This window comes from Dorea sp. BIOML-A1, assembly GCF_009875615.1.
GTDB lineage: Bacteria > Bacillota > Clostridia > Lachnospirales > Lachnospiraceae > Dorea_A > Dorea_A amylophila.
Genome location: NZ_WWSA01000003.1, coordinates 57,672 through 115,342, shown reverse-complemented (window position 1 = coordinate 115,342; position 57,671 = coordinate 57,672). Strand labels below are relative to the sequence as shown.

Sequence of the window (57,671 nt, the reverse complement as noted above, 5' to 3'; positions counted from 1 at the left end):
AGGACTTTCCAGAGGTTTTTTCTATAATAATCCGAATGTGAAACAGGTCATGATGGAATTGAAGGAAAAACAACAGGGAATGATATTGCGAAATCCTAAAAGTGATGCTATTGCAAAAGCACAGGAAGCACGGATTAAGAGTTTAGAACAGAAATTATCCGATAGTGTTCCGAAAAACGAATATGAAAGTCTTCAGAAAAAATATGAAGAATTACAGGTGAAATATAGTCAAATGAAAAAGGGAACACTGTTGAAGATGTACGACCAATTATAGGAAGAAAAGGAGAATATTTTATGCAGAACGAAATTTATGATGAGAAAAATGGACTTACTTATATGTTATGTGGTGATTATTATTTGCCAAAATTGGCACTTACAGATATCGAACCAACTTATGGGAAATATGGGATGCTTCGTAAAAGCTATTTACAGGAACACAGAAAGGCAAAATATCAAATATTGTTGTTACAAGGAAAACTTGTCGAGCATTTGAATCAGATTGATGCAGAAGCAAGGGATAGGGAAGAACAATTAGTAAAACAGATGATGGAGAAACAAGGAATTACAGAGAAATTAAAAAGGCAGGACAACATGGAATGGACAAGGAGGATGAATGCCATTTGTCATGATGCAGAAGAGATGATTTTGACGGAAATGATATACACAAAAGGATAATGAACTGCATTGGATAGCAAGAATTTTGCAGCCCGGATAGCAAAAAAGTGGAAGTCCGGATAGCAAAAAAAAGGAAGTCCGGATGGCAAGATTCTTGCTGTCCGGAAAGACAAAAAAGTGAGGGATTAAAAATGTTGGTTAAGTACATAATAAAAGTGTTTTTATATTTAATTCTTGCAGTAATGACATTGATTCGCTGGTTATTAAAAATTCCGATGATGTTGGGAAATATTTTGCTTTACTTTTTATCAATTATATTTATTCTGACAGGTGTTTTGAGTTATGGATTTGCATTGGAATCTGCAAGAGAATGTGGGCGAATGATAATAATTGGGATGGCATTTGGTGCAATACCAGACTTTGTCCCATTTTTGGGAAAAAGTTTAGAGACATTGGTTGCCAAACTGTTAAGTATGACAAATGAATGAGAAAGTCAATATGAAAGAGGGCTGTGAAAGGCTCTCTTTTCTTTTTGCAACTGTGGAATGGCAAGATAATAACGTTATATACAGTGTATATTAAGTACAGATATTGTATTTCTGCATGATGGGAACATAGGGAGTCCATATAAAGGCACTTAATACGGGGCATGACGGAAGTCTCAGCACCGGCCATGCAAACAGTCCGAAGGACATGTTAAGCCGTCTGGAAACGATGGTACTGATGGGAATGGATCTTCCCCTTCCTGCAATTCAGAGACAGATCGCCTCCGGTCTGGATATCATTGTACATCTCGGCCGTCTGAGAGATAAGACCAGAAAAGTCCTGGAAGTAACAGAAGTCCTGGGATACTGGGAGGAAGAAATCCACCTGCAGACGCTGTATTGCTTTGAAGAAGCATATAAGGAGGCGATGAATGTAACAGAAGATGAAGAAAAAAGAGAAATCAGGATGGAAAGAAAAGTTAGCGGAGACTGGAAAAAAATTGCAGAACTTTGTCACCGCGAGAAGCTTATGGCAGCAGGATATCACATTTAAAGAACGTGGGGCAGCCGGGGGAAAGGCTGCCACACTCATTGGGATTACGGCATGGCTTTATTACCGGAAGATATGGGCTGTGCCGGCACTGATCCCGCTGGGGATATGGCTATACAGAGAATTTCTGAAAGAAGAGAAAAAGAAAAAGGAACAGGAATTCCAGAAGCAGTTCCGCGAGATGATACAGTCTCTGTCGGCAGCACTGAACACGGGCTATTCGGTAGAAAATGCATTCTATGAAACGCAGAAAGAATTAAAAATTCTTTATCCTCCGGAGGCCCGGATTTCTAAGGAATTATTGGTTATTACGAGAAAATTGCGGATACATATTCCGGTTGAACAGGTGCTGGAGGAATTTGCAGAACAGGTGCTGTCGGAGGATGTAAAGAGTTTTGTAACCGTATTCGTAACGGCAAAGAAAAGCGGTGGGGACATGATCGGTATTATCCGTAATACAGCGAATCAGATCGGAGACAAGATAGAAGTGAAAAGAGAGATCGATACCATGCTCGCTGCAAAGAAATATGAATTTCAGATCATGTCGGTAGTGCCGTATGGAATTATCGGTTATATGTCACTTAGTTTTCCGGAATTCATGAATGAATTATATGGGAATATGGCAGGAATCGGGGTGATGACATTATGTCTTGGAATCTACGCAGGCGCTTATTATCTGGGAATAAGGATATTGAGAATCGACGTATAGTGCGGGTGACTTGTGTACTGTTCATATCCGGGATATTACTGACCGGAGCAGATGCCGTTCGTTCTGTAAAGCAGCTACAACCGGCCATTGAGAGGAATGATTACGGAAAAGGGTCAAAGACGGAAGTCTTAGATGTAAAAGTCGGGGATACAAAGAAAAAAATAAGAACGGATATAGAAGTATCGGAACGCCGGTATACGACAGAAGAGATACAGGAACTGTTCGGAAGGATCATCCGGAGGATGGACAGGCTGATACTAAATGAAAACCAGACGCCGGATCATGTGGAGACAGACCTGAACCTGATCACAGAGATTCCGGGAGAACCGGTGACGGTCTCCTGGGAACTGGACAGGTATGATGTAATGAATGTTAAGGGCGAGATACAGGAGAAGAATATTGCAGAAAAGGGAACGCTTGTAAAACTGAATGCGGTACTTACTTATACGGAAAATGAAAAAGAACAGGCAGCTTATCAGTGCGTAGTCTGTGTATATCCTAAGAAGTTAAGCGGAGAGGAAAAGATAAAGAAAATAGTAACGGAAAATATGAAAAAGGCAGATGAAAAGCAGCGGGAACAGGAAACGCTGATTCTGCCGGAACGTCTGGGGAAAAATGAACTTCGTTATTATCATCCGTTTCATAACCGGGGAATGATTGTGCTCACAATGAGCATAATGATCGGAATATTGCTCTGCGCATTACAGAAACAGAATGAAAAAAAGGCACTGGAAGACAGAAAAAAACAGATGCTTAAGGACTATCCGGATATTATCAACAAACTGACATTGTATTTAGGAGCAGGCATGACGGTAAAGCGTGCCTGGAGAAAGGTAACCGAGGGCTATGCGAGAGAAAAAGAAGAAGGGAAAAAGAGGTACGCATATGAAGAAATGATACAGACCTGTCATGAGATGGACAGTGGTGTGACAGAATCGGAGAGCTATGAGAATTTCGGCAGACGGTGTGACGTTCAGGTTTATATAAGACTGGGGGCTTTGTTGTCACAGAATCTGCGGAAAGGAACAAAAGGATTGACAGAACTGTTAAAACTGGAATCCATACAGGCATTTGAAGAGCGGAAAGCACAGGCAAAAAGGCTTGGGGAAGAAGCCGGGACAAAGCTGTTGCTTCCAATGTTTCTTATGCTGGCGGTGGTACTGGTCATTGTGATAGTACCGGCATTTCTGACATTGCAGATATAGATGAAAAATAAAAGAAAAAGAAGAAAGGGGAATACAGTATGTGGAGAATTCGATATGCATTACAGGTATTAAAAGACGACCGGGGGATCGGGGTGGTAGAAGTGATCCTGATCCTGGTCGTACTGATCGGACTTGTGATTATCTTCAAATCACAGCTTACCAGTCTGGTGCAGACAATATTCGAAAAGATTACCAGCGAAAGTTCCGGAATTTAAGTGTGGTGAGCACCGGAAAGAAGGAGATGACGACAGGGTATGTAAGAGGAGAGGTAACGGTATATCTGACACTGACATTTATTCTGCTTGTCTCGCTTGTACTTGCGTTGACGGAAAGCGCATCCATCCAGATGGCAAAGAATTACAGAAGGGCAGATATGAACCGGGCAGTGGAGTGCGTATTTGCGGAATATCAAAAAGAACTTCTGGAACATTATGATGTATTTGCCATAGAAGCAGGATATGAAAGCGGGACATACAGTGAGCAGAATTTGTTAGACCGCCTGTCATATTACGGTGCTGATATGGAAAATGATATAAAGAGAATCCGGCTGTTCACAGATCAGAATGGGGAATTGTTCATGGATCAGGCCGGTAAATACATGAAACACAAATACGGAATCTCATGGGCGGACAAATATCTTGGAAGTACTTCCATCTGGAAGAATCAGGAACGGCAGGCAGATGAAATTACCAGAGAAGAAAAAGCGCAGACAGATCATCTGGAGGAGCTTCTGAGCGGGCAGGAAATGGAACTTCCAAGTGAAGGAAATCCGTTGGAACATGTAGCAGGACTGAAGCAGGCACCGATTTTGAATCTGGTATTACCGAAAGAAACACAGGTATCAGAAAAACAGATTGTGTCAGAGGACATGCCGGAGAACCGAGAGAATCAGACCGGTCACGGAACATTTGAAGATGTGGAATCGGAAGGAGGAACACTGGATTCCGTATTGCTGGGCGGGTATATACAGGAACATTTTGCGGATTTTCTGGATGAACCGAAGGGTGGGAGCCTGGACTATGAAGTGGAATATATTCTGGCTGGCAGGCAAAGTGACCGGGAGAATCTGGAAGCGGTCGCGAACAAATTAGTGCTGCTGAGATTCGTGCCGAATTATCTGTATCTGCAGACCAACAGTACCAGACAGGCTGAGGCACGGGCAGCGGCAGGGACATTATGTACACTGCTTGCGGTACCGGCGGTTACAGAAGCTGCAGCGCAGGGAATTCTTCTGGCATGGGCATACGGGGAATCCGTGATGGATGTGAGAACATTGCTGAATGGAAAAAAGACTGCAGTTGTAAAAGACGATGCAAGCTGGCAGCTCTCATTATCCGGTCTTATGAAGCTTGGGACAGAGGAAGACACCGGCGATGGGGCGGATGTAGAAGGTGGTATGGACTACAAAGACTATGTGCGAATGTTGTTATTCCTGGAAGATAAAGGGAAATTAACAGTAAGAACCATGGGAGTGATCGAGAAGGATATGCAGACGATTTACAGCCAGCCGTCATTTCGGATCGATTACTGTGTCGGAAGAATGGAAGTGGACACGGTGTGTAAGCTGAGAAGAGGGATATCGTATAGATTTCAGACATATTACGGCTATCAGTAGTGCGTGTAAGAACAATGACATGAGGCGGATAAAGATGCCCTTTCAGGTATCGTTAGAAATCCCGGAAATATAAAAATAATAAAGAAAGGAGCAGGATTCGCAAAATGAGAAATAATTTATTCTCCCCCTCACAACCTATCAATCATTCAGTATCTGAAAGGGTATCTTTATCCGCCTCAACACGATTGGAAAAATTATTCCGTAATAAAAGAAAGGGAAGCGTTACCGTAGAGGCGGCAGCAACGGTACCGCTGTTTTTCCTGGCGGTTGCGACACTGTTGTACCTTCTGGAAATGATGGCAGTACATACTGCAGTCAGGAGCAGTCTGCAGTATGCAGGAAAACAGGCGGCAAAAGACACCTGTATCACACAGATGCTGATGCCGTCAAAGGTAGAGCGTGATGTCGTCTATGCAATCGGAGAGACAAGGATGGAAAGAAGTATCATTGCAGGCGGCAGCAGTGGGATGGACTGTTCGGCATCAAGAATGTCTGTGCGTACCGGGATTGGAACATTGAACGCAGAATATCAGGTGAAAATTCCTGTGCCGGTATTCGGTATCAGACAGGTAAAATGCAGGGAAACCATGAAGATAAAAGCATGGAGCGGATATGAAAAAGAGGGATTATCCGATATGGGAAATGATACGGTCTATGTGACGGAGAACGGTCTTGTATATCACAAAGATTATCATTGTTCCTATCTGGATCTGTCGATTCGGATGACACATATGGGTACGGTGTCTGATCTTCGTAATGAAAGTGGCGGCAGATATTATCCATGTGAACATTGCATGAAAGGAAATGCAGGAACTATATACATTACAAATTTTGGAGACCGGTATCATAGTTCATTGTCATGCAGTGGATTAAAACGGACAATCTATGCGATACCGGTATCGGAGGCAGCGGGAAAGGGGGCATGTTCCAAATGTGGACGGTAAGCCGCATCGTGGCGATGGTCATACTGACAGGACTGTCGTTTATGGATTATAAGATCAGGAAAGTTCCGAGAGATGTACTGTTATTGTGTATGGCAGGAACGGTTCTATATCAGGCGGTTACACAGAATATAGACTGGATGGTATCGCTGGGAGGCGGGCTGATCGGTATGATATTTATAGGAATCAGTAAGATTACACGGGAAGCAATTGGATACGGTGACAGTCTGGCGATTCTGATACTTGGAATCTATCTGGGTGTATGGGGACTTCTGGAAGTTCTTGCGACTTCATTTTTTATTCTGGGGATTCTTGCTCTGGGATGCGTGACCTTGAGACGGAAGAAGAGTCTTGCATTCCCATTCTATCCGTTTCTGACAGTGGGCTATCTGTTTGGCGTATGTATCGGAGGACTGTGAGATGGAACGGATCATAAACATAGATAAGAAACATGCTCTGAACGGAAGCTTTACAGTGGAAATGTCCCTGCTGATGCCGATGATATTATTTCTTGTTATGGGGTGCGTCCTGGCATGTTTTTATTATCATGACAAGAATATTATTGCGGGAGCAGCATACGAGACTGCTGTTGTCGGAAGTACGAAAGCCAGAGAAAAGGACGGAATACAGGAAGCGGAATTAAAAGCCTTATTTCAGGAGCGGGTCGGGAAAAAGTGCATCCTCTTTCCGGGAGCCGTAGCGGTATGTTCCGTGAGCAAAGAAGAGATCCATGTGTCGGCCGTGGCGAAAAGACGGAAGATGTTACTTGCGGTAGAAAGCAGGGCAGCGGTAACAGAACCGGAACGGTATATCCGGGATATCCGCAGGATAAAGAAATAAATGGGGAATGAAAGAATGGAACGAAAGATAACGATAGAAGAACATGTATTATATAAAGAGGACTATCAGATGAAGATGCTGAAAGCCAATTCACCGGAAGGATTCCTTAAGGTGGCAGGAAGAGGCATGAATGGCAGCAGTTATTATGATTATGATGTAAGCGGAAAGATATCTATGCAGGCAATGTATACAAGAGCAAAGTTAAAGGCGGAGGATATACGGCAATTTATGTACCAGTTTGGGAATGTGCTGAAAGAAACCGGAAAATATCTGCTGGATATCCACTGTATTCTACTGGAACCGGAATATATATTTTATGAGGAAGGGCAATTCTTTTTCTGCTATTATCCGCCGGCAACGCAGGATCTATGGGAGAAATTCCATGTGCTGACAGAGTACATGGTGAAAGTTGCGGATTACGAGGAAGAAGAATGTGTCCGGCTGGCATTTTTGCTGCATAAGGGAACGATGGAAGAAAATTACAGTCTGGAGAAACTAATCGCAGAATGTGGGGAAAGAGAAGAAAAAGATATGGAAAAACCAGTAAGAAAAACAATGATAGATGAACTGCTGGAAGAAAAAAGAGAGCGGACATCTTATTACGATACGGAAGAACATGACTGGATTACGGAACAGGAGATGGGAAGCTCGATCATGCGTGAGACAGATAATCTGTGGATCCCGGTAAAGCGTTTCCTGACTAAACATAAAAAAACAAAATGGGGAGAATGGGACGGACTGCATATTGAAGAAGAGGAATTGTAATATTTAAGTAATCTATGTTATACTGATAAAGACAGAAAATGAATAGATTGAAAGGTAACGGACGATAGAAGATGAATAAGAACACAATAAAAGCACCATGTACTGTATTACTGGCAGTTGTGAATGTAATAGTCTTTCTGGTACTGTCATTTCAGGGAATGACGGAGGATGGAAGATTCATGTTACAGCATGGGGCAATGTATGTTCCATATCTGATAAAGAACGGAGAGTATTACCGGCTGTTTACGAGTATGTTTCTCCACTTCGGATACGATCATCTTTTCAATAATATGGTTGTGCTTGTAGCGATGGGGTGGAATCTGGAACTTGAGATAGGAAAGATAAAGTTCCTCATCGTATATTTTGTAAGCGGCCTTGCAGGGAATATCCTGTCTGCATGGTGGGACATACTGACAGGAAGTATGGCAGTATCGGCAGGCGCATCCGGTGCAATCTTCGGAATTATCGGTGCACTTCTGTATGTGGCGATCCGTAACCGGGGAAGGATAGGAGAGATATCCGGCAAAGGATTAGTGTTTATGGTTGTGCTGACATTATATTATGGATTTACCAGTGGCGGCGTAGACAATATGGCACACATCGGAGGCCTGGCAGCCGGCTTCCTGATGGGAGTATTACTGTACCGGAAGCGTAAGGGTAAACGTGGTTCCGTTATGTAAGACGGAGTTGAACGCAATTGTTCCGTGATGAGCCTGGATGATCCGGCGGGTGATTGCAAGTCCAAGACCGGTCCCGTCCGGTTTGTGAGTGACAAATGGCTCGAAGATAGTCTTCTGATCTTCGGGAGCGATACCGCAACCGTTGTCCCTGACCCCGATATGCAGAGAATCTGTCTGGAGACTGACAGAGAATGTAATGACCGGCTTCTGGGAATCAGGAGCCTTTTTGTTCAGTGCATCGCAGGCATTGCGAAGAAGATTCAGAACTGCCTGACGGAGCTTTACGGGATCTGCAGATATTTCCGGGAGATCCTCGGGAATACGGGAAACAAATTCGATATCTGTATCAACAATAGAAGCAGCGAAGGATAAAGCAATCCTGCGGAAATATGTGCTTGCACTTACCGGGGTAAGTTCCAGACGTTCTCCGTTATTGTAAGAAGACAGATCCTCCAGGAGAAATTTCATGTATTCGATATCCTGATGCAGTTCCGTCCAATGGGAAAATGTAAGGACTTCCGGATGTTGTGATTCGATAAGCTGAAGTGTACTGTAAACCAGTGTCAGAGGATTACGGATCTCGTGACTTATGGTACTGATCTCCATCTGATGAGAGGTTAAAAGCCGGTTTATAAGTGCTTCGTTTTCAGGATTTTCCTGCATAATCTGTTGTAATTTGTCATGGTCTGTCGATGATAACATAATAATTATCGCCCCTTTCTGAGGTATCAGTTTAGCATTGGCGGTTTAAATAATCAATCATAAATTTTAAAAGAAAGAAGGATAAGATTATGAAGGATGAGAATTGTATTTTTTGTAAACTGGCGAATGGAGACATTCCGACAGCGACTGTGTATGAGGATGAAGATTTCCGTGTGATCCTGGATGCCAATCCGGCAGCAAAAGGCCACGCACTGATCCTGCCAAAAGAGCATTATGCCAATCTGTATGAGATTGATGATGAACTTGCAGGAAAGTCAATGATCCTTGCGAAAAAAATGATCACAAAGCTCACAAAAGCACTGGGCTGCGATGGTTACAATATTGTCCAGAATAACGGTGAAGCTGCCGGACAGACAGTATTTCATTATCATGTACACATGATCCCGAGACATAAAGATGACAAAGTCGGACTTGGATGGACGATGCATGAGTTGACAGAAGAAGAAAAAGAAGATGTTTTATCAAAGATTAAGTAGATAAAAGGTAGGAGCGTAAAGTGGGAAGAGAGTTTACAGGGGAAAGTGCTTTTGTGGATGCATATAGCGAATACTTTGACGTTGTATACAGGGAGGCACTCAGATACTCTGGAAACCATCACGTAGCAGAAGAAATTGCGCAGGATGCCTTCTTCATGGCATATGTACAGAATGGAAATGAATCCAAGCAGCAGATCAAAGCATGGATGCTGATGCTTGCAAAGTACAGAGCCATGAATTATATAAGAGACCATAAACGCGAAGTGTCGTTAGAGGAAATAACGATGTCGGAAGAGAACTATCCGGACGCTCTGGTTGATGACAGTTCAGAAGAGTATGTGATAGCGATGCTCAAGGAACAAGGTTTCCGCAAACTCGGAATTGATATATTCCGGGAACTGTATCAGAAAAAGGCCAGATGGTATCAGGCAGTGACACTTGTATATTATGTAGATATGCCGCAGAAGGAAGCCGCTAAGCAGATGGGCGTTACATTATATGCATTGGAAGGTATGCTGAAAAGAGCAAGAAAATGGATGATAAAAAGGTACAAAGATGAGTATGACCGCTTACACAATACATAAAAAACAGGTGGAAGTACAACCACCTGTTTTTTATGTATTACAGAGATAAATGCAGATCAGTGTCTGACAACAGATTCGATCAGATCGATAATGGTATCGATGGAATTCTGCTGAGGAGAATTTTTCATTGCCTGAATGTACGTCTCACGGTTCTGATAAAGGTCCGTGATTGCTTTCAGGAGGACATCATGATTCAGTTCCTCTTCTTCCAGAACAATACTGTATCCCTGACGTTCGAAAGAACGGGCGTTCAGGATCTGGTCACCACGACTTGCATTTGCAGAAAGTGGAATCAGAAGATTCGGTTTGTGCAGTGCAAGAAGTTCGCAGATCGCATTGGCTCCGGCTCTTGAAATAACAAGATCTGTCAGAGCGAAGAGGTCCTTCAGTTCGTCTTTGATATATTCGAACTGAGCATAACCTTCCAGGTCTTTCAAAGATTCATCGATTTTTCCCTTACCACAGAGATGAACTACCTGGAAAGACTGAAGCAATTCAGGAAGGACACTGCGGACAGCATCGTTGACGGCAACAGAACCAAGACTTCCGCCAACGACCATGATCACTGGTTTGTCCTGAGTGAAGTGCAGAAATTCCAATGCCTTATATTTATCACCAGATAACAGTTCCTGACGAATCGGAGAGCCTGTGAGAACAGCCTTTCCGGCAGGAAGATGCTCGATGGTTTCCGGGAAGTTACAGCAGATTTTTGATGCCGATGGCATGGAAATCTTATTAGCAAGTCCCGGTGTCATGTCAGACTCATGGATAATGGTCGGAACATGACGGCTTTTACCGGCAAGAACAACAGGAACGGATACGAAGCCTCCTTTGGAGAAGATGACATCAGGATGAAGGATCTTCACAAGTTTTTTGGCTTCGCCGAGTCCTTTGATCACACGGAACGGATCCGTAAAGTTCTGCACGCTGAAGTAGCGGCGGAGTTTACCGGTTGAGATTCCGTGATACGGAATACCGAACTGTTCAATCAGTTCTTTTTCAATTCCATTATAAGAACCTATATAGTGAATATCATAGTTTAATTCTTTCAGGCGTGGCAGAAGAGCAATGTTAGGTGTAACATGCCCGGCAGTACCGCCACCGGTTAAGATAATACGTTTCATAATTACCTCCAGACTTGAATATGTATTATTCTTGCATACATAAAATATAATAAAGATTATATCTATATTATACTTTCTGAAAGAAATAGGTCAAGTGGCAAAACTATGGAGAAATTTACAGACCAGTCAAAAATTTGAGGGTAGTAAAATGAATGATAAGAAAGACGAATTTAAAGAATGCATTGCCAGAGAATTTGAAGAGATTGCCAGAGAGGAAGAAGAATTTCTGGAAAATGACACCAGTCTTGTCGTGCCTGAAGGGACAAAGGAAGCTGTCCTCGCAAGAGTAAGAGAACAGATCCGTGCATATGAGATGGAGCAGACCAGGAAAGAAACAGAAGAAAGAGAAGAAGCAATTAACCATCTCTCTGAAGAAGATCGCGAGGCTCTGGAGTTGGGACGCAAGATGCTGAAGGCAGGGATCGGACAAAAGGATCCGGAGGAACTTTCCGGAAAGAAAGTCCGCCGTAAAAAGAAGCCTTTGAAAATATATCTCGCACTGGCAGCAGTTATTGTCTGTGTGCTGGCAATGGGGATTACCAGTATGGGAGGTCCGGAGAGGATCGTGCGGATGATGACGCAGAATGTTGGGGATAGAGAGGTTGAGAAATCAAGTACGAGCCATAAGATAAAAATGATAGAAGGTGAAGAAGAGGAAAAGGCATATCAGGAAATAAGAGATAAATTTGATACAGATGTGGTTAAAATATCTATATGTTTGCCTGAGATGCGCTTTGACTCGATGGAATTGGATAAAGAGAAACAGATGGCAGATATGTACTATTATTATAATAATAAAACAATAGCATATTGTATAAATGTTCCATATAGAGACGGCTCATGGGGAATTGATTTTGAGGATCCGATTGATAAAGAATATTCCAAAAAAATTTATGGGTGTAAGATAGAGATTACTAAGTATAAGCCAAATCAAAAAGGATTGCCGAGATGGGATGCGAGATTTGAATATGATAATACTGAGTATCTGTTAACAGGAACGATGAAGCAGCAGGATTTTGAAAAAATATTAAATAATTTAATTTTTCCACAATAAAAAGCGACAGTTTTTGAAAAATTATGTGTATTAATATATGAGGGTAGAAAAAAGTACGAATGGAGGTGAGATATGAAGAAGAAAATCGTGTCTGTATGTCTGACCGCAATGCTGGTCGGAGGATTGTCGATGGCATCCATGCAGGAGGCGAGAGCCGCAGAGGGTAAAGTGATAGACGGTTCGGAGTTGACGCATGAGGAAGAGTCAATAGGGTATGATACAAAGATTACCAGAGGTGAAGACCTGTTAACCGGTTATTCCAAGTGTACAAAGCTTGGAAAAGGAAAGATTTATGCCGGTGGAACAACAATAGCAGCACAGGTAGTAAAAAGTGTGCAAATTGCAGTAATAGTAGAAAGAGCCAAAGAAGAAGATACAGAATGGTCATATTATGATAATTGGCATAAGGAAAACAAAAATACCAACAGAGCCATGTCCAACAGAACGCTTTACGTTGACGGTGGTTATTACTACCGCGTACGTTGCACACATGTTGCTAACAGCGATATGAGCAGTTCCTTTACTGATGGAATTTACATCGACTAACAATCCTCAAAAAGCATAGAAGGATAAGAACATAAGACTAAAAAAAGAAGAGCAAAACAAAAAGATTACAAATCAAAAGATGAAGAGATTAAAGTAAAGAAGTGGACGGAAAAACTAGAAACCATGCAGACCATGACAGTCAAACAGTAGTTGGGATAAAGTGAAGATTACAGCTGAATGAAACAGGTAAAACAGACAAAGCAAACCATAAGGTAATGTAAATAAAAAGAAGACGACAATAAAAAAACCATAAATAAATTCATCAAAAAGTAAGTGCACAATATGTAGGAGCGAATAATAATTAGAAAATACAATGAAAGAAACAATGTAACTATTAATAATTATTTATTCGTAACCAGTCAACGGAAGTTTTGACGAGGGAAAAGCAGGGTGTGAAAAAAAGAGAAAAAAATACCAAAATTAAAAAATCACCAAAATGAAAAAGGATACAAGTCTCCCGGTCGGGGGACGAGTATCCTTTTTTGTGTCTGCGTTATTCAGATTAGCTGCTGGCCTATTATTCGCCAAGTGCCTGTCTTAAAGCTTTGGATAACTGGTCAGGACAAGATGTCGGTCTTTCACCACATCTGGTTCCTTCCAGGCGCTTGATGACTTCGTGTGCATCCATTCCTTTAACAAGGCTGCTGATTCCGGATGTGTTACCGGCACATCCGCCTACGAATTCTACGTTAGCAATTTTATCTCCGTCAAGTTCTACGTGAATGAGACGAGAACAGACTCCGGTTGGTTTGTAATCCATATCTATTACCTCCTGCTAATGTTCTTGCATAGTTTTACATGATTCGGTATCAACAGACAGAAAATCTGTTGACTGCCATACTTCCCGATTATAACAGAAAACCATCAAATTATCCATACATTTCGTCGGTTGAAATCCATTTTCCTATCGTCTATAATAAGGCATAGGTAAATTCGTGAAACACAGGAGGATATAAATATATGATAGGTATTATCGGCGCAATGGAAGAAGAAGTTGCAGAACTGAAGAAAGATATGCAGATCGAAGAGACCGTGGAGATGGCAGGTATGGTATTCTGCAAGGGAACACTCGGCGGAAAAGATGTTGTAATCGTAAGAAGCGGAATCGGTAAGGTCAATGCAGGAATCTGTGCACAGATTCTGGTGAGTCAATTCGGAGCAGATACATTGATTAATACCGGTATTGCCGGCTCGCTTGATGCACAGATTGATATTGGCGACATGGTCATTTCCACGGATGCACTGCATCATGATATGGATGCGACTGTATTCGGTGATCCGGCAGGACAGATTCCGAGAATGGATACATTGTCATTCCCGGCAGACAAGGAGCTTGTGAAGAAGGCGGTAGCAGCGAATGAAAAAGCGAACCCGGATATTCATACATTTACAGGAAGAGTGGCGAGCGGGGACCAGTTCATTTCCGATAAGGAAGTGAAAGAAAGAATCGTGTCATTATTCCACCCGATGTGTGTAGAGATGGAAGGTGCCGGAATCGCACAGGCCGCTTACCTGAACAAAGTTTCGTATGTCATTATCCGTGCTATTTCGGATAAAGCCGACAATAGTGCGACAATGGACTATCCGACATTCGAAAAGAAAGCAATCGCCCACAGTGTAAGGCTTATGAAAGAATTGCTTCCGATGATCTAAGATAACGGGATGACCTGCGCAGTACAGAATGTTACAGGATATGCACGAAAGTGACAGAAAGCAGCATTTCCCGTGCAGAATAGGAAGAACGAAATAAAGCGCCCTTCTCTTTGATATACAGTATAATGCATATCAAAAAGGAGGGCTATTATTATGCTGGAAATGTTATTGGACAAGAAGTTGTTGTTTGTGCTTATGGGGATGCTGACCGGACTTGGAGTGGCAGACAAGTGTATCGTGAGTATGACGATGAAACGTATGATAGAGGCGGCGGGAAGTATGAGCAAAAGCAATCATCCGTTGATGCGCCTGGTCCGGGCGAAATTCGAACATGCATGTATGATCAGTGACACGGTGGAAAATGTAGGAGTATTTGTGGATAAATATCTGTACGAATACAAAGTATGTGGATTACGTCTGCATTCGCTCCGGAGACTGGAAAAGATGTGTTCCGGTCTTCTGATCGTAACCGGACTTGCGGGAGCGGGAATTACCTGTCAGGTCTATGGAATGGGAGACGAAGCGTTGCGGATGGGCGCTGCCGGTTGCGGACTCGGAATCCTGGTGTGGCTGTTCCATCTGACAACGGACGAGAATTACTGTATGGAGATGGCGAAGAATTACATGGTTGATTATCTGGAAAATGTATGTCTCCGCAAGTATGAAAAGATGAATCAGAAGGAGCGGACCGTGCGTGTAAACATAGAAAACGGACCGGCGGAAGAGGAAATACAGAAGGATAAAATACAAAAAGACGAAATACAAAAGGATGAGATACAAAGGGATGAAGTACAGGAGACGGAAGCCGGAACAGAAGAGACACCTGCCTCGGTACCGGATCACAGTGTAGTCCATATGCAGCGTGAGAACAGACGGAGAGAACGGACTCAAAATACCGCAAAAAATCTGGCAAAAGCATCGGCAGGACTTGCCGGTATGGACGGAAGTAAAAGCCCGGAAGCGGAAGAACAGAAAGATGCACCGGAGGAGCTTGCAAAGGACGAGATGATACGCCAGATTCTGCGGGAGTTTATGGCTTGATAATATAATGTTATTTTGTTAAAATATATGCATGTATAATATATTTAATAAACTAAAGAATTACAGTGATTCCGACTACTACGCATTCCACATGCCGGGCCATAAAAGGAATCTGGATCTGATGGACGGGACCTCTCCGTATAGGATCGATATTACAGAGATCGATGGCTTTGATGACCTGCATCATGCAGAAGGAATTTTGAAAGAAGCGCAGGAAAGAGCGGCAGAGGTGTACCATGCTGATGAGACACATTTTCTTGTTAACGGAAGTACCGTCGGAATCTTGAGTGCAATATTAGGAACAACTGAAAAAGGGGATTCCATACTTGTGGCAAGAAATTGTCATAAGTCTGTGTATCATGCGATATATCTGAATGAACTGGATCCGGTCTATCTTTATCCAAAGTTTGATACAGAACTGGGACTGAGTACAGAGATCGATGCAGAAGATGTGCAGAAAGCACTGGAAGAACATCCAAAGATTCGTGCGGTGATGATCGTATCACCGACCTATGACGGCGTGGTGTCGGACATCGAAAAGATTGCAGAGATTGTACATGAAGCGGGATGTCTGCTGATCGTAGATGAAGCACATGGAGCACATTTTGGCTTTGATCCGTATTTCCCGGAGAGTGCGAATATGTATGGCGCAGATCTTGTGATCAACAGTCTTCATAAGACGCTTCCGGCCCTGACGCAGACAGCGTTGCTGCATGTGAACGGGGAGCGGGTGAACCGCAGGAAAGTAAAGCGGTATCTGGATATGCTGCAGACGAGCAGTCCGTCGTACATACTGATGGCAAGTATCGATGCGTGTATTCATCTGCTGGAAGAGACACAACTGCAGAAGTGCAGTATTTTCAAAGAATATGCGGCACATATCGATACCCTGCGGGAAGAATTGAAGAAACTGAAGTATCTGAAGATTATCCGGACGGAGAATACAGACAGATATGACAGGTCTAAATTTGTGATCTCTGTAAAGCATGCCCCGATGTCCAGTCATGAATTGTATGAAAGACTGCTTCGTGATTATCACTTGCAGATGGAGATGCTTGCCGGAACCTATGTCCTGGCAATGACGACGGTAGGGGATACGCAGGAAGGGTTGGACAGATTGCGGGATGCATTGCTTGCAATTGATGCTGAGATCGATACAAAGTTAAAGTCAGGATCCGGACAGGAAGATGCCGGGCAGGAGCAGAAACCGATGCAAATGACCGACACGGATCTCCCGCTTTCCGGAAGACAGCCGTCACTGGAAAAGGTGTGGACGATCGCGAAGGCAGTGAAGTGCAGAGATAAGATGCAGAACCAGAACCACCAGAAGGATTCAGAAGACATCCTGTATTTGGTGAACCCAGGCAAGATGGAAAAACGAAATTTCAAGGACAGCGCCGGATGCATTTCCCTGGAATATGCGTACCTCTATCCGCCGGGAAGTCCGCTGATCGTTCCGGGAGAACGCATTACGCAGGAAGCGGTGGAGATTCTCTGCTGGTATCAGGAACACGATTTTTCAATTGAAGGACTGCAATCAGAAGATAGCATAGAGGTATGGATAGATGGGTAAGATATTTTACATGATGGGAAAGAGTTCTTCCGGTAAGGATACGGTCTATAAAGAGATCAGAAAAGAGCTTCCCGAGCTGAAGACGCTGACATTATATACGACCAGACCGATGCGGGAAGGTGAAAAAGACGGCGTGGAATATTATTTTGTTTCGAACGAAATATTAGAACAATATGGAGAAGAAGGCAAAATAATTGAACTTCGTACCTATCAGACCGTGTATGGTGACTGGAAATATGCTACAATAGATGATGGACAGATTCATCTGGCCGGGTCTGATTATCTGATGATCGGTACGCTGGAATCTTATATGAAGATGAAAGCGTATTATGGACAGGAGAATCTGGTTCCGCTTTATATTGAAGTGGAAGACGGGGAACGCCTGATGCGTGCGATCGCAAGAGAGCGGCAGCAGGAACATCCGGGATACGAAGAAGTCTGCAGAAGATTTCTGGCAGATCAGAAGGATTTCTCAGAAGAGAATCTTGCGGCAGCAGGAATTACAAGAAGATATCAGAATGACGATAAAGTACGATGTAAGGAAGAGATAGTAGAGGTAATACGAGATGGGAAGCTTTAAAGATGTGGTTGGTCACAAAGACATATTAAAATATATCAGTAGCGCAGTGGAGAATAACAGAGTGTCGCATGCGTATATTCTGAATGGGGAGAGAGGTTCCGGTAAGAGGATGCTGGCGAATCTGTTCGCAACGACTCTTTTGTGTGAGAGCGGGAACAGTGAACCTTGCGGGAAATGTCATTCCTGCAGGCAGGCAGAGAGCGGAAACCATCCGGATATTATCCGTGTAACACATGAGAAGCCGAACAGCATCAGTGTAGATGATATCCGTACACAGGTGAACAATACCGTGGATATCAAGCCGTATCAGGGACCATACAAAGTATATATTATCCCTCAGGCAGATCTGATGACACCTCAGGCACAAAATGCAATTCTGAAGACAATCGAGGAGCCGCCGGCATATGCGGTATTTTTACTGCTGACGGAGAATGCAGAGATGTTACTTCCGACGATCAACTCCAGATGTGTTATGCTGAAGCTGCGTAACATCAAAGATACACTGATCAGAAAGTATCTGATGGAGAATCTGGAGATACCAGATTACAAAGCAGATATGTGTACCGCATTTGCCCAGGGAAATGTTGGACGCGCGATCATGCTGGCGAATTCGGAGCATTTTAATGAGATCAGAGAGGAAGCGGTACAGCTCCTGAAGCATATCCATGATATGGAACTGAGTGAGATTGTTGCTGCGGTTAAGAATATATCTGTATATAAATTAGAGATCACGGATTATCTGGATATTATCATGATCTGGTACAGAGATGTCTTACTGTATAAAGCAACAAAAGAGATTGACAAGGTCGTATTCAAAGACCAGTTACAGAGTATAAAAGAACAGGCGAGAAAAAGCTCTTATGAAGGAATTGAACTGATCCTGGAGAGCCTTGAGAAAGCGAAAGCCAGACTGAAAGCGAATGTTAACTTTGATCTGGTTATGGAGCTTTTGTTCCTGACCATAAAGGAGAACTAATCATATGACGAAGGTAATAGGCGTTAGATTCAGAACCGCCGGAAAGATCTATTTCTTTTCGCCGGGAAAACTGGAGGTAGAGACGGGCGATAAGGTTATCGTTGAGACTGCAAGAGGAGTGGAATTTGGTTCTGTAGTCACCGGACCGAAGGAAGTGGAAGACGATAAGATCACACAGCCGTTAAAATCCGTGATCCGTCTTGCAACGGACGAAGATAAGAAAAAAGAAGAAAAGAACAAAGAAAAAGAAAAAGAAGCATTCAAGATCTGCCTGGAGAAGATCCATAAGCACGGGCTGGAGATGAAGCTGATCGATGCAGAATATACATTTGACAATAATAAGGTGCTGTTCTATTTTACTGCAGACGGACGAATCGATTTCCGCGAGCTGGTAAAGGATCTGGCAAGTGTATTCCGTACAAGAATCGAGTTAAGACAGATCGGTGTGCGTGATGAGACGAAGATCCGCGGAGGGATCGGGATCTGTGGCAGACCACTTTGCTGTCATACGTATCTATCCGAGTTCGCACCGGTATCGATCAAGATGGCAAAAGAGCAGAACCTTTCACTGAATCCGACGAAGATCTCGGGTGTCTGCGGAAGACTGATGTGCTGTCTGACGAATGAAGAGGAGACATACGAAGAACTGAACAGCCATCTTCCGGCAAATGGTGATCATGTCACAACACCGGAAGGCTTAAGAGGAGATGTCCAGTCTGTTAACGTACTCCGTCAGCTGGTGAAAGTTGTTGTAACACTGGATAATGACGAGAAAGAGATCCGTGAGTATCCGGCAGCAGAACTGAGATTCAAGCCGAGACGTAAGAAGAAAGACGTAAGACTTTCCAAAGAAGAGATGAAGGAACTGAAGGCGTTAGAAGAAAAGAACGGAGCGTCAAAGTTAAATGATGACTAAATTACTTCCGAATGAAAGACTGGATGACCTGCAGATCAGAGGATACGAGATCATCCAGAGTCCGGGACGGTTCTGTTTTGGAATGGATGCGGTGCTTTTGTCCGCATTTGCAAATGTGAAAAAGCACGAAAAAGCACTGGATCTCGGAACAGGAACGGGGATTCTTCCGATTCTTCTGGAAGCTAAATATCCGGGCCTGCATTATACAGGACTGGAGATCCAGGAGGAGAGCGCAGATATGGCAAGGCGCAGCGTCAGCCATAACGGACTGGAAGAGAGGATCGACATTGTAACGGGAGATATCAAGGAGGCAGCATCCATATTCGGAGCCGCCTCTTTTGGAGTTATTACGACCAATCCCCCGTACATGATCGGAGACCACGGACTGAAGAATCAGAATACAGCATTGTATATTGCCAGACATGAGGCACTCTGCACGTTGGATGATATATTAAGAGAAAGTGCGAAACTATTGAAGGTCAAAGGAAGGTTTTACATGGTCCACAGGCCATTCCGGCTTCCGGAGATCATGACAAAGATGTGCGCATACGGAATCGAGCCAAAACGTATGCGGCTGGTATATCCGCATATAGACAAAGAACCGAATATGGTTCTGATCGAGGGTATGAAAGGCGGAAATCCGAGAATGCAGGTGGAGCCGCCACTGATCGTATATCAGAAGGATGGAAGTTATACAGAAGAACTGCTTGAGATGTACGGGATGAACAAGAGCGAGCATAAGATGGAGGAGTAAGAGATGGCAGGAACATTGTACTTATGTGCGACACCGATAGGAAATCTGGAAGATATGACCTTCCGGGCGGTGCGGATTTTGAAAGAAGCAGATCTGATCGCGGCAGAAGATACCAGGAACAGTATCAAGCTTCTGAATCATTTTGAGATTAAGACACCGATGACCAGCTATCATGAATATAATAAGATTGAAAAAGGACACAAACTTGTGGAACGCCTGCAGAATGGTGAAGATATTGCAGTGATCACCGATGCAGGTATGCCGGGAATCTCTGATCCGGGAGAAGAACTGGTAAAGATGTGCCAGGAGGCCGGGATCACGGTTACAGCTGTTCCGGGAGCCTGCGCATGTGTGACGGCGCTTACGATATCCGGGCTTGGAACGAGAAGATTCGCATTTGAAGCATTTCTTCCGACGGATAAGAAGGAGAGACAGGCTGTCTTGAATGAACTGAAAGATGAGACAAGAACAATGGTGATCTACGAAGCACCGCACAGACTGGTCCGCACGTTGAAGACGCTTCGGGAGACGCTTGGTAACAGACGCATCAGTATCTGCCGGGAACTGACAAAGAAGCATGAGACGGTATTTGCAACAACGATAGAAGACGCACTGGCATATTATGACGTACAGGAGCCGAAGGGAGAATGCGTCATGGTGATCGAAGGAAAAAGCAGGGAAGAGATCCGGAGTGAAGAAAAGGCCAGATGGGAAGAGATGAGCATGGAAGAGCATATGGAACTCTATCTCGGACAGGGCATGGATAAGAAATCCGCGATGAAACAGGTGGCAAAGGACAGAGGCATAGGGAAAAGAGACGTCTATCAGGCACTGTTACAGACACCTTGACCTTAAATAACGTTCCGTTCGTCAACTTGTATAGAAAATGAAAAAAAGATTGTTCAACTTGGGTATTACCCAGGTTGAACTTTTTTTATATACTTTTTATCAGAACGAAACAGGTAACAAAATGAAATAAAACGATTATAAATCAGGAGGATTATAACAATGGCAAGTTTATCATTAAAACACATTAACAAAACTTATCCAAATGGATTTGAAGCAGTAAAAGACTTCAACCTTGAGATTGAAGATAAAGAATTTATCATTTTCGTAGGACCATCCGGATGTGGTAAATCTACAACACTCCGTATGATCGCCGGTCTGGAAGATATTACTTCCGGAGAACTGAAGATCGGGGACAAAGTAGTAAATGACGTAGAGCCAAAAGACAGAGATATCGCAATGGTATTCCAGAACTACGCTCTGTATCCACATATGACAGTATATGACAACATGGCATTTGGTCTGAAGTTAAGAAAAGTACCAAAGGACCAGATCGACAAAATGGTTCGTGAGGCAGCTAAGATCCTGGATCTGGAACCACTGCTTGACCGTAAACCAAAAGCTCTTTCCGGTGGACAGAGACAGCGTGTTGCTATGGGACGTGCGATCGTTCGTGATCCAAAGGTATTCCTTATGGACGAGCCTCTTTCAAACCTGGATGCAAAACTCCGTGGACAGATGCGTATCGAGATCTCTAAACTGCACCAGAGATTAGGTACAACCATCATCTATGTAACACATGACCAGACAGAAGCTATGACACTGGGAACCAGAATCGTAGTTATGAATGCAGGTATTGTTCAGCAGGTAGATACACCACAGACCCTGTACGATTATCCATGCAACCAGTTCGTAGCCGGATTCATCGGATCACCACAGATGAACTTTGTTGATGCGAAATGTAAAGTAGTCGGAAATAAAGTATACCTGGTAGCAGGACCTTCAGAGATCGAGCTTCCACCGGCAAAAGCTAAGAAGCTGATCGATGGCGGATATGAAGGAAAGACAGTTGTTCTCGGAATCCGTCCGGAAGACGTGCACGATGAGCAGATGTTCATCGAAACTTCTCCAAATACAGTAATCGAAGCAAAGATCCGTGTATATGAGATGCTCGGTGCAGAAGTATTCTTATACTTCGATTATGAAGGATCAAGCATGACAGCAAGAGTGGATCCTAGAACAACAGCAAGAACAGGTGATATTGTTCAATTTGCTCTGGATGCTGAGAAGATCCATATCTTTGACAAAGAGACACAGGTTACAATCACAAACTAGTCTGTAATGAAGGCTTGGTATAAGAGCCGCAATTATCGTAAAAAACAGATGAATATAAGAGGACCGGGCGTAAGAAAGCGTCCGGTCTTTTCGTTTTTTTTGCAGACAATAAAATTTTGCTTTGTTAAAGCATGATTATCTGCTATAATGTATTCGTAATGCAGTTCGTTAGCGTGCTAAAATGTATACAAGTATGCAAAAGAACACGAAGAACAGCATTGCGGATAGGAAATGGAGGACAATGCGTGTTATCAAATCAGATATTACACAAAACAGCACAGGATATCAGGGAGATTACAGGATTTGACTGTGCAATATGGGATATGCAGGGATTCTGTCTCGTAAGGACGAATGAGACTCTGACCGGGTATGAGATCCAGATCCAGGATTTCCGTGATGACGAAGAAGAACCGGAAGAGATGATCTTAGATGAGATGGGAATGTTCCGCATCTATGAAGACAGTGATCCGGTATATGTATTGATGCTGCATGGAAATGCAGACGGCATGGAACTGGCAGGACGTATGGGAGCCAGTCAGCTTCGGAATCTTCTTTATGTATACAAAGAACGGATGGATAAGAACCGGTTTATTCAGAATCTGCTTCTGGATAATCTGCTTCTGGTTGATATCTATAATCAGGCAAAGAAGATGAAGATTCCGGCAGAACTCAAGAGAGTCGTATTCGTGATCGAACCGAAGAATGAAGGAGATGTCCTGGTACAGGAAACTCTGAAAGGTCTGTATGCGACGGGAACAAAGGATTTCGTAACGGCAATTGATGAAAAACATATTATTCTTGTGAAGTCACTGCAGTCTACCGACAGCTATCCGCAGGTAGAACAGATCGCCAAAGAGCTGGTCACGACGCTGAATATGGAAGCCATGGTAAGTGTAAGAGCGGCATATGGAACAATTGTAGAAGAATTAAAGGATGTATCCAGATCATACAAAGAAGCAGATATGGCTTTGGAAGTCGGAAGAGTGTTTTATACAGAGAAGAAGATCCTTGCATACAATGAACTCGGAATCGGACGGCTGATCCATCAGCTTCCGGCATCACTCTGCGAGATGTTCCTGAATGAAGTATTCGAAGCTGGCAAGGCCGATATTTTCGAAGAAGAAGAACTGACGACTGTTTATACATTCTTCGATAATAACCTGAATATATCAGAGACGGCAAGGCGTCTGTATGTGCATAGAAATACACTGGTGTACCGTCTGGAGAAGATTCAGAAGAAAACAGGACTGGATGTGCGTGTATTTGACGATGCACTGACATTCAAGATTGCCATGATGGTAGCAGATCATATGAAATATATGAAAGAATAATCAGGTTAGCAGATGTCTGGACTCAGACATTTTAATATATTCATAATACGATAGTAGGAGGACAAAACATGCTGAAATTATATGACAAGGGAGTCTATTTACTGAATGGAACAGAGATTGTGGAAGAAAAAGAAGCAGTTGCTGCAAAGACAGGTAAAGATGTGACTCCACAGGAAGCTGCAAAGAATACAATGGCATATAACATTCTGGCAGCGCATAATACCTCGGAAAATATGGAGCGTCTGCAGATCAAATTCGATAAGCTGACATCTCATGACATTACATTCGTTGGAATTATTCAGACAGCCAGGGCTTCAGGGCTTGAGAAATTTCCGATCCCTTATGTACTTACGAACTGTCATAACTCTCTTTGTGCAGTCGGAGGAACGATCAACGAAGATGATCACATGTTCGGTCTCACCTGCGCGAAAAAATATGGCGGAGTCTATGTACCGCCTCATCAGGCAGTCATCCACCAGTTTGCCCGTGAGATGCTGGCTGGCGGCGGTAAGATGATCTTAGGATCAGACAGCCACACACGTTATGGTGCACTTGGAACCATGGCTATGGGAGAAGGCGGACCGGAGCTTGTAAAACAGCTTCTGAATAAGACATATGATATTAAGATGCCGGGGGTAGTCGGAATCTACTTAGACGGTGAGCCGATGAAAGGTGTCGGACCACAGGACGTGGCACTTGCGATCATCGGTGCGACATTCGGCAATGGCTATGTTAACAATAAAGTGATGGAATTCGTAGGACCTGGTGTGAGTAAGTTAAGTGCGGACTTCCGTATCGGTATTGATGTTATGACGACAGAGACGACCTGCCTGTCATCCATCTGGAAGACCGATGATAAGATCAAAGAATTCTATGACATTCATGGAAGAAGTGAAGATTACAAAGAACTCAACCCGGGAGATGTTGCTTACTATGACGGTATGGTATATGTAAACTTAAGTGAGATCAAACCAATGATCGCAATGCCATTCCATCCGTCTAATGTATACACGATCGATGAAGTGAGAACCAACTTAAAAGACATCCTTCATGATGTAGAACAGAAAGCACTGGTAAGTCTCGACGGAGCAGTTGACTATTCTCTGCAGGATAAGATTGTAAATGGGCAGTTATATGTGGATCAGGGAATCATCGCAGGATGTGCCGGCGGCGGATTTGAAAATATCTGTGCAGCAGCAGATATCATCAAAGGACATTATATCGGTTCCGATGAGTTTACATTCAGTGTATATCCTGCAAGTACACCGATCTACATGGAACTTGTGAAGAACGGAGCAGTTGCTGACCTTATGGAAGCAGGAACGATCGTGAAGACGGCATTCTGCGGACCATGCTTCGGTGCCGGAGATACCCCTGCAAACAACGCATTCTCGATCCGTCACTCAACCAGAAACTTCCCGAACCGTGAAGGATCCAAACTTCAGAGCGGACAGATCGCATCGGTTGCACTTATGGATGCACGTTCCATCGCAGCAACAGCAGCGAATAAGGGATTCCTTACACCTGCAACTGACCTGGATGTGGAATATAAAGGACAGACTTATCATTTTGATAAGAACATTTATGCGAACCGTGTCTTCGACAGCCATGGTGTAGCAGATCCGTCGGTAGAGATCAAGTTCGGACCAAATATCAAAGACTGGCCTGCAATGGCAGCACTTCCGGAAAACTTACTTCTGAAAGTGGTATCTGAGATCCATGATCCGGTCACCACAACAGATGAACTGATTCCATCCGGTGAGACCTCTTCTTATAGATCCAACCCTCTGGGACTTGCAGAATTTGCATTGTCCAGAAAAGATCCTGCTTATGTAGGCCGTGCGAAGGAAGTACAGAAAGCTGAAAAAGCAATTGAAGCAGGACAGTGTCCGTTAGAAGTATTAGATGAACTGAAACCGGTTATGGATAAGATCCACGAGACATATCCGGAGACAGGAAAAGGTAATCTCGGAATCGGAAGTACGATCTTTGCAGTAAAACCGGGAGATGGTTCTGCAAGAGAGCAGGCAGCATCCTGTCAGAAGGTACTCGGCGGCTGGGCAAATATTGCGAACGAATATGCAACCAAGAGATATCGTTCGAACCTAATCAACTGGGGTATGCTTCCATTTATCACGGAGGAAGATCACGAGAACTTAAGCTTCCGTAACGGTGACTATATCTTCGTGCCAGAGATCAGAAAAGCAGTGGAAGATAAGAATGCCGAGATCAAGGCTTATGTGGTTGGAGATTCTTTGAAAGAGATCACGCTGAAGCTTGGTGATATGACCGATGCGGAAAGAGAGATCATCCTGAAAGGATGTCTGATCAATTATTATAGAGGATAGGCAGTAAATAATAGTATAAATTACAGATGCGGACAAAAAAGCACTCCGGGAAGGTTTAGGTGACCTTTCGGAGTGTTTTTTATTGCCAGTGCATTCGAAAGAAGCTGTCAGTGGCAGGTCCTGAAGATTGGCATGTGTTCGTGAAGAACTGATCAAGTAGGGCGACGAACTCTTAAGCCAGAGCAATGAACCACATACAGATCTGGTGCAGAAAGAAGTGGTCGGTGAAGACGTGAAGATGAGCCTCATCCTTGCACATGCGGAAGACCAGATGATGAGTACGGAAGTATTCAAGGTTCTGGCAGAAGAAATGATTGAACTTTATAAAAAAGTGAACAAATAAATTAGAATTATTTTAATAACCTTTTTTCTCTCCAATATAAACAAAAAAATATGATATGATACATGCAACAGAATTTGAAGCAAAAGACTCTTATATATAGATAATATATATAAGAACAAAAAAATTATAAAAACTCATATCTGAGGGAGGGCACGATATGAAATGCAGTGTAAAGAAATTCTCGGAAATGTATGAGGCTGCCTACCGCGATCTGTACCGTTATGCACTGTGCCTGATGAAGGACCCGCAGGAAGCAGAAGATGCAGTAAGTGAAGCGGTCGTTACAGCTTACGAGAATATACATAAATTAAAAAAAGAAGAAGCATTCCGCAGCTGGATTTTTACGATTCTTACCAATAAATGTAAGAAGAAATGGAAGAAAGTTTCGAAAGAATCTTCGGAAAGAGAAGAAGAATTTCCAGAGCAGTCCACGTTACCGGATTATGATCTGGCGATTGATGTAAGGAAGGCTTTTTTCGTATTGTCTGAAGAGGAACAGATCTTAGTGGGTCTATCTGTATTCGGTGGATATTGCAGCCAGGAGATTGGAGAGATGATGAAACTGAATCCGAATACGGTGCGGTCGAAGCGCAGCCGGGCACTAAGGAAGATGGAATGTGTGCTGGACGGATACAGAGAACATATGATGCGGTAGAAGGGAGTGAAAAATGTATGAAGCGTGAGAATGAATATGAGAAAACCGGGTATAAAAAAGAGACAGGTTCTGAAGAGTATCAGAAAAATGGGAAAAAACAGAATGAATACTGTGAACAGAATATAGTAGACCAGATTTTACAAATGTCGGAAGATACAGAAGTTCTGAATCGTCTGAAGCCGGAAAACATAGCAAAATTATTAGAGAATAAAAAGCAAAAGAAGCATTTCCGCCCGTACCAGATCGGACTTGTAGCGGCAGCCTGTGTGGCGGTCGTGGCGGGAACTGTAGTGTGGCAGTATGGAAGGATGCATAATGGAGTGATAAATTCTTCAGGTGTGTCAGGTAGCAATGCAGGCAGCAGTGCAGGAAATAGCAATACAGAAAATAAGATCAGTAACAGTAAAAAAATCCGGGCAGCCCGAAGTTATGATGAAATCTATAAATATATCAAACGCGCACAGGATAATTCCGGCATAGCAATGTATGCAAGAGGCGGGAATGAGATCGATGTACAGGATTCTGCTTCAACAGCAAAATCAACAGAGTCTTCAATAGCAAAATCAACAGCACCTTCATCGACAGCTTCTGCAACAGATACTGGTATTGCAACAACGGCTGCAAAAGGGAACTATTCACAGACCAATATCCGTCAATCCGGCGTAGACGAGGGTGACATTGCTAAAACAGATGGAACATACCTGTATGTGAGAGAAGACAATGGACGGACGATCGACATTGTAGATGTCAGGAATGGATTAAAAAAATATAACGAAATTACACTGGGAGAAGAGTATAATATCCAGGAATTTTATGTAAATACAGAACAGAGAAAATTAATTGTTGTATGTCAGAAAGACTGCACGGATAAGAATAGTAAGAAGCAGGTGAACACAGATAACTGGAATCAATCGAATACAGCAGCGGTTACTTATAATATAGAAAATATACAAAAGCCGGTCAAAGAAGGCGAAGTCACACAGAGTGGCACTTATCATTCTTCCCGTATGGCGGATGGGTATCTGTATCTGTTCAGTGAATATTATACAGGCAGTGATATGGTAAAAGAGAAACCGCTAACTTATGTACCGCTTGTGAATGATAAAGAGATGAGCCAGGCCAGCATCTGTCTGCCGCCGGTGAACTGCGGAACGATGTACGAAGTAATCAGCTCTGTGGATATCAGTAAACCGGATGAGACAGTAGATAATAAAGCAGTTCTTTCTGGGGGAGGGAAGATGTATGTCAGTGGAAAGAACATTTATTATTACGAATCAGAATGGCAGCAGGAGAATCAGACTGTAACAACCCTTAGAAAGATTTCTTATACGAAAGGGAAACTAAAGGCTGTAGCGCAGGGAAAAGTAAAAGGATACCTGAATGATACCTTTTCTCTGGATGAATACAAAGGGAATCTGAGATTATTTACAACCAATAATGATGAAAATCTGGTAATAATCTTGGATAAAAAATTAGACAAAATCAGTTCTATTGAGAATCTGGCGAAAGGAGAGTCCATCTATTCCGCAAGATTCATGGGAGAGACCGGATATTTTGTGACATACGAGCAGGTAGATCCGTTATTCAGCGTAGATCTGTCTGATCCAGAAAAACCTAAGATTCTCGGTAAGTTAAAGATTCCGGGATTCTCGGAATACCTGCATTTTTACGGAGAGGATAAATTGCTTGGAATCGGTATGTCAACAGATGAAGAATCTGGCATGTCAGAAGGTGTGAAAGTTACCATGTTTGATATTTTAGACCGCGCAGATGTCAAAGAAGAAGCCACACTTGTTCTGGATGATCTTTATAGAACAAATGCAGCATACGATTACAAATCAGTTCTTGTCGATGCGGCCAAAAACCGAATCGGATTCTCTGGTTACAGCCAGAATGGAGAAATATACTGCCTGCTGACCTATAACGAAAAAGAAAAGAAATTCGACACAATTCTAAAAGAAGACATCAATGGAAATACTTCGCAGGGTGTCCGTGGAATATATATAGAAGATACACTGTATGTGATCAGTGGAAATATTATTGAAGCTTATGATATGAATACAGGGGAGAAAACCGGGGATATCATATTGTAAATTAGGTGTTTAATTGATATTTAATGTATTAACTTAAGTCGTGACTGGTTGCGGAAGTTAATAATTAAGTACCAGGAGCAGTAACCTTTGTGTCGGCCACTACAGTACAGAAATTAGCGATAATCCTTATAAATCCGCTAATATTTCAAATTTTTTATAGTTGTATTTCATAACCTTCCGTTACCACAAAGGTTACACTTCCGGCACTTAATTCTTCAGGCATTCGATACACACGGAATAAAAAGTAGGAAACCGTTCCAGTGAATGTGTAGGAGGTGTTGGAAATAGTTAAGCGTCAAAATTATGCGTTGAGTTTTCGAAATTTGCTTGTTTGAGCCGGATGGCGAGTTGCAAATTTCGAAGGCCCGCTTTTAGCATAATTTTGACGCTTTAGTATTTCCCACCGACGCAACCTGAACAGGAACGGTTTCCTACTTTTTATTCTGGTCCGGGTATCCGTCAGCCTGATGCATTAAATACAAGTAAAATTTGTTAAATCTTCCCGCCAATTCAATTACTAACATTTAACAAAATCTTTGTAAAACCATGATAGAGCCCCCTAAACAAAAGTGATAGGATATTCACCGTACGAGAAATGATGAAAAAAGAAAGCAGTCATCAGGCTGCAAAGGAGGAAAAGGAATGTCAGAAATTGCGTTGAGGAATGTCTGTAAGCAATTCGATTCAGAGCATTATGGAGTAAAGGACTTTAATCTGGACATTCATGATAAAGAGTTTGTGATTTTTGTTGGGCCTTCCGGATGTGGAAAGTCAACGACATTAAGATTGATAGCAGGTCTTGAAGAGATTACAGATGGTGAGTTATGGATTGATGGAAAACTCTGCAATTACCTGGAACCGAAAGAGAGGGATATGTCGATGGTATTTCAGAATTATGCATTATATCCGAATATGACGGTCTACGGAAATATTGCTTATTCACTGAAGATCCGGAAAGTACCAAAAAAGGAGATTGATCAGAAAGTCAGACAGGTGGCAAAGATCCTGGAGATTGATTCCCTGCTAGACCGTAAACCAGTTGCACTGTCCGGAGGGCAGAAGCAGAGAGTGGCGATCGGAGCGGCAATCATCCGACAGCCGAAAGCATTTCTGATGGATGAACCACTTTCCAATCTGGATGCCAAATTACGTGCCCAGATGCGTGTGGAACTTCAGAAATTACATAAAGAACTGGATACAACAATCATCTATGTTACGCATGACCAGACAGAAGCAATGACATTGGGAACAAAAATTGTGGTTATGAGAGACGGGCTGATCCAGCAGGTAGATACACCGCAGAGCATTTATGACAATCCAATCAACAAATTCGTAGCAGGATTTGTCGGTTCTCCGTCGATGAACTTTATCGCATGTGATGTGTATGCAGAAAGAGAGAAGACGGCATTGATTTTTGCAACAACCGGACCTGTGAAGAAGGTATATCTGACCGGACAGAATGCGGAAATCATCCGTGAAAAATACAATGGAAAACGAGTGATCTTAGGAATCCGCCCGGAAGACATCTATGAGTATGAGGAGGCAAAAGCCGGTGGGTTCGAGCAGAACAGTGTAGGCGTGGAAGAGACTGTTGTGACAAGAGAAATGCTTGGTGCAGAAGTGGTGCTGTATTTTGATGAGCAGCATAAAACACATGCGGTCAGATTACAGCCATCCAACCAGACAAAGGTGGGAGAAAAGGTGAAGCTGTATTTTGATATGGACCGTGCCCATGTATTTGATATAGAGACAGAAGAAAATGTCTTGTACAGGAAAGGATGTTAAGAATGAAAAAGAAAAAGAAATTGCGGATTACGCCATATTTCTATCTGGTACCCAGTCTTCTGATATTTGCCGTATTTCTGTTCTATCCATTTGTGAAGACAGTTTACTTAAGTCTGTTTATGACAAATAAAATGGGACAGGCAAAGTTGTTCGTAGGACTTCAGAACTATGTGGATCTGCTGACTTCAGAGTCATTTAGAAATAGTTTGAAAGTAACGTTAATCTTTGTAGTGATCGTAGTATTCGGCGGAATGCTTCTGGGACTGATCGCAGCAGTACTGTGTAATAAGGCATTTCCGGGAATCCGGGTATTCAGTACGGCATATGCACTGCCGATGGCAATCGCATCAAGTTCGGCAGCCATGATATTCCAGATCATGCTTCATCCGGCAGTCGGAATTGTAAATAAGCTTCTGGGACTGGATATCAACTGGCTGAATGATCCGCACACAGCACTTTACTGTGTGGCAATCCTGACGGCATGGCTGAACAGTGGGATTAACTTCCTGTATTTTTCGGCAGGACTTGGAAATATTGACGAGACCATTTATGAAAGAGCATCCGTGGACGGGGCAAGCGGAGTACAGCAGTTCTTCAGCTTAACACTTCCGGGACTTTCACCGATCATGTTCTACACCGTAGTGGTAAATATTATTCAGGCTTTCCAGTCATTTGGACAGATCAAGATCCTGACAGAGGGCGGACCGAATGAATCGACCAATGTAATCGTATATTCTATTTACCGGGATGCGTTCTTCAACTATAAATTCGGAAGCGCATCTGCACAGTCAGTTATCTTATTTGTGATCATCATGCTGGTAACGCTGGTAATGTTCCGTATTGAAAAGAAGGGAGTGAATTATTAATGAGTCAGTCAGAAAGTATGGCAATTCCAATGGAGGGACGTTTATCAAAAAGCGAACTTCTGGAATTAAAGAATAAAATGAATGCCAGGGCACTTGCGAAAAAGAGAAGCCGTACAGCATTAAGACTTGTGGCAAATGTTGTATTTGCAGTATTGATTTTACTTCCACTTTTGTATGCAATAAGCATCGCATTTATGCCATCGAATGAATTATTTACAACAGATCTGAATCTGCTTCCAAAGCATCCGACATTACAGAATTTTAAAGAGGCATTTACAACGGTGCCGTTATTCCGGTTTATCGTGAACTCATTCATCATGGCAGGATGTATTACGATCGGGCAGATCATCTCATGCTCGCTGGCAGCATTTGCATTTTCATTCCTGGATTTTAAGGGAAAAGGATTATTATTCGCAGTCGTTATGGCAACGATGATGGTCCCTGGAGAAGCAACGATCATCTCCAATTATTTGACAGTAGGTAACTGGGGAATCCTGGACACTTATCCGGTACTGATTATTCCATACCTGACATCGGCAATGGGAATCTTCCTGTTTCGTCAGTTCTATATGACCTTCCCGATGTCTTTATATGAATCTGCAAAACTGGATGGGTGCAGTAACTTAAGATTTATTGCCAAGATCCTAATTCCGCTTACCAAGTCGGCAATCGGGGCAATGGCAGTCTATACATTTATTAATGCATGGAACATGTATATGTGGCCATTACTGGTTACAGGTTCCAACAATATGAGAACGGTACAGATCGGTATCAGCATGCTGGACAGCGTAGATTCGCAGTCGATCACACTGATGATCGCGGGAGTTGTGATGATCATTATCCCGTCGATTTCCATCTTCATCATAGGTCAGAAACAGCTGATCAGAGGAATGTTCTCGGGAGCCGTAAAAGGCTAAAGGTTCTAACATTATAACAGTAGAAACGGGAAATAAAAATACGTACAGTCCCGATTCTATATATCAAAGTATGCAAGAGAAGCTGCCAGTGGCAAGTTCTCTGCATATAACATCTGTGTATAACACATACACGTACAATACCAAGATATCAGAGATAAATGAATAAAATAATCTGCAAACCAATATTTATCTCTGATATTACAAAAATGAAAACAAAAATTTCTCAGGAGGGAAAAGTATTATGAAGAAAAAAGCAGTTTCATTATTGCTTGTGGCAGCAATGGCAGCCGGAATGCTGGCAGGATGTGGCAATGGAAAATCATCTGTGAGCCAGAATGGTTCCGACGGAAGTAAAGACAGCAATGAAAAAGTAGAAATGGCTGATGCAAAAGACGTAGATGGAACAACGATCACATTCTGGCATTCCATGGGTGGTGTTAACGGGCAGGCAATTGATGCGCTGGTAAAGAAGTTCAATGACGAGAACAAATATGGAATCAAAGTAGAGTCACAGTATCAGGGCGAGTATGATGATTCCCTGAATAAGTTAAAGAGTGCACAGATCGGTAACATGGGTGCAGATCTGGTGCAGGTATATGAAGTTGGTACACGATTTATGATCGAATCCGGATGGACCGTTCCGATGCAGGAAATGATCGATGCAGATAAATATGATGTGTCTCAGATCGAACCAAACTTGTCAGCATATTATACAATTGATGATAAATTATATTCTATGCCATTTAACTCCTCTACACCGATCATGTATTATAATAAAGACATGTTCGACAAAGCAGGAATCGCGGATGTACCTGACAGTCTGGAAGGAATTGATAAGATTGGTGAACAGCTGATGTCAAAAGGCGGAGCCAGTGAAGTAATGTCTCTTGGAATCTATGGATGGTTCTTCGAGGAACTTATCGGAAAACAGGGACTTAACTATGCAAATAATGGAAATGGACGAGATAAGACAGCAACAGCAGTTGAGTTTGATAAAAACGGTGCAGCCAAAAATATTCTGACTGAGTGGCAGAAATTAAATAAAGATGGATATGCACCGATCGTAGGAAAAGGCGGGGACGCAGGACTTGCAGATTTCTCAGCAGGAAAATCAGCCATTACACTGGGATCTACAGCATCCTTAAAGCAGATCCTTCAGGATGTGAATGGTAAATTCAATGTTGGAACAGCATACTTCCCTAAGGTAAAAGAAAGTGATAAAGGCGGCGTGTCTATCGGTGGTGCATCTTTGTGGGCTCTGGACAATAAAGATCCAAAGAAACTCCGTGCAACATGGGAATTCGTAAAATTCCTGATCTCTCCAGAGTCTCAGGCATACTGGAATGCACAGACAGGTTATTTTCCAGTTACAACAAAGTCACAGGACGAGCAGACATTTAAAGACAACATTGCACAGTATCCACAGTTCCAGACAGCGATCGATCAGCTGCATGATTCTTCACCGAAGTATTGCGGAGCGTTGTTGAGCGTATTCCCAGAGGCAAGAGCAACGGTAGAATCTGAAATTGAAAGTATGCTGAATGGAAAAGAAGATGTAGATACAGCGGTACAGAAAATGTCAGATACGATTAACAAATCCATCAAAGACTATAACACTGTAAATAATTAGAAAAAGAAGAGGCGTTACAATTGAGTAATACAAAAGTATTTGCGCACAGAGGTGCCAGCGGCTATGCTCCGGAAAACACACTGGAGGCATTTGCCCTGGCAATCAGACAGGGGGCGGACGGAATCGAGCTGGATGTACAATTATCCAGCGACGGAGTTCCGGTTGTCATTCATGACGAGACAATCGACCGGGTGACAGATAAGACCGGTTATGTAAAAGATTATACACTTCAGGAATTAAAAGAACTGACTGTATTAAAGGATAGATTTCCTGCATACAGCCAGTCAAAAATTCCGACATTAAAAGAAGTTTTGGAAGCAGTAAAACCATCTGGCATTCAGGTAAATATAGAATTAAAGACGGGAATTTACTGGTATCCGGATATTGAGAAAAAGGTTGCAGAGATTGTAGAAGAAACAGGAATGAAAGACCGGATCGTATACTCGTCTTTCAATCATTACAGTGTGCAGCGGCTGAAAGAAATCGTACCGGATGCAGAGACGGCGTATCTGTACAGCGACGTAATATTGAACGTGGAAGGATATGCCAAAGAGACAAACGTAGATGGTTTACATCCGGCGGTATATCATGTGAAGATGGCCGATTTCCTGGAAGAATATAAAAAGAGTGGTCTGAAGGTCCGTGTCTGGACTGTGAATGAAGAAACCGATATGAAAGAACTGATAGAAGCAGGCATAACTGCAGTGATCACAAATTATCCGGATGTGGCCGTCCGTGTCCGGAAAGAAAGTGAGAACTAAAGCGGATGCTGGGAGAAAAGAAACTGTTCCTTCTGGACATAGATGGTACGATCTGCAAAGGAAATCAACTGATCGAAGGTGCAGCAAAGTTTTTAAGAGACATTAAAGAAAATGGCGGGCAGTATGTCTTTATTACCAATAATGCGACCAGAAGTGTGGAAGATTATATCTGTTTTTTTCAGAGGCTTGGAATTCATACGGAATATACGAATTTTCTGACAGCATCTTATGCAATGATTGATTATCTGAAGAAACATCATGACGGAGAACTGATCTATGTATTAGGGACGAAATCATTCATCTGGGAATTGAAGAAGAATAAGATCCGTGTGACAACGGATTGTGAAGATGAGGAGATTACCTGTGTGGTAATCTCTTATGATAATCAGCTCACTTATGAGAAATTGACAGACACCTGTAAACTTCTAAGTACAAAGAAGGTAGACTATCTTGCTACGAATCCCGATTATGTGTGTCCGATCGAGTTCGGATATGTACCGGACTGCGGAGCAATCTGTGAGATGCTGGCACATGCAGTAAAACGGATGCCGCATTTTATCGGGAAACCGGAACCTGATATAGCAGAACTGGCATTAAGGAGAAATAATTACAGGAAAGAAGAGACAGTAATCGTCGGAGATCGTCTGTATACGGATATTTTGTGTGGATACAATGCCGGGATAGATACTGTGCTGGTGCTTACGGGAGAGGCAACTGAGGAAGAAGAAAAGAAATATAAATACCATCCGGATTATATTATGAGGTCAGTGGAAGAACTACGTCGGAAGTGGCTAAGCAGTTTGTGCTAGAAAAAGAATGTTGGAATAATAAAAATACACAATACAAGGAAGAACATGTTAATTTGATTTTCCTGTATTGTGTATTTTTGTATAAGAACATGCGGCAGCAGGTTCTGCAGATATTTCAGTAATAGATGATATTACTGCAACTTCTGCAAACGTGCGCGGAGTACAGGTCCGACGATGATCGCAATGATAATCTTCGCTGCGTCACCGGCAAGATAAGGAATTACTCCGACAGAAAGTGCTGCAACGAATGACATTTTCAACTGGATCGCAAGCCACTCTGTACCGAAGATATAAGTGACTGCCATACCGATGATCATACCGACAACTGCCAGGATTCTGTTCTTTGGAAATTTATCAACGAACAGTCCGGAAATCAGTGCAAGGAAGATGAAACCAATCAGGTATCCGCCGGTAGGACCTGCAAGCTTTCCTAATCCACCGGTAAAACCGGAAAATACAGGGAGACCGACAAGACCAAGTAACAGATATACGATGTAACTGATGGTTGCATCTCTAAAACCAAGTACATAGATACTGATCATGATCACCAGGTTGGTAAGACTGATCGGTACCGGGCTGACCGGAATCGGAATCGCCATAGGAGCGAAGATACAGGTGATTGCAGTCATCAAAGCAATCAGAACCAGTTTGCGGGTGGAAAGCTTTTTCGTTGTTGTGCTATTTACTGTGTTGTTCATAGTGGTAATTGTCTGCCGTATGACATGGCAGAACTCCTTTCCTTTAGTTTTATCTCAAAATATAACAGAAGTATAAAATAAACAGGATAAAATGTCAACTGTAAAAGATAGCTGGTTAACAATTGGACATGCGCAAGCGTATGATGTTAACAAAAGCATACGATTTGAAAATGTATAGTATTGTGTAAACATTAAAATAAATAAAGAAAAATCAGATAATTTAACTTTTGAAATAGAATAATGAAAAATAAATAAAATTAATTGCAAAAAGTATTGACAAAATAAAAGTCGAATGATATTATATAATCAATCCAAAGGAAATCCAAAATAAACAAAAAAGAATTCCTGACGAGAAAGGGAATCTTGAAAATTGAATATCACATATTTTATAAGATGTATTTTTATTATAAATTCTCAATTCGTTTAAGAATCGAAAAATACAGGATATAGATATGAAATATCTGGTAAGGCATCGGATATCAAATATCGTAAAGTATATTGTAGAGAAAGAGAATGGATGAATAACGATTATAGAATGGTATCAAGGGGATATGGATCATAATCGTAGAAGAGATGAGATAATAAATTCCAACTTATATCTTAAGTGATAAAAGAAAAGTTTATCAAGGATGAAGAATATTTCATATGTCGGTGAGATATCGTTGATTGGAAATTTATGAAAAGGAGGCTTAATCCAATGGACACAGTAGAATCATCGAATCAATATGTTAGTGGTATGGCAGGTAGAAGTTCCCAGAGAATAAGCCTTTATTATAATAGATAAAAGGCCGGTAGAGGAGATTCGGAAGAATAGAACAGACGGAGAAAATATACACCGGACGATAAAAAGAACTGCAGACATATTGAACAGAATACCACATATTTAAAGATATTATTAATATGTGTAAAGAAACATGAATAGTAGATTTGAATGAATGTGCAAAGAAGATGAGTAAAAGATCATCGGAAAGCATACAAAGGCGACAGGGAATAAAAATTAAAAATCATTCTCCGATATAAAAATTAAATATGATAAAATTGAATATGTAACAGCCATCATAGGAAAGAATATGATGGCTGTTTTTTACGTTGATATCAGAGAGCAGCCGGCAGATATTTTACAGGGATAAAAAAATTGTAATTTTTGTAATATTTTTTTAACATATTTGGCGGGATATTTTGACAATAAACAGGTCATATGATAAACTTATATAAGTAAAATTGTAGGGAAATACGCTTTTTTAAAATAAACATTTGAGGTGAGAAATATTGGATAAATATGAATATAGGGTGAAGACCGAGCAAATGCTTGATCATCTGGAAAAGAAGGAGTACCAGCAGGCAAAGGAAATTGCTGATGGTATAGACTGGCGAAGAGTAAAGAATGCGTCAATGCTCAATACAGTCAGTGAGATTTATGAATATAACGGTGAGTTTAAGAAGGGGAGAGATATACTGTTCCTGGCATTTGACAGAGCACCGGGAAGCAGAAAAATTGTATATCGTTTAGGCACACTGGCATTGAAGATCAAAGATATCAGAGAAGCAACGGATTGTTATGAAGAATTCGTAAAGCTGGCACCAAAAGATCCGAATCAGTATATTTTAAAATATAAGATTCTGAGAACACAGGGGGCATCGCTGACAGATCAGATTACAGCACTGGAAGAATTTAAAAAAGCGGAATATATTGAAAAGTGGGCATATGAACTTGCCAAATTGTATGATGAAGCCGGAATGACAGCAGAATGTCTGGAAGAATGTGATGATCTGATCTTGTGGTTCAGTGAAGGCAAATATGTATACCTTGCAATGGAACTGAAGATGAAGTATAAGCCACTGACACCACTTCAGCAGGAGAAATATGACAGCCGTCCGGGAGCGGTTAAGAAGAAACCGGAACCGGAGAAACAACCGGAATCAACACTGGAAGAAGTGGATGACGAGAATGAATATAATGAAGGTACAGAAGAGACTGTTGACGTACAAGAAGAGCCGGTCAGAGAGCCAGTGACAGAAAGAGTTGATGAATCTGAAGTTCAGGAAATTCCTCCGCAGGAAGTACCGATGCAGGAAACTGTTGTACAGGAAGAGATTCCACAGGAAGTACCAATGCAGGAAACTGTTGTACAAGAAGAGATTCCGCAGGAAGAAATTGTAGAAGAAGCTGCAGAAGAAGTCGTGGAAGAAGAACCGGTATATACTGAAACGGAAGAGGCTGCGGAAGAACATGGATCAACGATCAAACAGGTTGTGACAGGAGCTACTTTGGAGGAAGCTTTAGCGCAGGGCATGGCGGTTGCCAATGGCATTACAATTGAAGAAGAAGCAATGAAAGAGCGTGAAGATGAGATTCTGGCGAATGGTCAGATGATGATCGATGATATTCTTCAGAAATGGGAAGAAAAACAGAAAGACCACGAAGCAGCAATCGAGAAGCAGAAAGCAAAAGATGAAGAGCGTCTTCAGAAAGAAAGAGAACAGGCTCGTATCCGCCAGGAAGAAGAACGCAGAGAAGTTGAGAGAAAAGCGGCGGAGGCTGAGGCAAGAAGAAAAGCCGAGGAAGAAGAGGCAGCAAGAAAGGCGGCCGAAGAAGAGGCAAGAAGAAAAGCCGAGGAAGAAGCAGCAAGAAAGGCAGCCGAAGAAGAAGCAGCAAGAAAGGCAGCCGAAGAAGAAGCAAGAAGAAAAGCTGAGGAAGAAGCAGCAAGAAAAGCGGCCGAAGAAGAAGCAAGAAGAAAAGCCGAGGAAGAAGCAGCAAGAAAAGCGGCCGAAGAAGAGGCAAGAAGAAAGGCCGAGGAAGAAGCAGCAAGAAAGGCAGCCGAGGAAGAGGCAGAACCGATAAGCAAGACACAGAGAATTCCGGATGATATTGTACGTCTGATGGAAGAAATGGAAAATGAAGAGTCGGAAGAAGAACTCTATGAAGAGGATTTTGAAGATGGTTCGGAAACAGAAGAAGACTTCATTGAAGGAATCGAAGAAGAACTTAGCGGAATCGATATGAGTGGAAGCAGTTTTGAAGAAGCCGATTTCGATGATGAAGATTTTGAAGAAGCTGATTTCGAAGAGGAAGACTTTGAGGATGAAGACTTTGAAGAGGCTGATTTCGAAGAAGAAGACTTTGAGGATGAAGACTTTGAAGAAGCTGATTTTGAAGAGGAAGACTTTGAGGAGGAAGACTTTGAAGAAGCTGATTTCGATGATGAAGACTTCGAAGAAGAGGACGAAGAAGAAGCTGATTTCGAGGATGAAGACTTCGAAGAAGAGGACGAAGAAGAAGCTGATTTCGAAGATGAAGACTTTGAAGAAGCTGATTTTGAAGAGGAAGACTTTGAGGATGAAGACTTTGAAGAAGCCGATTTTGAAGAAGAAGACTTCGATGCTGATTTTGCGGATGTAGAGGACGAAGAAGAAGACTTCGACGATGATTTTGCAGATGTAGACGATGAAGAGACAGATTTTGATGACGAAGATTTAGAGATTGAAGACGACGAAGAAGCGGATGAAGAGTTAGAAATCGAAGAGCCATCAGAGGAAGAGATTCAAGCAAGAATCAAGAAATCTAAAGGCGGTGTTCCGTTCGATACAGGATTTGTTGTAACCGGAAGATATGATCTGAGTGCTACGAGTGAGATCGGTCTGAAAGCCGGACTTACAGAAGAACAGAAGAAGCTGTTCTCATATTTTGTACCGGTGAGAGGAATGAGCGAACAGATCGTTGAAGTACTTGATAACGACAGAAGGGCACAGAGAGAAGGAACATCCAAGACAGGTAACCTTCTTGTGATTGGTAGAAAAGGATCTGGTAAGACGGTCCTTGCGGTTGATATTGTAAAAGCAATTCAGAAACAGAGAAGTCTGAAACAGGGTAAAGTAGCAATCGTTACAGGTGAATCTCTTAATAAGAAAGAGCTTACGAATATTATTCAGAAGCTGCGCGGCGGAGCGATCATCATTGAGCATGCAGGAAAATTGAATGCGAGAACTGTAAAAGAGTTAAATTATCTGATGGAGAAGAAGACAGGAGAATTGCTCTTTGTACTGGAAGATCAGAGAAAACCTCTGGAGCGTCTGATGACAGCAAACCCGGAATTCAAGAAGAAGTTCAGTTCTAAGCTGGAGCTTCCGGTATTCATCAATGATGAGCTGGTAACATTCGGTCAGACATATGCGAAAGAGAATGGATACAAATTGGATGAGATGGGAATCCTTGCACTGTACAGCCGTATCGATGTAATGCAGAGAGAAGATCATGCAGTATCAGTTGCTGAAGTAAAAGAGATCATGGATGAAGCAATCTCACATTCACAGAAAGCAAATGTAAAACATCTTGCACGAAGAGTATTCGGCAAGGGAACCGACGATTCTGACAGAATTATTCTGAAAGAAGAAGACTTTAGAATTTAACAAAAACGAATACCTGTAAGAAGCTGTCGAGAACAGGATTTACAGGTCGGATTTTGAAAGAGTTTTGACAAACTAAACGGTCAAAGCTCTTTCTTTTTGCCTGTTTGTAAAGTATAATGTTCTTATAAATATGCAGCAGAATGCGAGGGGTAATTATGGCTGAAAAAAAGAAAAAACCATATGAAATAGGTGAATTGGATCAATACCTTTTCGGACAGGGCAATCATTATGAGATTTATGAGAAGCTGGGCGCACATCTGGTACAGAACGGAAAACAAAAAGGTGTGTATTTTGCAGTGTGGGCACCGCATGCGCAGGCGGTATCGGTAGTCGGAGAGTTCAATGAATGGGACACAGAGGCAAATCCGATGAAGAGGGAAGAGCCGCTCGGGATCTATACCTGTTTTATACCAGGTGTGAAGAAGGATCAGATGTATAAATATTGTATCGAGACTTATTCGGGAGAACAGATATTTAAGGCAGATCCATATGCCAATTATGCGGAGTTAAGACCGGGAACAGCATCCAGGGTCACAGATATTGAAAATATCAAATGGACAGATACAGAGTGGATGACACGTAGAAAGACCTGGAATCATAAGCAGGAGCCAATGTCTGTCTATGAGGCACACATTGGTTCCTGGATGCGTCACCCGGGAAGGGAAGATGAAGGATTCTATACATATAGAGAATTTGCCAGGGCAATTACCAAATACATAAAAGAAATGGGTTACACACATGTGGAACTGATGGGAATTGCCGAGCATCCGTTTGACGGATCCTGGGGATATCAGGTGACCGGATACTATGCACCGACATCCAGATATGGGTCGCCGGAAGATTTTGCATGGATGATCAATTATCTGCATAGAAATAAAATCGGTATCATTCTCGACTGGGTACCGGCACATTTCCCGAAGGATGCACACGGACTGGCAGATTTTGACGGAACACCGACGTACGAATATGCAGATCCAAGATTGGGAGAACATCCGGACTGGGGAACGAAAGTATTTGATTTTGGAAAGAATGAAGTAAGGAACTTCCTGATCTCAAATGCGTTATTCTGGGTTGAGAAGTTCCATATAGACGGATTGCGTGTGGATGCGGTTGCTTCGATGCTGTATCTGGATTACGGACGGAAGGACGGAGAATGGGTTGCAAACAAATATGGCGAGAATAAGAATCTGGAGGCGATCGATTTCTTCAGACATCTGAATTCTGTTGTACTTGGAAGAAACCCGGGAGCACTTATGATCGCAGAGGAATCTACGGCATGGCCGCAGGTTACCGGAGATGTAGAAGAAGGTGGACTGGGATTCAGTCTGAAGTGGAATATGGGATGGATGCATGACTTCACAGAATATATGAAACTGGATCCATATTTCCGAAAGGATAACCATCATCTGATGACATTTGCCATGAGTTATGCATACAGTGAGAATTATATTCTGGTATTGTCGCATGATGAGGTGGTACATCTCAAGTGTTCGATGCTGAATAAGATGCCGGGACTGGGATTTGATAAATATGCGAATCTGAAAGCCGGATATGCATTTATGATGGGACACGCAGGAAAGAAACTTCTGTTTATGGGACAGGAATTTGCACAGCTTCGTGAATGGAGTGAAGAACGGGAACTGGACTGGTTCCTGCTGGCCGAACCGGAACATCAGCAGATGAAGATGTGGGTAAAAGACCTCTTACACCTGTATAAGAGGCATAAGGCAATGTATGAGATGGATCAGAGCTGGGAAGGATTCGAATGGATCAATGCGGATGACGGATACAGAAGTATCTACAGTTTTATGAGACATTCGAAAGGTGCAAAGAAGAATCTGTTGTTCGTCTGCAACTTTACGCCGATGGCAAGAGATGATTACAGAGTCGGAGTGCCGAGAAAGAAACAGTATAAACTGATCCTGAACAGTGATGAGGAGAAATACGGCGGAACCGGAGCAGATCGTAAGAAGATATACAAAGCGGAGAAGAAAGAATGTGATGGAAGACCGTATTCATTCGCATACAAATTGCCGCCTTACGGAGTTGCTGTATTCGAGTTTTAATTATATGAAGTCAGTGGCAAAAAACTTTGATGCCTGCGGATAAAAATGCCGGGAAGTGTTGAAACTTCCCGGCATTTTTCGTTTTACTATACATCTTTATTAATGATTGTATTTAGTTGGAAGAACTGTCGGCTGAGGAATCAGAAGCATCGGAACCAGAGGCATCGGATTCACTACTGTTTTGTGTGTTGCTCTGGTTATCAGACTGGTTATCTGTACTGTCATTCAATGAAGAATCATCAGCAGAGTTGTCTGTTGTGCTGTCATCTGAAGAATCAGCATCGTTGTTCAGAGAATCGTTCTGTGTGTCGCCAGACGGCTCATCAGTGTTATCAGAGTTATCTTCTGTAATGGCATCATCGTTACTCTTGTCTGTGTCGTCTTTCTTAGAATTGCTTCCACCGAACAGATCTTTGAAGAAATTCTTGATCTTGCCCCAGAATCCGCTGTCATCACTGTTGTCATCCGAAGTATCATCCGAAGCGGCATCTGAACTGTCTGTGCTGTTGGAAGAATTGTCGGAAGAATCCAGTGTACTGTTAGTTACGACATCATCACCGAGTGCGCTGTCATCCGTGCCGTTAATGATTCCGCCATCGGAACTGTCATCGCCGCCGAAGATACCTTTGATGGAACTCCAGAGGTTGGAGAAGAATCCGCCACTCTTTCCGTCAATGTTATCTAATGTATTCTTCAGAGCTTTGACATCATAGTCATACTGGGAAATGTTTTTCATCAGATCGGAGATCTTGTCGATCTGTTCCTGTGTCAGCGTGACGTTGTTATCCTTGGCAGCGTTTTCAACTGCATTCTGAATGTCATCTGCATCCGTTAATCCGCCCTCGATCACATCTTTTTTTACATCGTTCATGACATTTTCCGCTTTGTCCTGGCCGATGTCATTGGCCAGGTCTCCTGTGGTGACAAGTTCATCGGTCGCAGCTGCTTTCTGATCGTCATTCAGAGTTGTTCCGGTGGCTTTCTCATAAGCCATCATGATACCTGTCAGTGCACCGGTTCCGGATACTTCGATCGGAGAAGCGGCAACGACATTACAGTTTTCAACACCGGATGTCAGAAGCGTACTGGAGATCATAGAGCTTGTAACATAAGTTAAGTTGGAAACCTTTACCTGGATTCCGCCGCTTGTGGTTGGTTCTACATAAGAACAGCTGTAGGTGCGGGTACCGATTTGTTCGTCGGGAGCGACTCCTTCCAGATATTTTCTTTCATCTGCATTGGTAACTTCGATGACTTCTGCTTTGTCAGATGAAGTTCCGAAATACTCATACATAGAATTCTTCTGTGAATCAGTCAGATTGGCGCCAAGTGTTACAACTTTGGATGAATCTGCTCTTACAACCAGTGGTGCCGCAGTAGATCCAAGTACGATTGCCATGGCAACTGGTAATGCTCTTTTTAATTTTTTCATAATGCGTGGTGTGTTCACCATGCCCCCTTTTTATTAAATATTTTTATCCCTGTTACTTTTTTAATATAACATAAAACAATGTGTTTTCCTAGAAAATATAAATTAACTATTTCTAAAGATTTTCTGTAGATTGCGTCCGCGTCTGCACAGTCAACAATTCCTGCAGGCGTGAGTCCAGCTCCTTTTGCGGTATCATTCCCTGCATGGTGGCAATCAGTTCTCGGTCTTTGAAAATGAGAAATGACGGAAGAAGAGCGGTCTGATATTGCGCAGCAAGAAGTGCGGATTCAGAGGTCTCTACTTCAAAAAAGCAGATGCTGCCGAAATATTTCTTCTGATATTTCTTTTCCAGATCTTCTATGACAGGGCGCATCATTGCACATTTTCCACACCAGACAGCGTAGAACATGACTACAGCCAGTGTGGGATGCTCCGGTCCAGCCTTTGCCGGTGTATCGGAAGAAAACTGCCAGTGGTTCATCCGGCAGATATCAAAGTTCTGTGTCGTCAGATGTAACATAAGCTTCCACCCTTTCCCATAAGAAACAGGAGCATAAGATATGCTTTCTATTAATATATGAAAGGAAAGGGAAGAAGTGCAGGCAGACAGGATCGGTATATAAGTCCGGATATTGCAGCGTGTTATCTGCGCTTTGCGATCAGTTTACAGATCGGATTGCCCATAGAAGAGAACTTGGCTTCATATTCAGTCATAATATTGCCCTGATTCATCGTACTGTCGTTATGAAGATCATAGGATAGCTGATCCAGAACGAAAAGTTCGGAAGTTTCGAGTTCTTCTACTGAAAAGTCAAAGAGCGGCCGGTTGTCGGTCTTGAATTCTACCGTTCCATCTGCGGTTAGGACCTGGTCATAAAGCTTGAAGAATTCATTGGAAGTCAGTCTTCTTCTTGCATGGCGGGCTTTCGGCCACGGATCGGAGAAGTTCAGGTAGATACGTGATACTTCTGCCGGGGCGAATACGGTTGGCAGGTCATTTGCATCCATACAGATGAACCGGATGTTGGCAGGAGCTTTCCCCTCCGCTTCCAGTTCCTGGAATTTCTCAACGGCACGCAGCAGAACGCTGGAATAACGCTCAATGCCGATGTAGTTAATTTGTGGGTTTTTGGCTGCCAGGGTCAGAAGAAACTGACCTTTTCCCATGCCGATCTCGATGTGCAGGGGCTGCTCTTTTTTAAACGTCTGGTTCCAGTTTCCGCGTAAGCTTTCCGGATCTTTCACAACTTCTTTGCAGGCTTCGAGAACGCTCTCTGCACGTGGTATATTTCTAAGACGCATACGTGTATTCCTCCTTATAATCACTGGGTTTGCAAATCGTTCTTAGTTTATCGTCTGTGCAGGAAAAAGTCAATGGAAGCAGAAATTGTCAGAAGAATTGAGAAGAAATAATACAATATATACAAAATAATTGTGGTAATTTTAAAAAATAGGTGTATTATTATAACGTGGATAAAAAAATAACAATTATTTGTTGTGAAATGTGCGAAAAGGAGGGCGGCTTATGAACTCTGTAATTGGAAAATTGGCTGAAATAGAGACAACGGCGGAGACGATCGTAGAGCATGCCAGACAGCAGAAGAGTGAAATTGAAAGACAGATACAGGAAGAAAGAGATCAATTTGACCGGGACCTGGAAGAAGAGACACAGAAAAAACTGGAGAAGATAAAAGAAAAGTCGCAGCAGGAAGTAGAGAAGGTCCTGGACCGGGAACGGAAGAAGAACCAGACTGCAATTGATGCGCTGAAGCAGGAATATGAAGAAAATCACGAGATTTATGCAGAGGAAATCGTAAGACATATGATCGAGGTGTAGTGTATGGGAAATGTGATGGCTTACAGTGGGATTACGACAAAGGTACGTGCAATGTCGGCAAAGCTTTTGGCAGCGGAGGATTATGACACAATTGCCGGACTTGGGACAGTAACGGAAGCAATTGAATATCTGAAAGACAAGACGGCATATGCACCTTATGTGAACCGGATGGACATTTCGCTGTATCACAGGGGAAATGTGGAGAAGATCCTGTATCAGTCTCTGTTCGATGATTATTCGAGACTCTTCCGTTTTGCCGGAATGAAACAGAAGACATTCTTAAAATTATACTGGAAACGTTATGAGATTGATCTGATCAATTATTGTCTGAGAATTGTGTTCAATCATTATGACAAGCCGTTTGACCTGGAATATAAGAAAGAGTTTTTTGACAGATATTCACAGATTTCCATTGACCGGTTGATAACTTCGAAAAATATTGATGAGCTTGTGGATAACTTACGGGATACGGAGTATTATGATGCACTTGCCAGAATTAAAGATTCCGGAGCGGGAACGCTTTTTGATTATGATCTGGCACTGGATCTATATTATTTTTCCACCATGTGGAAAAAGGGAAAAAGGGTTCTGAAAGGACATGAACAGAAGATATTTTTAAAAGATTACGGAACGAAGATCGACCTTCTGAATCTACAGTGGATCTACCGTGCGAAGAAGTATTATCATATGCTCCCGCCGGACATTTATTCGATGACGATCCCGATTCATTACCGGGTTCGTGTGGAAGAGTTCAAGAGCCTGGTAGAGACTCCGACACTGGAACAGTTCGAAACCGAAGTGGAAAAAACGTACTATGCGGGAAAGTATGATTATATGCAGGCAGATAAGACACTGGAACAGATGTACCGTGACTGTCTGCGGAAATTCTACCTGACCGATAAAAGAAATGATCCGTATTCGATCGCAATCATCAATACGTATCTGTTTCTGAAAGAAGAAGAAATCTATAAACTAACGACAGCCCTTGAGTGTATCCGTTACGGTTTGACAAAGGGAGAGACATTAGGATACTTAGGAGGTGTGAATCAATGATTGTTAAGATGAAGTTCTTAAGCATCAGCGGACCGAAGAATGACATCGACCGTGTCTGCGAGGTGTATCTGTCCAAATACGAGATGCAGCTTGAAAATGCGGCGGCGGAGCTTAAGACGACCGACAACCTGCAGCCTTTTGTGGAAGTCAATCCATACAAAGAGCCGCTTGCGAAGGCAGAACAGTTCAGCGCACTGTTAGCGGATGAAGACCAGAGGATCGATGTATCGATGAATCAGGAGGATATGCTGAACCTGATCCGGGATGTCAATCATGACTATCTGGATCTGCTGGAGAAGAAAGAGTTAACGAAGAAGCAGGTAGATGAATACAAAGAAAAGCTTCTGATCATGGAGCCGTTCCGGACACTGGAATTGGATATGCAGAAATCATTAAAGTATAAATATATGAAAGTCCGGTTCGGACGGGTAGATGTGAATTATTACAAACGTCTGGAAAAATATTTATTTGATGATCTGAATGCGGTATTTATCGAAGGTACGAGGAATGAAAATTATGTATATGGATGTTATTTCGTATCGAATGCGGATTCCAGTAAGGTGGATTCGGTATTCAATTCCTTACATTTTGAAAGGATTGCAATTCCATCCGAATACATAGGAACGCCGGCGCAGGCCTGTGAAGAGCTTGAAAAAGAAATTGAAGAAAAACAGAAAGAGATTGCTGGGATTAAAAAACAGATCAGTGAACTGATGGCAAAGAATGCCGCAAAGCTCCGTGGTGCGAAAAGGCGTCTGGAAGAACTGTCTACAAACTTTGATGTACGTAAGCTGGCGGCAAGGATCGAAGAGGGAGATAATAAAGAAGATTATTACATCCTGTGTGGCTGGATGGGCGAAGATGATGTGAACAAATTCCTGGCGGAATCGAAGAATGATGATAAGGTATTCGTTGTTGTAGAAGAAGACAAGGAGAAATTCTTCGGAGAGCCGCCGACGAAGCTTAAGAATCCAAGATTCTTCAAGCCATTCGAGATGTTCATCCGGATGTACGGGCTTCCGGCAAATGATGAGATGGATCCGACGATGTTCGTGGCACTGACGTATACATTTATCTTTGGTGCGATGTTCGGGGATGTCGGCCAGGGCTTATGCCTGTTTGTATTCGGCGGGCTTTTGTATCTGATCAAGAAGATCAACCTGGCTGGGATCATATCCATTGCGGGACTGTTCTCAACATTCTTTGGATTCATGTTCGGAAGTATCTTCGGATTTGAAGATGTGATACAGGCACGCTGGTTAAGACCTGTGGATGCGATGACGAACCTGCCGTTTATCGGACAGCTCAATACGGTATTCGTGGTAGCTATTGCATTTGGTATGGGATTGAATATCCTGGTGATGATCTTTAACGTGATCAACGCAGTTAAGAGTCATGATCTGGAAAATATGTTATTTTCCCACAACGGAATCGCAGGGCTGGTGTTCTATGGATTCCTGGTGCTGACGATCGTGCTTTATATGACGGGACATAAGGTTCCGGGTAATATCATGATGGTAATTTTCCTGGGGGTTCCGGTGCTCTTGTTCGTATTCAAGGAACCGTTGGGCAATCTGGTGACAAAGCAGCATAAGAAGATGGAAGAGGGAAAGGTGATGTTCTTCGTGCAGGCGTTCTTCGAACTGTTCGAGACGATGCTGAGTTATTTTTCCAATACCATTTCTTATGTGCGTATCGGTGCATTTGCCGTCAGCCATGCGGCGATGATGGAGGTTGTGCTGATGTTATCGGGCGCAAGTGCGGGGCATACGAACTGGATCGTGTTCGTGCTTGGAAATGTGCTGGTGTGCGGACTGGAAGGGCTGGTCGTCGGTATCCAGGTACTGCGTCTGGAATACTATGAGATGTTCAGCCGTTTCTATAAAGGAACCGGACGGGAATTTAAGCCGTTCCACAGTCAGAGTGACAGAAAGTAATAAAATTCAAAGATATATTTACAGGAGGACAAAAATATGAGCCTGACAGTTAGAGTATTATTCGTTGTAACATTGTTGCTGAGTATTGTAATTCCATTTGGATATTTTCTGATCGGACAGAGGACGAAGAAGCGTTATAAGAGGGCTATCGGCACAAATATATTCTTTTTCTTCAGCACTGTTCTGATCGCAGGGATCATGCTTTTTGCGGGAGATCCGGTACAGGCAGCGGAAGCAGCCGGCAATACGGCGTCGAACGCAACAGGATTCGGATACCTGGCAGCAGCACTTTCAACCGGTCTTTCCTGCGTCGGCGGTGGTATCGCCGTTGCAAGTGCAGCAAGTGCGGCTCTGGGTGCAATTAGTGAAGATTCCAGTGCACTTGGTAAGTCACTGATCTTCGTAGGTCTTGCAGAAGGTGTGTGTCTGTACGGACTAATCATCTCCTTCATGATCTTGGGTAAATTGTAAGATGAAGATGTATCTGATCAGTGATAATATCGATACTCTGACAGGAATGCGTCTCGCAGGGGTAGACGGAATCGTGGTACATGAAAGAGAAGAACTCCGGTGTGCGATCGAGAATGCCATGGAGGATAAAGATGTAGGTGTGATTCTGTTGACGGAGAAATTCGGAAGAGAATTCCCGGACCTGATTGACGAGATCAAGCTGGAGCGGACAATGCCGCTTCTGATCGAGATTCCTGACAGACACGGGACCGGACGTAAGAAAGATTTTATCACGTCGTATGTAAATGAAGCGATAGGGTTGAAATTATAGACAGGAAGAAGGTGGCACATTTGACAAACGAAGAAAAGATCACGCATATCCGCACGGCAGCGATGGAAGAGGCAAGAGCGGAGGCGAATGCGATCATAAAGCAGCATGAGGATGCGCTGAGAAGTGTGTTCGAGCAGCACCAGATCGAAGCCAGACGGCAGTCGGAGACGAGAGTGCGTGCGGAGAGTGTGACTGCAAAACAGCAGCTGAATATGGCGATGTCAAAGGCGCAGCTTGAATTAAAACGTGAGATGGGTAAGATACAGACAGAACTTAAGACAGAACTGTTCGAAGAAGTACAGTTAAAGCTTCTGGCATTTATGAGAACAGAAGAGTATAAAGAGGTTCTGATCCGTTATATAGAGAAAGCAGCACAGTTTGCATCCGGGATGGCGATGACGATTTATATCAATCCGTCCGATGTAGATAAGAAGACATATCTGGAGGAGCGCACGGGAATGACGCTGACGATCAGCAAAGTGGATTTCATCGGCGGTGTGCGTGCGGTTGTGCCTGAGAAGAATGTTCTGGTGGATTATGCATTCAAAGGGGCACTGGAAAATGAATATCAGAAATTCCGGTTCCGGGGAGGTGTAAAGGGTGAGTAGCGGAAAGACAGAAAAGATATATGGCATCAACGGCCCGGTCATTTACCTGAAAGGGAAGACGGATTTTAAGATGTCGGAAATGGTCCATGTGGGAGAGGAAAAGCTGGTTGGCGAAGTTATTTCCCTGGATAAGGACCGGACGACGGTACAGGTGTATGAGGAGACTTCCGGACTGCATCCGGGAGAACTTGTGGAAGGTACGGGAGCGGCAGTGTCGGTTACGCTGGCACCCGGTATCCTGAATAATATCTTTGACGGTATTGAGAGACCGCTGGAGCGGATTGCTGACAAGGGCGGGGCATTTATCACCCGTGGTGTCAGTGTGGATGCACTGGACCGCCAGAAGCTCTGGGAGACGCATATCACAGTGGCGGAAGGCGATATGGTACAGGGTGGAACGATCATTGCGGAAGTGCCGGAGACGCGGGCTATCGTGCACAAATGTATGGTTCCTCCGGGAGTGGAAGGAACTGTTATATCTGTGGTTCCGGATGGTGAATATACGATTGATGAGACGCTGGTTACGATTGAATTGTTCAATGGAGAAAAACGAGAACTTTCGATGACACAGCACTGGCCGATCCGTGTACCGAGACCGGTGAGCCGGAGATTCCCGGCAAGTGTGCCGCTGGTAACAGGACAGCGAATTCTGGATACGATGTTCCCGATTGCAAAAGGTGGAACGGCTGCGATCCCGGGAGGATTCGGAACGGGTAAGACGATGACCCAGCATCAGATCGCAAAATGGTCGGATGCGGATATTATCATATATATTGGATGTGGCGAGCGTGGAAATGAGATGACGCAGGTTCTGGAAGAGTTTTCGGAGCTGGTCGATCCGAAATCAGGAAATCCTTTGATGGACAGAACGACGCTGATCGCCAATACCTCGAACATGCCGGTGGCTGCCCGCGAGGCATCCATTTATACCGGACTTACACTGGCGGAATATTACCGTGACATGGGTTATGATGTGGCGATCATGGCGGATTCGACATCCCGATGGGCAGAGGCACTGCGTGAGCTGTCCGGACGACTGGAAGAGATGCCGGCGGAGGAAGGGTTCCCGGCATATCTGGCATCGAGACTGTCGGCATTCTATGAAAGAGCCGGCATGATGCAGACATTAAATGGTGCAACCGGATCTGTCTCTATCATCGGAGCGGTGTCTCCGCAGGGGGGAGATTTCTCCGAGCCGGTTACGCAGAATACGAAGCGTTTCGTGCGCTGCTTCTGGGGACTGGATAAATCCCTGGCGTATGCGAGACATTTCCCTGCGATCCACTGGCTGACGAGTTACAGTGAATATCTGAATGACTTAAGCGGCTGGTATTCGGATCATGTGTCGCCGAAATTTGTTGATTACCGGAACCGTCTGATGGCGATCCTGAACCAGGAGAGCAGTCTGATGGAGATTGTAAAACTGATCGGCGGGGATGTGCTTCCGGATGATCAGAAACTAATCCTGGAGATCGCAAAGGTGATCCGTCTGGGATTCCTGCAGCAGAATGCATTTCATAAGGATGATACGTGCGTATCGCTGGAGAAGCAGTTCAAGATGATGGACGTGATCCTGTATCTGTATAAGACCAGCAGGAAACTGGTGGCAATGGGAATGCCGATGTCGGTACTGAAGGCGGAAGGTATATTTGAAAAGGTCATTGCGATCAAGTATGATGTGCCGAATGACAACCTGCAGTTACTGGATCTGTATAAATTAGACATTGATGACTTCTATAACCGCGTCATCGAGAAGAATGCGTAAAGGGAGGGACGTAAGATGGCAATAGAATATCTTGGACTGAGCAGTATAAATGGCCCTCTCGTCGTGCTGGAAGGCGTGGAAAATGCATTTTACGATGAGATCGTAGAATTTATTGTAGATCATAATACGAGGAAAATGGGGCGTATCGTAGAGCTGGATGAAGACAAGGCTGTGATCCAGGTATTTGAAGGGACAGAAAATATGTCACTGGATAATACCCATACAAGACTTACGGGACATCCGATGGAAGTTACTGTATCGGAGGAAATGCTGGGACGTACATTTAACGGAATCGGGGAAGCGATCGATGGACTTGGTCCGATTGCAGATGCAGAAAAAAGGGATGTAAACGGACTTCCGTTGAATCCTGTCAGACGGGAGTATCCACGAAACTATATCCGTACCGGAATCTCGGCGATTGACGGTCTGACGACACTGATCCGCGGGCAGAAGCTTCCGATATTCTCGGGAAACGGATTGCCGCATGACCAGCTCGCGGCACAGATCGTAAAGCAGGCTTCACTTGGAGACAATTCGGATGAACAGTTTGCGGTTGTATTCGGTGCGATGGGAGTCAAGCATGACGTGGCAGAATTCTTCCGTAAGACATTTGAGGAAAGCGGTGTGGCAGATCATGTGTGTATGTTCCTGAATCTGGCAAATGATCCAGTGGTGGAGCGTCTGATCACGCCGAAGGTTGCGCTGACGGTAGCGGAATATCTGGCATTTGAGAAAAATATGCACATTCTGGTTATCCTGACGGATATGACTTCTTTTGCGGAAGCCATGCGTGAAGTGTCTTCTTCCCGTGGCGAGATTCCGTCAAGAAAAGGATATCCGGGATATTTATACAGTGAACTGGCAACAATCTATGAACGTGCCGGTATTGTGGATGGGGCAAATGGTTCCGTAACACAGCTTCCGATCCTGACCATGCCGAATGATGATATTACACATCCGATCCCTGACCTTACCGGATATATCACAGAAGGACAGATCGTACTGGACCGTAATCTGCACGGGCAGGCAGTCTATCCGCCGATCAGTATCCTACCATCGCTGTCACGACTGATGAAGGACGGCATCGGAAAAGGATATACCAGGGAAGATCATCAGGATCTTGCGAACCAGTTATTCTCTGCCTATGCAAAGGTTGGAGAGGCGAGAAATCTGGCTTCGGTTATCGGAGAAGATGAATTGTCACCAATCGATAAACAGTATCTGAAGTTCGGTGAAGAATTCGAGAGACGCTATATTGGCCAGGGACCGGCGGAGAACCGGACGATGATGGAGACGCTGGATCTTGGCTGGGAACTGCTTGGACTTCTGCCGAAGGAAGAACTGGACCGTATTGATACGAAGCTGGTTGAGAAGTATTGGAAGGATACGAAAGAGACATTGGAGACAGAAGAGTAGGAGGGATGCATATGGATCCGAGAGAATTTCCTACCAAGGGAAATCTGATGCTTGCAAAGAATTCTCTGATGCTTGCACGTCAGGGGTATGACTTGATGGATAAAAAGCGGAATATTCTTCTGAAAGAGCTGATGGGACTGATCGATGAGGCGAAAGACATTCAGGAAGAGATCGATGCAACCTTTACAAAAGCATATGCCTGCTTGCAGCGTGCCAATATCGAACACGGGATCAGTAAAGTCCAGGAACTGGCATTTACTGTTCCAATCGAGGATTCGCTGAAGATGCAGACCAGAAGCATCATGGGAACGGAGATCCCGCACATCAAGTATGATGCGAAGCAGAATGATCTGACGTATTCGTTCAGCACGACACATGAGTCGGTGGATATTGCAAGAGAAGCTTTCCGGGAAGTGAAGGAACTTACGATCAAGCTGGCTGAGGTGGAGAACTCGGCGTACCGTCTGGCCGCAAATATCAAGAAGACACAGAAGCGGGCGAATGCGCTTAAGAATATTACGATACCGATGTATACGAATCTGGTGCATACGATCAGTAATGCGCTGGAGGAGAAGGAAAGAGAAGAATTTACACGGTTGAAGGTGATAAAGAGGATGAAAATGTAACGACAAATTTTGCAAAGTAATTCCACTTATCCCCAACAAAAGAGGAGTTATCCACGGGAAACTGTGGATAACTCCTCTTTTGTCTGATAATTCCGATGCATGAATCGACATAGAATGACAACGATTATAATGAACGGGATTTTTCTGTACTTACATTAATGCATTCGATTACAGCACCACGCATGCCGGCTTGATGTCGTATACATAGACATTTTCTTTGTCCAGGACACCGCTTTCGAGTGCACCATAGAGAATGGCACCGCCCATATTGCCGCATCCGATAATTCCGATTTTTTTGTGATCATAATAATTCCTCCTAGTTTGGTCATGAGATGTTTTAGAGCAGATATTTATAAAGTGTACAGTATGCAATGACAGGAGCTTTAAGGAGTCAGCTTGTGCAGTTCCCATGCTTTTTCGATACTTCCCGGAGTTTCCATCAGTAATTTTGTCCCTTCTGCCATACATCTCGCAACGTAGAACATACCTTTCTGTCCGATAGTCATACCGGCCTGTTTGGCAGCAGCCCAGTGATGAAGCGGGGTACCTTTACACATCGTAGCGGCACTTAAGGTGATCAACGGGACAGTGTGGCTGACCTGTGAAGCGTCCGTGCCGATAGCGATCGGAACCGGTTCATCTTCAAGCGGTTCCAGGCCGGAGAATAGTGTCCCGTCATTGATGAGTCCGGCTTCTTCTGTGATCTGCTTTGCAAAATCCAGCTCTTCCGGTGTATAAGCCGGTGTCGGAACTCTGGTCATAGCATCGTAATATAATTCTGTCAGTACCCGGTTAACTTTCATCTCACTACAGCTTGCGACCAGTTCGATATCGACTGTGGTGTCTGTCATAAGAGCGGCACCTCTGGCGCAGTTGTCTACACGTTCACTTGCATCTTCGGTGCGGGAACGTAAGTAGGAGCGGATGAAATAATTTGTCTTTGCGATATCCGGAACAACATTTGCCGGAAGACCGTTATCAATGTAGGCATAATGCATACGGACATCTCCCGGTACGTGTTCACGGAGATAATTGACGCCTACATTCATGAGTTCGGCGGCATCCAGGGCGCTGCGGCCTTTTTCCGGTGCTTTGGCAGCATGGGAACTAAGTCCGTGGAATGTGTAGTTCTTAATGTCCTGTGCCTGCCAGATATCGTTGCTGACACGGTTGCGGTCGAATGGATGCCAGGTAATAGCAACATCGAGGTCATCAAAGACTCCCTGATCGTTCATCACGATCTTGCCGGACATGATCTCTTCGGCCGGGCAGCCATAGACGCAGATCGTTCCGGCTGCACCGGTTGCGTCCATATCGGCTTTTAATGCACATGCCGCTGCGGCAACGGCTGTTCCAAGCAGGTTGTGCCCGCAGGCGTGTCCGACACCTGCCAGAGCATCGTACTCGGCCAGAAATCCGAGGATTGGTTTTCCACCTCCCCAGACTGCAGTAAATGCGGTGTCGATACCGGCTGTTTTCCATGTTATTTTAAATCCCTGGCTTTCCAGATAATCTGCCAGGCATTTGGAAGAAAGTGTCTCCTGATATGCAAGTTCCGGGTGATGGAAAATGTAATCAGCGGTATTCACCAGTTTTTCCTGATGATCGTCGAGCCAGCTGGCAATGATATTGTCAGGTGTATGTTCAGTTGTTAGTGTATTCAAAATATAGATACCTCCTCATAGAATCGGGTGTTTATCTATCATTTTAGCACAGGAAAACAGGATGTAAATAGATTTCATAGTTTTCTTATATGAAAAGTAAAAACTATTCAACCGGATAAAGCCCGTTCAGTACATCCAGATATTCCTGTCCAAATGTATCTACATTGACGCAATAATATTTCCCATATTCGGTAATATTATGCTTTTTCCATGCTTCACACCAGGCACATTTGGCAATGTAAGTCTGAAGTGTCGGTTCGGTGCGAAGTGTTCCGAAGTCCATTTGTCCGGCGTAATCTGGTTTCCATTCACCGTATGCCTGATTGGTCATTGTAGTCAGTTCATCACCGTGTGCGAACATCATGGCGTGATGTTCGATTTTGCAGCTGACAGGACAGACTTTATTTTCATTTTCATTCATATTAAAAACTCCTTTCGACATTTGTAAGTGATAATCTATTTATTACAATACTACATTGTAGTGAAAAAGTCTCGAGAAAAGGCTTGATAAAAAGGAAAAAAGCGGTATGATAGTAAAAAAGAAAAAGCAATTACTTAAAAGTGAGAATAAAGTTGAAAATTAAAGAGGAAAAAAGTATGAGCAGGAAAAAGTTAAAAAATAGAAGACGAAAAGATCGTGCACAGAGAAAGATTCTGATTGCAGCAGTCTGCATAGCAGCAGTGATCATAGGTGTGGGAATCGGCGGGCATGTTATAAAAAAGAATGCCGGTAAAACGATGACAACGGCCGAGACGGAAAGTAAAAAGGCAGTATCAAAGAAAAAAGCAACTGCAAAAAAACTTACGATCAATGAGAATGAAACTGATGCATCCAATAAAGAAAATCAAGGCCAAAAAGATCAGGCAGATGACAGAAGTGAATTTGCAGTTCAACCAGGAAGAAAAGTGGGTACAACAGAACAATCGGATGAAAAAGTTGTCTATCTGACGTTGGATGACGGACCGTCTAAGAATACGCAGGCGGTGCTGGACATTTTGGATAAATACAATGCGAAAGCAACGTTTTTTGTTACAGGAGCCATGCCGGAATATAAAGATATGATCAAAAAGGCTTATGATAAGGGACATACGATCGGAATGCATACATATTCTCATGATTACGCAAAGGTGTATGCATCTGTTGATGCATATTTTCAGGATCTTGACCAGATTGGACAGCTTGTAAAAGAAGAGATCGGCTATGTTCCGTGTTTTATCAGATTTCCGGGAGGATCTTCGAATACCATATCTGCAAGTTACACGAAGGGAATTATGACAACGCTTACGCAGGAGGTTCAGGCAAGAGGATATCAATAT

The 57,671-nt window shown here is 43.2% G+C and carries 57 protein-coding genes and 2 pseudogenes (2 of these 59 cut by a window edge); 49 read left to right on the top strand and 10 right to left on the bottom strand.

Features of this window, described 5'->3' with window-relative positions:
* The 13 genes and pseudogenes from GT508_RS02035 to GT508_RS01975 form a co-directional block, all read left to right on the top strand.
* Positions 1-274, top strand: the 3' portion of a protein-coding gene (locus GT508_RS02035) for a DUF6262 family protein (protein WP_227218205.1). Its footprint begins 116 nt before the window's first position; only the last 274 of its 390 coding nucleotides appear in the window; its start codon lies off the left edge, out of view; the stop codon is at positions 272-274.
* A 20-nt stretch (positions 275-294) separates the two neighbouring features.
* Positions 295-675, top strand: coding sequence for a TnpV protein (locus GT508_RS02030; protein WP_008374212.1), 381 nt, complete (start codon positions 295-297; stop codon positions 673-675).
* Between the two features lie 47 nt (positions 676-722).
* Entirely contained in the window at positions 723-1,103 is a 381-nt protein-coding gene (locus GT508_RS02025; RefSeq protein ID WP_227337809.1) for a hypothetical protein, read from the top strand.
* A 139-nt stretch (positions 1,104-1,242) separates the two neighbouring features.
* Positions 1,243-1,653: pseudogene (locus GT508_RS02020) on the top strand (ATPase, T2SS/T4P/T4SS family); the annotation flags it as partial.
* The gene (locus GT508_RS02015) at positions 1,601-2,359 is read left to right on the top strand and encodes a type II secretion system F family protein (protein ID WP_227080196.1); all 759 of its coding nucleotides are present in this window, start codon (positions 1,601-1,603) and stop codon (positions 2,357-2,359) included. The pseudogene GT508_RS02020 and the gene GT508_RS02015, both read left to right, overlap by 53 nt.
* Positions 2,296-3,564, top strand: coding sequence for a type II secretion system F family protein (locus tag GT508_RS02010; RefSeq protein WP_161143469.1), 1,269 nt, complete (start codon positions 2,296-2,298; stop codon positions 3,562-3,564). The genes GT508_RS02015 and GT508_RS02010 overlap by 64 nt, the downstream gene beginning before the upstream one ends.
* 38 nt (positions 3,565-3,602) lie before the next feature.
* Entirely contained in the window at positions 3,603-3,779 is a 177-nt protein-coding gene (locus GT508_RS02005; RefSeq protein WP_006428847.1) for a Flp1 family type IVb pilin, read from the top strand.
* Between the two features lie 26 nt (positions 3,780-3,805).
* Complete coding sequence (locus GT508_RS02000; protein WP_161143468.1) at positions 3,806-5,179, top strand: DUF5702 domain-containing protein; 1,374 nt, start codon at positions 3,806-3,808, stop codon at positions 5,177-5,179.
* A gap of 104 nt (positions 5,180-5,283) precedes the next feature.
* Entirely contained in the window at positions 5,284-6,123 is an 840-nt protein-coding gene (locus GT508_RS01995; RefSeq protein ID WP_161143467.1) for a TadE/TadG family type IV pilus assembly protein, read from the top strand.
* The gene (locus GT508_RS01990) at positions 6,111-6,539 is read left to right on the top strand and encodes a prepilin peptidase (protein WP_055283329.1); all 429 of its coding nucleotides are present in this window, start codon (positions 6,111-6,113) and stop codon (positions 6,537-6,539) included. Before GT508_RS01995 ends, GT508_RS01990 begins: the two co-directional genes overlap by 13 nt.
* Before the next feature lies 1 nt (position 6,540).
* A complete protein-coding gene (locus tag GT508_RS01985; RefSeq protein ID WP_161143466.1) occupies positions 6,541-6,960 on the top strand; it encodes a TadE family protein in 420 nt (139 codons plus the stop codon).
* Positions 6,961-6,975: 15 nt separating this feature from the next.
* On the top strand, positions 6,976-7,725 hold the full coding sequence (locus GT508_RS01980) for a DUF6382 domain-containing protein (protein ID WP_028087039.1): 750 nt from the start codon (positions 6,976-6,978) through the stop codon (positions 7,723-7,725).
* Positions 7,726-7,796: 71 nt separating this feature from the next.
* Complete coding sequence (locus GT508_RS01975) at positions 7,797-8,405, top strand: rhomboid family intramembrane serine protease (RefSeq protein WP_118224996.1); 609 nt, start codon at positions 7,797-7,799, stop codon at positions 8,403-8,405.
* On the opposite strand, the gene GT508_RS01970 is transcribed toward GT508_RS01975, so the two are convergent.
* On the bottom strand, positions 8,361-9,107 hold the full coding sequence (locus tag GT508_RS01970; protein ID WP_117597655.1) for a sensor histidine kinase: 747 nt from the start codon (positions 9,105-9,107) through the stop codon (positions 8,361-8,363). The two genes, GT508_RS01975 and GT508_RS01970, sit on opposite strands and share 45 nt — an antisense overlap.
* 86 nt (positions 9,108-9,193) lie before the next feature.
* Between GT508_RS01970 and GT508_RS01965 the strand changes: the two genes are divergently transcribed.
* Positions 9,194-9,604, top strand: a complete 411-nt coding sequence (locus GT508_RS01965; protein ID WP_262568955.1) for an HIT family protein — start codon at positions 9,194-9,196, stop codon at positions 9,602-9,604.
* 20 nt (positions 9,605-9,624) lie between these two features.
* The gene (locus tag GT508_RS01960; RefSeq protein ID WP_117597654.1) at positions 9,625-10,188 is read left to right on the top strand and encodes an RNA polymerase sigma factor; all 564 of its coding nucleotides are present in this window, start codon (positions 9,625-9,627) and stop codon (positions 10,186-10,188) included.
* 56 nt (positions 10,189-10,244) lie between these two features.
* Here the strand turns inward: GT508_RS01960 and GT508_RS01955 are convergent, their stop codons facing one another.
* Positions 10,245-11,312, bottom strand: coding sequence for an undecaprenyldiphospho-muramoylpentapeptide beta-N-acetylglucosaminyltransferase (locus tag GT508_RS01955; protein WP_161143465.1), 1,068 nt, complete (start codon positions 11,310-11,312; stop codon positions 10,245-10,247).
* Between the two features lie 148 nt (positions 11,313-11,460).
* Here GT508_RS01955 and GT508_RS01950 point away from each other — a divergent pair, with 148 nt between their 5' ends.
* Together GT508_RS01950 and GT508_RS01945 are read left to right on the top strand one after the other, a co-directional pair.
* Complete coding sequence (locus GT508_RS01950; RefSeq protein ID WP_161143464.1) at positions 11,461-12,366, top strand: DUF4367 domain-containing protein; 906 nt, start codon at positions 11,461-11,463, stop codon at positions 12,364-12,366.
* A gap of 72 nt (positions 12,367-12,438) precedes the next feature.
* Positions 12,439-12,912, top strand: coding sequence for a hypothetical protein (locus GT508_RS01945; RefSeq protein WP_161143463.1), 474 nt, complete (start codon positions 12,439-12,441; stop codon positions 12,910-12,912).
* A gap of 517 nt (positions 12,913-13,429) precedes the next feature.
* On the opposite strand, the gene GT508_RS01940 is transcribed toward GT508_RS01945, so the two are convergent.
* The gene (locus tag GT508_RS01940; RefSeq protein WP_028087031.1) at positions 13,430-13,672 is read right to left on the bottom strand and encodes a TIGR03905 family TSCPD domain-containing protein; all 243 of its coding nucleotides are present in this window, start codon (positions 13,670-13,672) and stop codon (positions 13,430-13,432) included.
* 200 nt (positions 13,673-13,872) lie between these two features.
* On the opposite strand from GT508_RS01940, the gene GT508_RS01935 reads away from it, so the two are divergent.
* From GT508_RS01935 to GT508_RS01840, 20 genes and pseudogenes are all read left to right on the top strand, one after another.
* Entirely contained in the window at positions 13,873-14,565 is a 693-nt protein-coding gene (locus GT508_RS01935; protein WP_055283346.1) for a 5'-methylthioadenosine/adenosylhomocysteine nucleosidase, read from the top strand.
* A 153-nt stretch (positions 14,566-14,718) separates the two neighbouring features.
* The gene (locus GT508_RS01930) at positions 14,719-15,606 is read left to right on the top strand and encodes a hypothetical protein (protein WP_161143462.1); all 888 of its coding nucleotides are present in this window, start codon (positions 14,719-14,721) and stop codon (positions 15,604-15,606) included.
* A 31-nt stretch (positions 15,607-15,637) separates the two neighbouring features.
* The gene (locus GT508_RS01925) at positions 15,638-17,179 is read left to right on the top strand and encodes an aminotransferase class I/II-fold pyridoxal phosphate-dependent enzyme (protein WP_161143461.1); all 1,542 of its coding nucleotides are present in this window, start codon (positions 15,638-15,640) and stop codon (positions 17,177-17,179) included.
* A complete protein-coding gene (locus GT508_RS01920; RefSeq protein ID WP_161143460.1) occupies positions 17,172-17,759 on the top strand; it encodes a guanylate kinase in 588 nt (195 codons plus the stop codon). The genes GT508_RS01925 and GT508_RS01920 overlap by 8 nt, the downstream gene beginning before the upstream one ends.
* Positions 17,746-18,735, top strand: a complete 990-nt coding sequence (gene holB / locus GT508_RS01915) for a DNA polymerase III subunit delta' (protein WP_055283354.1) — start codon at positions 17,746-17,748, stop codon at positions 18,733-18,735. The genes GT508_RS01920 and holB overlap by 14 nt, the downstream gene beginning before the upstream one ends.
* A gap of 4 nt (positions 18,736-18,739) precedes the next feature.
* Positions 18,740-19,651 carry a PSP1 domain-containing protein gene (locus GT508_RS01910; RefSeq protein WP_055283355.1) on the top strand — a complete coding sequence of 304 codons (912 nt, stop codon included), beginning with the start codon at positions 18,740-18,742 and terminating at the stop codon, positions 19,649-19,651.
* A complete protein-coding gene (locus tag GT508_RS01905; protein WP_028087024.1) occupies positions 19,641-20,405 on the top strand; it encodes a tRNA1(Val) (adenine(37)-N6)-methyltransferase in 765 nt (254 codons plus the stop codon). Before GT508_RS01910 ends, GT508_RS01905 begins: the two co-directional genes overlap by 11 nt.
* A 3-nt stretch (positions 20,406-20,408) precedes the next feature.
* Positions 20,409-21,254 (top strand): 16S rRNA (cytidine(1402)-2'-O)-methyltransferase, encoded by an 846-nt coding sequence (gene rsmI / locus GT508_RS01900; protein WP_161143459.1) that lies wholly within the window; start codon positions 20,409-20,411, stop codon positions 21,252-21,254.
* A 159-nt stretch (positions 21,255-21,413) separates the two neighbouring features.
* Positions 21,414-22,526, top strand: a complete 1,113-nt coding sequence (locus GT508_RS01895; RefSeq protein ID WP_161143458.1) for an ABC transporter ATP-binding protein — start codon at positions 21,414-21,416, stop codon at positions 22,524-22,526.
* 245 nt (positions 22,527-22,771) lie between these two features.
* On the top strand, positions 22,772-23,857 hold the full coding sequence (locus GT508_RS01890) for a PucR family transcriptional regulator (protein ID WP_161143457.1): 1,086 nt from the start codon (positions 22,772-22,774) through the stop codon (positions 23,855-23,857).
* Between the two features lie 68 nt (positions 23,858-23,925).
* Positions 23,926-26,205, top strand: a complete 2,280-nt coding sequence (locus tag GT508_RS01885; RefSeq protein ID WP_161143456.1) for a hydratase — start codon at positions 23,926-23,928, stop codon at positions 26,203-26,205.
* 175 nt (positions 26,206-26,380) lie between these two features.
* A pseudogene (locus GT508_RS01880) lies at positions 26,381-26,548 on the top strand (PTS lactose/cellobiose transporter subunit IIA); the annotation flags it as partial.
* A 157-nt stretch (positions 26,549-26,705) separates the two neighbouring features.
* Positions 26,706-27,203: an RNA polymerase sigma factor gene (locus GT508_RS01875; RefSeq protein ID WP_161143455.1), complete on the top strand. Its 498-nt coding sequence runs from the start codon at positions 26,706-26,708 to the stop codon at positions 27,201-27,203.
* 17 nt (positions 27,204-27,220) lie between these two features.
* Complete coding sequence (locus GT508_RS01870) at positions 27,221-29,296, top strand: beta-propeller domain-containing protein (protein ID WP_161143454.1); 2,076 nt, start codon at positions 27,221-27,223, stop codon at positions 29,294-29,296.
* A 642-nt stretch (positions 29,297-29,938) separates the two neighbouring features.
* The gene (locus GT508_RS01865; protein WP_006428817.1) at positions 29,939-31,081 is read left to right on the top strand and encodes an ABC transporter ATP-binding protein; all 1,143 of its coding nucleotides are present in this window, start codon (positions 29,939-29,941) and stop codon (positions 31,079-31,081) included.
* 2 nt (positions 31,082-31,083) lie between these two features.
* A complete protein-coding gene (locus GT508_RS01860; protein ID WP_028088019.1) occupies positions 31,084-31,947 on the top strand; it encodes a carbohydrate ABC transporter permease in 864 nt (287 codons plus the stop codon).
* Entirely contained in the window at positions 31,947-32,864 is a 918-nt protein-coding gene (locus GT508_RS01855) for a carbohydrate ABC transporter permease (protein WP_006428813.1), read from the top strand. The genes GT508_RS01860 and GT508_RS01855 overlap by 1 nt, the downstream gene beginning before the upstream one ends.
* Positions 32,865-33,105: 241 nt before the next feature.
* Positions 33,106-34,494 (top strand): ABC transporter substrate-binding protein, encoded by a 1,389-nt coding sequence (locus GT508_RS01850; protein ID WP_161143453.1) that lies wholly within the window; start codon positions 33,106-33,108, stop codon positions 34,492-34,494.
* 20 nt (positions 34,495-34,514) lie between these two features.
* Positions 34,515-35,255, top strand: a complete 741-nt coding sequence (locus GT508_RS01845; protein ID WP_028088021.1) for a glycerophosphodiester phosphodiesterase — start codon at positions 34,515-34,517, stop codon at positions 35,253-35,255.
* Between the two features lie 5 nt (positions 35,256-35,260).
* A complete protein-coding gene (locus tag GT508_RS01840) occupies positions 35,261-36,064 on the top strand; it encodes an HAD-IIA family hydrolase (protein ID WP_161143452.1) in 804 nt (267 codons plus the stop codon).
* 131 nt (positions 36,065-36,195) lie between these two features.
* On the opposite strand, the gene GT508_RS01835 is transcribed toward GT508_RS01840, so the two are convergent.
* Positions 36,196-36,762 (bottom strand): biotin transporter BioY, encoded by a 567-nt coding sequence (locus GT508_RS01835; protein ID WP_161143451.1) that lies wholly within the window; start codon positions 36,760-36,762, stop codon positions 36,196-36,198.
* Between the two features lie 1,305 nt (positions 36,763-38,067).
* On the opposite strand from GT508_RS01835, the gene GT508_RS01830 reads away from it, so the two are divergent.
* Together GT508_RS01830 and glgB are read left to right on the top strand one after the other, a co-directional pair.
* The gene (locus GT508_RS01830; protein ID WP_161143478.1) at positions 38,068-41,169 is read left to right on the top strand and encodes a pentapeptide repeat-containing protein; all 3,102 of its coding nucleotides are present in this window, start codon (positions 38,068-38,070) and stop codon (positions 41,167-41,169) included.
* Between the two features lie 155 nt (positions 41,170-41,324).
* Positions 41,325-43,235 (top strand): 1,4-alpha-glucan branching protein GlgB, encoded by a 1,911-nt coding sequence (glgB, locus tag GT508_RS01825; protein WP_161143450.1) that lies wholly within the window; start codon positions 41,325-41,327, stop codon positions 43,233-43,235.
* A 112-nt stretch (positions 43,236-43,347) separates the two neighbouring features.
* Here glgB and GT508_RS01820 read toward each other — a convergent pair whose 3' ends face one another.
* The 3 genes from GT508_RS01820 to trmB form a co-directional block, all read right to left on the bottom strand.
* Entirely contained in the window at positions 43,348-44,688 is a 1,341-nt protein-coding gene (locus GT508_RS01820) for a DUF1002 domain-containing protein (protein ID WP_243144045.1), read from the bottom strand.
* A 91-nt stretch (positions 44,689-44,779) separates the two neighbouring features.
* Positions 44,780-45,187, bottom strand: coding sequence for a thioredoxin family protein (locus tag GT508_RS01815; protein ID WP_161143449.1), 408 nt, complete (start codon positions 45,185-45,187; stop codon positions 44,780-44,782).
* Between the two features lie 122 nt (positions 45,188-45,309).
* The gene (gene trmB / locus GT508_RS01810; RefSeq protein WP_117597641.1) at positions 45,310-45,969 is read right to left on the bottom strand and encodes a tRNA (guanosine(46)-N7)-methyltransferase TrmB; all 660 of its coding nucleotides are present in this window, start codon (positions 45,967-45,969) and stop codon (positions 45,310-45,312) included.
* Positions 45,970-46,192: 223 nt separating this feature from the next.
* Between trmB and GT508_RS01805 the strand changes: the two genes are divergently transcribed.
* From GT508_RS01805 to GT508_RS01765, 9 genes are read left to right on the top strand one after another with little or no spacing between them, the layout of a single operon-like run.
* Complete coding sequence (locus GT508_RS01805) at positions 46,193-46,504, top strand: hypothetical protein (RefSeq protein WP_117597640.1); 312 nt, start codon at positions 46,193-46,195, stop codon at positions 46,502-46,504.
* 3 nt (positions 46,505-46,507) lie between these two features.
* Positions 46,508-47,557: a V0D/AC39 family V-type ATPase subunit gene (locus GT508_RS01800; RefSeq protein WP_161143448.1), complete on the top strand. Its 1,050-nt coding sequence runs from the start codon at positions 46,508-46,510 to the stop codon at positions 47,555-47,557.
* Entirely contained in the window at positions 47,554-49,494 is a 1,941-nt protein-coding gene (locus GT508_RS01795) for a V-type ATP synthase subunit I (protein ID WP_161143447.1), read from the top strand. Before GT508_RS01800 ends, GT508_RS01795 begins: the two co-directional genes overlap by 4 nt.
* Before the next feature lie 36 nt (positions 49,495-49,530).
* The gene (locus GT508_RS01790; protein WP_055284325.1) at positions 49,531-49,965 is read left to right on the top strand and encodes an ATP synthase subunit C; all 435 of its coding nucleotides are present in this window, start codon (positions 49,531-49,533) and stop codon (positions 49,963-49,965) included.
* 1 nt (position 49,966) lies between these two features.
* A complete protein-coding gene (locus GT508_RS01785; protein WP_022415202.1) occupies positions 49,967-50,275 on the top strand; it encodes a V-type ATP synthase subunit F in 309 nt (102 codons plus the stop codon).
* A gap of 20 nt (positions 50,276-50,295) precedes the next feature.
* Complete coding sequence (locus GT508_RS01780) at positions 50,296-50,883, top strand: V-type ATP synthase subunit E (RefSeq protein ID WP_161143446.1); 588 nt, start codon at positions 50,296-50,298, stop codon at positions 50,881-50,883.
* On the top strand, positions 50,876-52,648 hold the full coding sequence (locus GT508_RS01775; RefSeq protein WP_055284326.1) for a V-type ATP synthase subunit A: 1,773 nt from the start codon (positions 50,876-50,878) through the stop codon (positions 52,646-52,648). The genes GT508_RS01780 and GT508_RS01775 overlap by 8 nt, the downstream gene beginning before the upstream one ends.
* A gap of 15 nt (positions 52,649-52,663) precedes the next feature.
* On the top strand, positions 52,664-54,064 hold the full coding sequence (locus GT508_RS01770) for a V-type ATP synthase subunit B (RefSeq protein WP_055284327.1): 1,401 nt from the start codon (positions 52,664-52,666) through the stop codon (positions 54,062-54,064).
* Between the two features lie 11 nt (positions 54,065-54,075).
* A complete protein-coding gene (locus GT508_RS01765) occupies positions 54,076-54,690 on the top strand; it encodes a V-type ATP synthase subunit D (RefSeq protein WP_022415198.1) in 615 nt (204 codons plus the stop codon).
* Positions 54,691-54,858: 168 nt separating this feature from the next.
* Here the strand turns inward: GT508_RS01765 and GT508_RS14570 are convergent, their stop codons facing one another.
* The 3 genes from GT508_RS14570 to GT508_RS01750 all read right to left on the bottom strand — a co-directional run bounded on the left by GT508_RS14570 (position 54,859) and on the right by GT508_RS01750 (position 56,775).
* Positions 54,859-54,957, bottom strand: coding sequence for a hypothetical protein (locus GT508_RS14570; protein ID WP_243143235.1), 99 nt, complete (start codon positions 54,955-54,957; stop codon positions 54,859-54,861).
* A gap of 116 nt (positions 54,958-55,073) precedes the next feature.
* Positions 55,074-56,354 (bottom strand): amidohydrolase, encoded by a 1,281-nt coding sequence (locus GT508_RS01755; protein ID WP_161143445.1) that lies wholly within the window; start codon positions 56,352-56,354, stop codon positions 55,074-55,076.
* 103 nt (positions 56,355-56,457) lie between these two features.
* Positions 56,458-56,775 carry an L-2-amino-thiazoline-4-carboxylic acid hydrolase gene (locus tag GT508_RS01750; RefSeq protein WP_243144044.1) on the bottom strand — a complete coding sequence of 106 codons (318 nt, stop codon included), beginning with the start codon at positions 56,773-56,775 and terminating at the stop codon, positions 56,458-56,460.
* A 176-nt stretch (positions 56,776-56,951) separates the two neighbouring features.
* On the opposite strand from GT508_RS01750, the gene GT508_RS01745 reads away from it, so the two are divergent.
* Positions 56,952-57,671: the 5' portion of a polysaccharide deacetylase family protein gene (locus GT508_RS01745; protein ID WP_028087826.1), read on the top strand. Its footprint extends 234 nt past the window's final position; 720 of the gene's 954 nt are visible here — the first part of the coding sequence; it begins with the start codon at positions 56,952-56,954; the stop codon falls past the right edge of the window.

Coding starts and splice junctions, on each gene's coding strand:
- trmB (WP_117597641.1), bottom strand. CDS start 45,969: ATGCGTCTTAGAAATATACCACGTGCAGAGAGCGTTCTCGAAGCCTGC.
- GT508_RS01980 (WP_028087039.1), top strand. CDS start 6,976: ATGGAACGAAAGATAACGATAGAAGAACATGTATTATATAAAGAGGAC.
- GT508_RS01995 (WP_161143467.1), top strand. CDS start 5,284: ATGAGAAATAATTTATTCTCCCCCTCACAACCTATCAATCATTCAGTA.
- GT508_RS01860 (WP_028088019.1), top strand. CDS start 31,084: ATGAAAAAGAAAAAGAAATTGCGGATTACGCCATATTTCTATCTGGTA.
- GT508_RS01785 (WP_022415202.1), top strand. CDS start 49,967: ATGAAGATGTATCTGATCAGTGATAATATCGATACTCTGACAGGAATG.
- glgB (WP_161143450.1), top strand. CDS start 41,325: ATGGCTGAAAAAAAGAAAAAACCATATGAAATAGGTGAATTGGATCAA.
- rsmI (WP_161143459.1), top strand. CDS start 20,409: ATGGCAGGAACATTGTACTTATGTGCGACACCGATAGGAAATCTGGAA.
- GT508_RS01925 (WP_161143461.1), top strand. CDS start 15,638: ATGTATAATATATTTAATAAACTAAAGAATTACAGTGATTCCGACTAC.
- GT508_RS01910 (WP_055283355.1), top strand. CDS start 18,740: ATGACGAAGGTAATAGGCGTTAGATTCAGAACCGCCGGAAAGATCTAT.
- GT508_RS01985 (WP_161143466.1), top strand. CDS start 6,541: ATGGAACGGATCATAAACATAGATAAGAAACATGCTCTGAACGGAAGC.
- GT508_RS01940 (WP_028087031.1), bottom strand. CDS start 13,672: ATGGATTACAAACCAACCGGAGTCTGTTCTCGTCTCATTCACGTAGAA.
- GT508_RS01875 (WP_161143455.1), top strand. CDS start 26,706: ATGAAATGCAGTGTAAAGAAATTCTCGGAAATGTATGAGGCTGCCTAC.
- GT508_RS01945 (WP_161143463.1), top strand. CDS start 12,439: ATGAAGAAGAAAATCGTGTCTGTATGTCTGACCGCAATGCTGGTCGGA.
- GT508_RS02000 (WP_161143468.1), top strand. CDS start 3,806: ATGACGACAGGGTATGTAAGAGGAGAGGTAACGGTATATCTGACACTG.
- GT508_RS01990 (WP_055283329.1), top strand. CDS start 6,111: ATGTGGACGGTAAGCCGCATCGTGGCGATGGTCATACTGACAGGACTG.
- GT508_RS02005 (WP_006428847.1), top strand. CDS start 3,603: ATGTGGAGAATTCGATATGCATTACAGGTATTAAAAGACGACCGGGGG.
- GT508_RS01850 (WP_161143453.1), top strand. CDS start 33,106: ATGAAGAAAAAAGCAGTTTCATTATTGCTTGTGGCAGCAATGGCAGCC.
- GT508_RS01955 (WP_161143465.1), bottom strand. CDS start 11,312: ATGAAACGTATTATCTTAACCGGTGGCGGTACTGCCGGGCATGTTACA.
- GT508_RS01905 (WP_028087024.1), top strand. CDS start 19,641: ATGATGACTAAATTACTTCCGAATGAAAGACTGGATGACCTGCAGATC.
- GT508_RS01840 (WP_161143452.1), top strand. CDS start 35,261: ATGCTGGGAGAAAAGAAACTGTTCCTTCTGGACATAGATGGTACGATC.
- GT508_RS01835 (WP_161143451.1), bottom strand. CDS start 36,762: ATGAACAACACAGTAAATAGCACAACAACGAAAAAGCTTTCCACCCGC.
- GT508_RS01790 (WP_055284325.1), top strand. CDS start 49,531: ATGAGCCTGACAGTTAGAGTATTATTCGTTGTAACATTGTTGCTGAGT.
- GT508_RS02010 (WP_161143469.1), top strand. CDS start 2,296: ATGTCTTGGAATCTACGCAGGCGCTTATTATCTGGGAATAAGGATATT.
- GT508_RS01820 (WP_243144045.1), bottom strand. CDS start 44,688: ATGGTGAACACACCACGCATTATGAAAAAATTAAAAAGAGCATTACCA.
- GT508_RS01975 (WP_118224996.1), top strand. CDS start 7,797: ATGAATAAGAACACAATAAAAGCACCATGTACTGTATTACTGGCAGTT.
- GT508_RS01870 (WP_161143454.1), top strand. CDS start 27,221: ATGAAGCGTGAGAATGAATATGAGAAAACCGGGTATAAAAAAGAGACA.
- GT508_RS01805 (WP_117597640.1), top strand. CDS start 46,193: ATGAACTCTGTAATTGGAAAATTGGCTGAAATAGAGACAACGGCGGAG.
- GT508_RS01855 (WP_006428813.1), top strand. CDS start 31,947: ATGAGTCAGTCAGAAAGTATGGCAATTCCAATGGAGGGACGTTTATCA.
- GT508_RS01795 (WP_161143447.1), top strand. CDS start 47,554: ATGATTGTTAAGATGAAGTTCTTAAGCATCAGCGGACCGAAGAATGAC.
- GT508_RS02030 (WP_008374212.1), top strand. CDS start 295: ATGCAGAACGAAATTTATGATGAGAAAAATGGACTTACTTATATGTTA.
- GT508_RS01935 (WP_055283346.1), top strand. CDS start 13,873: ATGATAGGTATTATCGGCGCAATGGAAGAAGAAGTTGCAGAACTGAAG.
- GT508_RS01865 (WP_006428817.1), top strand. CDS start 29,939: ATGTCAGAAATTGCGTTGAGGAATGTCTGTAAGCAATTCGATTCAGAG.
- GT508_RS01970 (WP_117597655.1), bottom strand. CDS start 9,107: ATGTTATCATCGACAGACCATGACAAATTACAACAGATTATGCAGGAA.
- GT508_RS01950 (WP_161143464.1), top strand. CDS start 11,461: ATGAATGATAAGAAAGACGAATTTAAAGAATGCATTGCCAGAGAATTT.
- GT508_RS01930 (WP_161143462.1), top strand. CDS start 14,719: ATGCTGGAAATGTTATTGGACAAGAAGTTGTTGTTTGTGCTTATGGGG.
- GT508_RS01770 (WP_055284327.1), top strand. CDS start 52,664: ATGGCAATAGAATATCTTGGACTGAGCAGTATAAATGGCCCTCTCGTC.
- GT508_RS01800 (WP_161143448.1), top strand. CDS start 46,508: ATGGGAAATGTGATGGCTTACAGTGGGATTACGACAAAGGTACGTGCA.
- GT508_RS01885 (WP_161143456.1), top strand. CDS start 23,926: ATGCTGAAATTATATGACAAGGGAGTCTATTTACTGAATGGAACAGAG.
- GT508_RS01895 (WP_161143458.1), top strand. CDS start 21,414: ATGGCAAGTTTATCATTAAAACACATTAACAAAACTTATCCAAATGGA.
- GT508_RS14570 (WP_243143235.1), bottom strand. CDS start 54,957: ATGGGCGGTGCCATTCTCTATGGTGCACTCGAAAGCGGTGTCCTGGAC.
- GT508_RS01830 (WP_161143478.1), top strand. CDS start 38,068: ATGCTTGATCATCTGGAAAAGAAGGAGTACCAGCAGGCAAAGGAAATT.
- GT508_RS01920 (WP_161143460.1), top strand. CDS start 17,172: ATGGGTAAGATATTTTACATGATGGGAAAGAGTTCTTCCGGTAAGGAT.
- GT508_RS01750 (WP_243144044.1), bottom strand. CDS start 56,775: ATGAATGAAAATGAAAATAAAGTCTGTCCTGTCAGCTGCAAAATCGAA.
- GT508_RS01815 (WP_161143449.1), bottom strand. CDS start 45,187: ATGTTACATCTGACGACACAGAACTTTGATATCTGCCGGATGAACCAC.
- GT508_RS01765 (WP_022415198.1), top strand. CDS start 54,076: ATGGATCCGAGAGAATTTCCTACCAAGGGAAATCTGATGCTTGCAAAG.
- holB (WP_055283354.1), top strand. CDS start 17,746: ATGGGAAGCTTTAAAGATGTGGTTGGTCACAAAGACATATTAAAATAT.